The organism is Yoonia sp. I 8.24 (assembly GCF_022096995.1).
Taxonomy (GTDB): Bacteria; Pseudomonadota; Alphaproteobacteria; order Rhodobacterales; family Rhodobacteraceae; genus Yoonia.
Window position 1 is genome coordinate 1 of record NZ_JACXGQ010000014.1, and the last position, 43,525, is coordinate 43,525.

General features: G+C 55.6%; 45 protein-coding genes and 1 pseudogene. 21 read left to right on the forward strand and 25 right to left on the reverse strand.

The window, feature by feature from the left end; genetic code table 11:
* Window positions 1–230 precede the first annotated feature (230 nt).
* From repB to Yoon_RS17620, 7 genes are all read right to left on the reverse strand, one after another.
* Window positions 231–1,196 carry a plasmid partitioning protein RepB gene (gene repB, locus Yoon_RS17590; RefSeq protein WP_238114091.1) on the reverse strand — a complete coding sequence of 322 codons (966 nt, stop codon included), beginning with the start codon at window positions 1,194–1,196 and terminating at the stop codon, window positions 231–233.
* Window positions 1,196–2,380, reverse strand: coding sequence for a plasmid partitioning protein RepA (repA, locus tag Yoon_RS17595; RefSeq protein WP_238114093.1), 1,185 nt, complete (start codon window positions 2,378–2,380; stop codon window positions 1,196–1,198). The genes repB and repA overlap by 1 nt, the downstream gene beginning before the upstream one ends.
* Before the next feature lie 201 nt (window positions 2,381–2,581).
* Window positions 2,582–2,920, reverse strand: coding sequence for a DUF736 family protein (locus tag Yoon_RS17600; RefSeq protein WP_238114095.1), 339 nt, complete (start codon window positions 2,918–2,920; stop codon window positions 2,582–2,584).
* A 434-nt stretch (window positions 2,921–3,354) separates the two neighbouring features.
* On the reverse strand, window positions 3,355–4,071 hold the full coding sequence (locus Yoon_RS17605) for a hypothetical protein (RefSeq protein WP_238114096.1): 717 nt from the start codon (window positions 4,069–4,071) through the stop codon (window positions 3,355–3,357).
* Between the two features lie 370 nt (window positions 4,072–4,441).
* Window positions 4,442–6,307 (reverse strand): ParB/RepB/Spo0J family partition protein, encoded by a 1,866-nt coding sequence (locus Yoon_RS17610; protein WP_238114097.1) that lies wholly within the window; start codon window positions 6,305–6,307, stop codon window positions 4,442–4,444.
* Between the two features lie 124 nt (window positions 6,308–6,431).
* On the reverse strand, window positions 6,432–6,800 hold the full coding sequence (locus Yoon_RS17615) for a phosphoglycerate kinase (RefSeq protein WP_238114098.1): 369 nt from the start codon (window positions 6,798–6,800) through the stop codon (window positions 6,432–6,434).
* A gap of 546 nt (window positions 6,801–7,346) precedes the next feature.
* Window positions 7,347–8,444 (reverse strand): tyrosine-type recombinase/integrase, encoded by a 1,098-nt coding sequence (locus tag Yoon_RS17620; RefSeq protein WP_238114099.1) that lies wholly within the window; start codon window positions 8,442–8,444, stop codon window positions 7,347–7,349.
* A gap of 156 nt (window positions 8,445–8,600) precedes the next feature.
* On the opposite strand from Yoon_RS17620, the gene Yoon_RS17625 reads away from it, so the two are divergent.
* From Yoon_RS17625 to Yoon_RS17640, 4 genes are all read left to right on the forward strand, one after another.
* Complete coding sequence (locus Yoon_RS17625) at window positions 8,601–9,554, forward strand: DUF1403 family protein (RefSeq protein WP_238114100.1); 954 nt, start codon at window positions 8,601–8,603, stop codon at window positions 9,552–9,554.
* Window positions 9,551–10,183, forward strand: coding sequence for an SMC-Scp complex subunit ScpB (locus tag Yoon_RS17630; protein ID WP_238114101.1), 633 nt, complete (start codon window positions 9,551–9,553; stop codon window positions 10,181–10,183). Before Yoon_RS17625 ends, Yoon_RS17630 begins: the two co-directional genes overlap by 4 nt.
* Before the next feature lie 178 nt (window positions 10,184–10,361).
* Window positions 10,362–11,477 carry a Fic family protein gene (locus tag Yoon_RS17635; protein ID WP_238114102.1) on the forward strand — a complete coding sequence of 372 codons (1,116 nt, stop codon included), beginning with the start codon at window positions 10,362–10,364 and terminating at the stop codon, window positions 11,475–11,477.
* 175 nt (window positions 11,478–11,652) lie between these two features.
* A complete protein-coding gene (locus Yoon_RS17640) occupies window positions 11,653–13,095 on the forward strand; it encodes a DEAD/DEAH box helicase (RefSeq protein ID WP_238114103.1) in 1,443 nt (480 codons plus the stop codon).
* A 563-nt stretch (window positions 13,096–13,658) separates the two neighbouring features.
* Here Yoon_RS17640 and Yoon_RS17645 read toward each other — a convergent pair.
* Window positions 13,659–14,675, reverse strand: a complete 1,017-nt coding sequence (locus Yoon_RS17645; RefSeq protein ID WP_238114105.1) for a hypothetical protein — start codon at window positions 14,673–14,675, stop codon at window positions 13,659–13,661.
* Window positions 14,676–14,818: 143 nt separating this feature from the next.
* Here Yoon_RS17645 and Yoon_RS17650 point away from each other — a divergent pair, with 143 nt between their 5' ends.
* Window positions 14,819–17,437 (forward strand): OmpA family protein, encoded by a 2,619-nt coding sequence (locus Yoon_RS17650; protein WP_238114107.1) that lies wholly within the window; start codon window positions 14,819–14,821, stop codon window positions 17,435–17,437.
* A gap of 165 nt (window positions 17,438–17,602) precedes the next feature.
* Here Yoon_RS17650 and Yoon_RS17655 read toward each other — a convergent pair.
* Window positions 17,603–17,743 (reverse strand): annotated as a pseudogene (locus Yoon_RS17655) (transposase domain-containing protein); the annotation flags it as partial.
* Between the two features lie 411 nt (window positions 17,744–18,154).
* Between Yoon_RS17655 and Yoon_RS17660 the strand changes: the two are divergent.
* From Yoon_RS17660 to Yoon_RS17670, 3 genes are all read left to right on the forward strand, one after another.
* Window positions 18,155–18,748 (forward strand): hypothetical protein, encoded by a 594-nt coding sequence (locus Yoon_RS17660; protein WP_238114109.1) that lies wholly within the window; start codon window positions 18,155–18,157, stop codon window positions 18,746–18,748.
* A 234-nt stretch (window positions 18,749–18,982) separates the two neighbouring features.
* The gene (locus Yoon_RS17665; protein ID WP_238114110.1) at window positions 18,983–19,555 is read left to right on the forward strand and encodes a hypothetical protein; all 573 of its coding nucleotides are present in this window, start codon (window positions 18,983–18,985) and stop codon (window positions 19,553–19,555) included.
* 15 nt (window positions 19,556–19,570) lie between these two features.
* Window positions 19,571–20,323 (forward strand): hypothetical protein, encoded by a 753-nt coding sequence (locus Yoon_RS17670; RefSeq protein ID WP_238114112.1) that lies wholly within the window; start codon window positions 19,571–19,573, stop codon window positions 20,321–20,323.
* A 311-nt stretch (window positions 20,324–20,634) separates the two neighbouring features.
* Here the strand turns inward: Yoon_RS17670 and Yoon_RS17675 are convergent, their stop codons facing one another.
* The 10 genes from Yoon_RS17675 to Yoon_RS17720 all read right to left on the reverse strand — a co-directional run bounded on the left by Yoon_RS17675 (window position 20,635) and on the right by Yoon_RS17720 (window position 30,647).
* Window positions 20,635–21,936, reverse strand: a complete 1,302-nt coding sequence (locus Yoon_RS17675) for a hypothetical protein (RefSeq protein WP_238114114.1) — start codon at window positions 21,934–21,936, stop codon at window positions 20,635–20,637.
* A gap of 310 nt (window positions 21,937–22,246) precedes the next feature.
* Entirely contained in the window at window positions 22,247–22,846 is a 600-nt protein-coding gene (locus Yoon_RS17680) for a metallophosphoesterase (protein WP_238114116.1), read from the reverse strand.
* A complete protein-coding gene (locus Yoon_RS17685; RefSeq protein ID WP_238114118.1) occupies window positions 22,843–23,691 on the reverse strand; it encodes a DMT family transporter in 849 nt (282 codons plus the stop codon). Before Yoon_RS17685 ends, Yoon_RS17680 begins: the two co-directional genes overlap by 4 nt.
* Window positions 23,692–23,801: 110 nt before the next feature.
* Window positions 23,802–25,820 carry a type IV secretory system conjugative DNA transfer family protein gene (locus tag Yoon_RS17690; RefSeq protein ID WP_238114165.1) on the reverse strand — a complete coding sequence of 673 codons (2,019 nt, stop codon included), beginning with the start codon at window positions 25,818–25,820 and terminating at the stop codon, window positions 23,802–23,804.
* Between the two features lie 8 nt (window positions 25,821–25,828).
* A complete protein-coding gene (locus tag Yoon_RS17695) occupies window positions 25,829–27,685 on the reverse strand; it encodes a relaxase/mobilization nuclease domain-containing protein (RefSeq protein ID WP_238114120.1) in 1,857 nt (618 codons plus the stop codon).
* Window positions 27,672–28,253 (reverse strand): helix-turn-helix domain-containing protein, encoded by a 582-nt coding sequence (locus tag Yoon_RS17700; RefSeq protein ID WP_238114122.1) that lies wholly within the window; start codon window positions 28,251–28,253, stop codon window positions 27,672–27,674. Before Yoon_RS17700 ends, Yoon_RS17695 begins: the two co-directional genes overlap by 14 nt.
* A gap of 388 nt (window positions 28,254–28,641) precedes the next feature.
* Window positions 28,642–28,869, reverse strand: coding sequence for a hypothetical protein (locus Yoon_RS17705; RefSeq protein WP_238114124.1), 228 nt, complete (start codon window positions 28,867–28,869; stop codon window positions 28,642–28,644).
* A complete protein-coding gene (locus tag Yoon_RS17710) occupies window positions 28,866–29,225 on the reverse strand; it encodes a DUF2958 domain-containing protein (RefSeq protein ID WP_238114126.1) in 360 nt (119 codons plus the stop codon). Before Yoon_RS17710 ends, Yoon_RS17705 begins: the two co-directional genes overlap by 4 nt.
* A 68-nt stretch (window positions 29,226–29,293) precedes the next feature.
* Entirely contained in the window at window positions 29,294–29,494 is a 201-nt protein-coding gene (locus Yoon_RS17715) for a hypothetical protein (RefSeq protein ID WP_238114128.1), read from the reverse strand.
* Between the two features lie 742 nt (window positions 29,495–30,236).
* The gene (locus Yoon_RS17720) at window positions 30,237–30,647 is read right to left on the reverse strand and encodes a helix-turn-helix domain-containing protein (protein WP_238114130.1); all 411 of its coding nucleotides are present in this window, start codon (window positions 30,645–30,647) and stop codon (window positions 30,237–30,239) included.
* 42 nt (window positions 30,648–30,689) lie between these two features.
* On the opposite strand from Yoon_RS17720, the gene Yoon_RS17725 reads away from it, so the two are divergent.
* From Yoon_RS17725 to Yoon_RS17735, 3 genes are read left to right on the forward strand one after another with little or no spacing between them, the layout of a single operon-like run.
* Window positions 30,690–31,076 (forward strand): hypothetical protein, encoded by a 387-nt coding sequence (locus tag Yoon_RS17725; RefSeq protein WP_238114133.1) that lies wholly within the window; start codon window positions 30,690–30,692, stop codon window positions 31,074–31,076.
* A complete protein-coding gene (gene merF, locus Yoon_RS17730; protein WP_238114135.1) occupies window positions 31,073–31,282 on the forward strand; it encodes a mercury resistance system transport protein MerF in 210 nt (69 codons plus the stop codon). Before Yoon_RS17725 ends, merF begins: the two co-directional genes overlap by 4 nt.
* Window positions 31,258–31,479, forward strand: coding sequence for a GDCCVxC domain-containing (seleno)protein (locus Yoon_RS17735; protein ID WP_238114137.1), 222 nt, complete (start codon window positions 31,258–31,260; stop codon window positions 31,477–31,479). Before merF ends, Yoon_RS17735 begins: the two co-directional genes overlap by 25 nt.
* 17 nt (window positions 31,480–31,496) lie before the next feature.
* On the opposite strand, the gene Yoon_RS17740 is transcribed toward Yoon_RS17735, so the two are convergent.
* Window positions 31,497–31,913, reverse strand: coding sequence for a helix-turn-helix domain-containing protein (locus Yoon_RS17740; RefSeq protein ID WP_238114139.1), 417 nt, complete (start codon window positions 31,911–31,913; stop codon window positions 31,497–31,499).
* 74 nt (window positions 31,914–31,987) lie between these two features.
* On the opposite strand from Yoon_RS17740, the gene Yoon_RS17745 reads away from it, so the two are divergent.
* Entirely contained in the window at window positions 31,988–32,623 is a 636-nt protein-coding gene (locus Yoon_RS17745) for a cation transporter (RefSeq protein ID WP_238114141.1), read from the forward strand.
* A gap of 41 nt (window positions 32,624–32,664) precedes the next feature.
* Window positions 32,665–33,171: an isoprenylcysteine carboxylmethyltransferase family protein gene (locus tag Yoon_RS17750; protein WP_238114143.1), complete on the forward strand. Its 507-nt coding sequence runs from the start codon at window positions 32,665–32,667 to the stop codon at window positions 33,169–33,171.
* A 60-nt stretch (window positions 33,172–33,231) separates the two neighbouring features.
* Here Yoon_RS17750 and Yoon_RS17755 read toward each other — a convergent pair whose 3' ends face one another.
* Window positions 33,232–33,750, reverse strand: a complete 519-nt coding sequence (locus Yoon_RS17755; RefSeq protein WP_238114145.1) for a Crp/Fnr family transcriptional regulator — start codon at window positions 33,748–33,750, stop codon at window positions 33,232–33,234.
* Window positions 33,751–33,817: 67 nt separating this feature from the next.
* On the opposite strand from Yoon_RS17755, the gene Yoon_RS17760 reads away from it, so the two are divergent.
* The 7 genes from Yoon_RS17760 to Yoon_RS17790 all read left to right on the forward strand — a co-directional run bounded on the left by Yoon_RS17760 (window position 33,818) and on the right by Yoon_RS17790 (window position 38,500).
* Complete coding sequence (locus Yoon_RS17760) at window positions 33,818–34,405, forward strand: hypothetical protein (protein WP_238114147.1); 588 nt, start codon at window positions 33,818–33,820, stop codon at window positions 34,403–34,405.
* Between the two features lie 68 nt (window positions 34,406–34,473).
* Window positions 34,474–34,788 (forward strand): hypothetical protein, encoded by a 315-nt coding sequence (locus tag Yoon_RS17765; RefSeq protein ID WP_238114149.1) that lies wholly within the window; start codon window positions 34,474–34,476, stop codon window positions 34,786–34,788.
* 91 nt (window positions 34,789–34,879) lie between these two features.
* Complete coding sequence (locus Yoon_RS17770; protein ID WP_238114151.1) at window positions 34,880–35,374, forward strand: DUF411 domain-containing protein; 495 nt, start codon at window positions 34,880–34,882, stop codon at window positions 35,372–35,374.
* Complete coding sequence (locus tag Yoon_RS17775; protein WP_238114153.1) at window positions 35,371–35,835, forward strand: cytochrome c; 465 nt, start codon at window positions 35,371–35,373, stop codon at window positions 35,833–35,835. The genes Yoon_RS17770 and Yoon_RS17775 overlap by 4 nt, the downstream gene beginning before the upstream one ends.
* Window positions 35,832–36,176 (forward strand): copper resistance CopC family protein, encoded by a 345-nt coding sequence (locus Yoon_RS17780; protein ID WP_238114155.1) that lies wholly within the window; start codon window positions 35,832–35,834, stop codon window positions 36,174–36,176. The genes Yoon_RS17775 and Yoon_RS17780 overlap by 4 nt, the downstream gene beginning before the upstream one ends.
* A gap of 3 nt (window positions 36,177–36,179) precedes the next feature.
* Complete coding sequence (locus tag Yoon_RS17785) at window positions 36,180–37,058, forward strand: copper resistance D family protein (RefSeq protein ID WP_238114157.1); 879 nt, start codon at window positions 36,180–36,182, stop codon at window positions 37,056–37,058.
* A gap of 14 nt (window positions 37,059–37,072) precedes the next feature.
* Window positions 37,073–38,500, forward strand: a complete 1,428-nt coding sequence (locus Yoon_RS17790) for a multicopper oxidase family protein (RefSeq protein ID WP_238114159.1) — start codon at window positions 37,073–37,075, stop codon at window positions 38,498–38,500.
* A gap of 26 nt (window positions 38,501–38,526) precedes the next feature.
* Here the strand turns inward: Yoon_RS17790 and Yoon_RS17795 are convergent, their stop codons facing one another.
* Window positions 38,527–38,799, reverse strand: a complete 273-nt coding sequence (locus Yoon_RS17795; protein ID WP_238114160.1) for a metal-sensitive transcriptional regulator — start codon at window positions 38,797–38,799, stop codon at window positions 38,527–38,529.
* A gap of 207 nt (window positions 38,800–39,006) precedes the next feature.
* Here Yoon_RS17795 and Yoon_RS17800 point away from each other — a divergent pair, with 207 nt between their 5' ends.
* Window positions 39,007–39,795 carry a glutaredoxin family protein gene (locus Yoon_RS17800; protein ID WP_238114161.1) on the forward strand — a complete coding sequence of 263 codons (789 nt, stop codon included), beginning with the start codon at window positions 39,007–39,009 and terminating at the stop codon, window positions 39,793–39,795.
* A 370-nt stretch (window positions 39,796–40,165) separates the two neighbouring features.
* Here Yoon_RS17800 and Yoon_RS17805 read toward each other — a convergent pair whose 3' ends face one another.
* The 3 genes from Yoon_RS17805 to repC form a co-directional block, all read right to left on the reverse strand.
* Window positions 40,166–41,398, reverse strand: coding sequence for a type II toxin-antitoxin system HipA family toxin (locus tag Yoon_RS17805; RefSeq protein WP_238114162.1), 1,233 nt, complete (start codon window positions 41,396–41,398; stop codon window positions 40,166–40,168).
* Window positions 41,398–41,802 (reverse strand): helix-turn-helix domain-containing protein, encoded by a 405-nt coding sequence (locus tag Yoon_RS17810; protein WP_238114163.1) that lies wholly within the window; start codon window positions 41,800–41,802, stop codon window positions 41,398–41,400. The genes Yoon_RS17805 and Yoon_RS17810 overlap by 1 nt, the downstream gene beginning before the upstream one ends.
* A 333-nt stretch (window positions 41,803–42,135) precedes the next feature.
* Entirely contained in the window at window positions 42,136–43,428 is a 1,293-nt protein-coding gene (gene repC, locus Yoon_RS17815; protein ID WP_238114164.1) for a plasmid replication protein RepC, read from the reverse strand.
* Window positions 43,429–43,525 lie beyond the last annotated feature (97 nt).

Here is a 43,525-nt window from a genome sequence, read left to right on the forward strand (position 1 = left end):
CTGAGACACGCATGCCTCAGTGGCTCCATTCGGAGCATCGCCAAAATTCTCCATAATATGTCAGCGGACAAACATTTCCCGTTCACTCAAGAGCGTTTTTTCTTGTGTGGTGATTCGGTGGCTGCTAGAATCTAGGTGTTCAATCTAAGATATGCGCTTTGCGCAGCAGCCCTCGAAGCCTTGGTTTCGGGGGTTTCTCTTTGTTCGCCTTCCTCCTTTCTGCTCTAACCTCAGGTGTCATCCACGGCGTTTACATCAGTAAACTCCCGGTAGGATTTCTTGATTATCTCTTCGAGCTCGGCGTCCAACCATTCAGCGAAAGCAGCATTGTTACCACCACGCTTGATCGAAATAGCAATCGAAGACCGGCCGGACTTAATCGTGACGCCTTCCACAGGCGTCACCTCCCTGCCCTCTGTTGGGCGAGCGCCACGGCGGGCAATTTCTTTTAAGAGCTGATCGAGGCGTTCATCGGAGGAAATGCCTTCGTCGAGCTTTGACAGAATCGCGAACGCAGACGAAGCATTTACCTTTTTCGCGATGAAAGCATCCGCGAGTGCAGTCCATTTCGGTCGCCCAGATTTGGGCGCTGCACCAATCTGGTCTCCAACATCGTCTGGAATATTCTCCGACACCTTTGTGAGATGTGAGAGACCAGACTTTGAAAGACCAAGAACTTGGCGGACGGTTGCAGTGTCATGTCCAGCGACCTGAATTACTGCCGCGAAACGGGCCTTTTCATAGAACGAAAGATTCCTTCGAGCGGCGTTCTCAAGACCTTTGGCAAGTAGCGCGGACTGGTCGTCGAGGTCCTGTACATTCGCGCGCACATTGATACCAAGCTCTCGACAGGCCTTTAGACGGCGTCTGCCGTAGATAATTTCAAAGCGACCTTCCTGCGATGATCGGCGCACCAAGACGGGGACTTGCTGCCCTCCCTCCTCAATGCTTGTTCGAAGATTCTCAAACCCTTCTTCATCGTCATCGGAGTTTACAGCTGTAAACCCGTCTAACCGATCCTTAGGACCCCACTCATCAATGAGAATTGGATTGATCTCGCGAATGGCAGACAATGAACCCTGCAGCGCCCCTAAGGCTGGAGCACTTGGGTTGGGTTTGCGTTCCGTTGAGCGCGGGCCGGAATCCGCGATCGTCTTTGCAATGCCAGAAAGACCTTGAAGAGACTTACGCGCCATCAGATACGCTCCCATGATTGATGGATCATTGTTTCCACCTCTTTGCCGATCGCATCCATCGAGTTCTTCGCACGGTCATAAGTCGCACGTGTCATCTCAGACTTCACAACCTCATAGATCGACTGTTTGAGCATTGTTGCATCACTAACAGCAGTGCTCTTGAGCGCGGTCGCGCCCATCACACGGTCCTGGAAAAGGGCGCGCATGAATGACGTCAATTGCTGTGAAGGGACATCAGTCGGTTCATCTCGTGTGATCAGGAATTTAAAATGATCGTATTGTAGCTCTGCTCCCGCTTCTTCGATCACGCCCATATAAGCTCCTGCAAGCTCCAGGAATTGAGCCGTGGAAGAGACATCCAGCATGGAAGGTGTCAGCGGAACGATCAACGACGTCGCTGCAGCCATGCCAGATATCGTCAAGAAGCCTAGTTGCGGTGGGCTATCCATCAGAACGATGTCAAACTGGTCTTCAACTTGGGAAATTGCATTTCTGATCCGTGTAAAGAACGGTTGATCAGGACCGGAATTGACCGCCGACTCAGTCTCAAACTCCGATAACAGTAGTCGGGAAGGAGCGAGGGACAGTCCCGGGAAATAGGTTTGGACAATGACATCCGCGAACGGGACAGGGTCATCATATCTGATGGCATCATAGACTGTGAGCCCATCAAACTCTATTTCCGGGCTGATACCGCACATTGAAGTCAACGAGCCTTGCGGATCAAGATCGACAACCAATACGCGATATCCCTGAAGGGCGAGGAAATGCGCAAGATGGATCGTGGTGGTGCTCTTGCTACTGCCGCCTTTGAAGTTCATCAGCTGCCAAACCTGCAACTTGTCGCCCTCGCGCCGGCCCGGGAGATAGCGTCCTTTCTTCCGTGATGTTTGCTCAAGAATTTGGCGAGCATCCCAGATTTCCGCTGCGGTATAGTATCGCCTGCCGGACCGAACCTCTCGCGGTTCTGGTAAAGTGCCTTCGCCATGCACTTTGCGCATGAATTGGCCGGACACACCCAAGAGCTCGGCAGCCTCTGGAGCACTAAACAAGCGAAGAGACTTAGTGTTGTCAGGCGCAAATGCTGAAAGCAGATGCTCGCGGATAGCAGAAGTCAAACGCTCTGAAATATCGGTTGCCAGTTCCGACGGACGGTTGGTAACGATTGGTGTCACGGGAATCATGTGGTTGCCCCAATTTGCTCAATATGGCTTTTTTCGCGCCACTTGGGGGTAAAAGCTGCGATTCACCACACTAAGTCAATAATTTTTTGCAGATTTAGTGTCTAATAAGCCGCAATTCGCTACATAAGCTAGTATGCGATAGGAGTTTACAACTGTAAACTCCAGAAGGTTTGGGCGACTTTATCGCCCAGACCAGTGGTCTCAAGCAGTATCTTTCGGACCCCAAGGAATGATCGCTTGCAGCGTATCATCGTCCTGGTTCGCGGCTTTGCCGAGGTTCGCATTGAACGCATAGTCTCGGACCGTCATCGAAAAGTAATCTCCGCCGGTGTCGCGGTTTTGTTTCTTCCAGATGCCGCCACACTCAACGAGGCGACCACGTGGTGAACGGCCTAGGACACGGTGGGTCGGTGCCATCGGGTTGTCGCTGATGATGGGCTCCACGGTGATATCGAGATCGAAGGTCAGCGTTGAAATTGATCCGGACCCTTTGGCGGTCTCGATGTCGTTGCTTTCGAATTTGATGCAGTTGGTGGTCATTGCTTTGCTCCTTTGGTTGGTGTTGCAATGATGGTCACCTTGCAGAGGTCTAAGAGCCGAACACACCGAAGGCGCAGCGAAGCGGAGATGGGCAGGGAGGCAGAATTTTGCCGCGCGAGGAATGCCCAATGGGCAGGGGACAATTCTGGCAAACGCCCTTTGTGTTCAGGTCGGCCTCTGCGACCAGCATGTCATGCAACGCCGACGCAAGGTGCAATTCGGACCACGCAGCAAATTCGAACTCCGGCATTGAGTCCCAAGGCAGATATCATGTGAGGCTTTGACGCTGAACGCAGGGCACCGCTCTTAAGCCTGTAAAATGACAAACTTGGGGCCGTCAATGTACTGCCGACGCCATAGATCTGAGCTCGCAAGGAAGAGGCCGATGGCAAAACACCACCGGCCTCATTGATGCTTACTCTGTCAGACGGTTTCTATGCAGAACCAGAATGTTCATCTAATGCATCCTCAAGCCACCACGCAGAACTGAAGATATCCATCGGCGAAGCACTACAGTGAGGGCAGTGCCAAAGATTTGCAGCGACAGACTTGGCGTTTGATTTTTCATCACAATGCAAACAGAACCATGTGTCGCTCGAACTGCCATTGATCGGATGCACCGCGAAGCCATTTGCATCTGGCATTGTGGACCGCCTCGGCCAATCCGAGGCAATCCGCGCCCGCACCTGTTCCGCCTTGGCATTCGCAATTTCTAGTGCACGCGTGACGAAATCAGGATCGTGGATCGGGTTCACTTTGAAGCGTTTATCGGTCACGCGAACACAAGGTTCCTTGGATGGTGCCTCGGGCACATGAACCATCCAACCTCGCCCACGAACGAAGACTTCGTCCATTGAGACTTCGATAGAATAGGCATGCGGCCCTATCTGCCCCTGACGATCTCCACCAGGGTCGCCAAACATCTCGACGGTCTCATCCGGATGAGCCTGCTTGAGAAGGTCTTCGACTTTGGCAAAGTCGTCAGGTTTCGGAAGCCAACCGTTCTTGCGAGCCGCCATTGCTGCATACCAATGGGTATGTCCGAGCTTTTGCGCCACGATATTTAGGGCATCGTGGTGTTCGATGCGTTTCGCCCTCGCGATCTTCTTTGCGAGCTTCTTAAGGTCTTTGATTTGCTGGTCTTGTGCCATTGATCCATTCCAAATTCCGGATCTGACTAGGTGCCCGCTACTAATCGATCCGCTTCGAAGGGAACGATGAAAAAGAATTAAAGCCCTGCATAGCTTTGGGTCGCGGACACACAGGCCTGAGCGGAAGGCCAACACTAACATCGGGTTTCATTTCGTGATCGTCAAGATGCAGGTCAGTAATAAACTGAGATCGTCTTGCATCGCATTTGCGATGCTTCCGCGCGGACAGCGCCGGTCCGGTGGCAGGGCAGTGGGCTTGTCCTCTTGCCCTGCCATCGGACAATTTTGAGATTTTCAACAGAACTTTCAACCAACCGCAAAAAAGGCCCCGCCGAAGCGGGACCAGTTGGTCCTTCCCACGAAGGAGCCGTTAGGTGCAGTCAGGCACCCATCTGTCGATTTTGGCTTTTTGGTCTGCCGTCAACCCCATCAGCTTTTGCGTCGTTGCATCCGTCATCAGGTTTTCCATCTTCTCGGCCTTTTCGCCCTTCTTAAGTTTGGCAAAAGCGGTCACACGTTCATCATTCGAGCCACATTCCAAGAATTCACACATTAATTCAATGAGATAGCTTGCTGATACTCTGGAAAAGAAGTTCTCCGCGGTGGGCGTCCAATGCTTGCGGATATCGGCACCGGCCTCCATCTCAATCAATGCAAAAAATTCCTGACCGCCAGCCTGATAGGGAAGGGTGCGCGCAATGGCTTCGGTGATTGTAGCGTTACGCGACTTCTTGGTGCCATCGCGATAGGTGGCAAAGGAAGCGCGGAGGTCTTCAACGCGAGTGCCTTGCTGCCAATACTCGCTTGCATCGATCCCATGGTTCAAACGTGGTTCCGCTTCAAAGCCATCTTCGATGCTCGGCGCGTTGTTAGGGCGGTCCATGCGCATGCCAAAGATACGCTCAAAACTGCCGGATACGTCGGATAACCCAAATCCCAAGAGATCAAGGACAAGTTCGGGCTTCGTCAGGATTGCAGCCTGCACGGATGCCAGACGGATGGCTTGCATGTCTGCCGTCAGTTTCTGCGAGTAAGGCGATTTCGGAACGTCGGACTTCGTGCTTTGCGGGGCTTTCAGGATTCCTGCTTCGATCGCCGCCTTCTTGTCGTCGGGGCGCACCAAACCCGACGTCACTTCAACTTTTCCAGATGAATTTACAAGCAGGATACATCCCGCAAGGGCCTTCTGATCTTCTGAGTAGTCGCCGTCCAGAATGGTTTGCAACTCGGACAGGCGAGCCTCGCCATCTTCGTCCAAGACGTCGCCATTGGCGAGGTCTGCGAGTGCGTCGTATTCTTCGGCTTCTGCTTCGGTCAGTTCACCCTCAATTGGATAGACCCGTTCCAGTTTCATCTGATCGAGATCGTAGTAGTTGAGCCACGCCTCGGTGCGCGCTTCGGCCCAAGCCCAGCCTTGCGCTTCGACCAGTTCATTGCGGGCCGTGTCCAGCGCCTCACCGAAGAGACGTTCCAGAAGGGCAGGGGAGGCAAGGAAGATTTCTTCCGAAAATAGATCACGGGTGACTGTGCCGCCTTCGGCCTCATATCTCTCAACGCCCACGAACCTTGCACGGCGATCACTGGCCTTGATGGCATCGGGATGCAGCGCGTTTTTGATCGCCGCCTCCGACACGGCTTGCCCCTTAACTTGATCCAAGAGGCTCAAGGTGAGTGCTTCGTCATCTGAAAGTGTAAAGGCTTTGGCGGTGCCAAGACCAATCTCACCCGCTGCGAGCGCGTCCAACACGGGGTCTGGCAGACCCGCAAGCGCCAACCGTTGATAAACGCGAGCCTCTGTCACGGCAAACGCGAGTGCAATCTCCGGCACCGTTGCATTGCGGGCCTTCATTCGGCCAAAGGCGCGGATTTCGTCCGCTGGGGCCATGTCTTCACGGGCCGCGTTTTCGGCGCTGGCCCAATCTTCGGCCTCTTCGGCGCTGGAGGCCAGCTTTACAGGCACAGTTTCGAAGGAATCGTTCTGGGAACGCTCTGCAATCCGTTGAAGGGCGCGAAGACGGCACCCGCCCGCAACGATGCCGACATTGCCATCCGCATCCATGAAGCCTGCAAGGTTATGAATGAGGCCAAAGCGCTCGATGCTGTCGGCGAGGCTTTCGATATGCGCCTCTGAAACCGTCGTGCGTGGGTTAAGATCGGAGATGGACAGCGCGTCCAACGGGATTTGCTGGATCACGGCACTGGCGGCGTCTGGAGTGATGGTTTGCTGTTTGGTCATGAGATTGGTCCTTTGATGTCTTTTGAGGACCGCTCCGAGCGCCTGAGAGGGCGTAGGGCGGTCAATTGAGTGAATTGATGGGCACTGACCGCAGAGCCGCGCTGACGCGCCTCTGCGGCGCTGGCTACCACCAGCAGGAATAGATCACGGTCGATCCTGCTTGCATCTGGGTCCGTGCCCATGCGCAGAATTCAAGATCGTAGTCGCGATACTCGCTGGCTTGTTCATCTTGGAACTGATGCCCGTAGAAAAACCCGCCTTCGCAGTGGGGCAGGGCGCTGTCTTTGACGGCCTTTTCCAGACTATCAATGTCGGACGCTTGCAGCACCAACTCACCACAGTTGAGGTCAGTGGCGTCTAGCCCCGTGCGCTCAGTGTAGAGGCCTTCCATAAAAGTTTGCAGTTGAGAGTGCTTTCGCCATGTGAACTTGGCGCTTTCGCCTTCTTCGCCGCTCTCGGCGGTCTTGATGTATGCATATTGGTCGAGGCCCATGTCTGAGGCTCCTTTCCTTCGTGGTTGGAGCGGTGCTTGGCTCGTTTTGCCGACCTTATGCTGTGGTCTGCGGCTTGGCCTTGCTTTCCGCCATTGGGCGAAGGCCTCCCTGTCTCTGACGTTTGGAAGACCCCGCGTCTTCCGAAGGGCAGAGCAGGAGAGGGCACAGCCCGACCTGCGACCAGACGGTGACCTGACACTGGGGGCCGGAGCGTTGAATTTGGGAGGGACCCGCGCCCAAGCGCGGGAGGAACCGGAATTCGGCGTGAAGGCTGACGCGCAAGCGGCACCAGAGCCCCTGTTCAGGGCGCCGGTCGGATGGCAGGCGGATATTTGGAAAAGAAAACTGCCAGCCGGGTTAGAGCGCAGCGGAGACCTGGCTGACGTCTGATTCAAGCGAGCGCGGTCTTGCCCGCGATCTCAGATGCCAAATGCACGAAGGATCGCCTCCCGCATGGGCGAAGACGCACATCGTACGGCTTCGGGCGCAGCCAAGAGCCTGGTCAGCGCGAGAGGCGCTGGCGTGCAAAAAAACTCAAACAAGAGCTAAAGTCCTGCAGCCTTGGTGAGGTTGACCCGGAATCTATCACGGCGACGTTGATAACGACGGGTCATTTCGGCCGAGGCGTGACCAAGGTGTTTCTGAACGTAGCGCTCCTCAACTTCGGCAGAGCTGGCGAGACCAGCCCGCAAGGAGTGGCCGGAGAACAAGGCGAGGCGTTCTTTTTCGGGCAGGTCGGCACGGATGCCGGATTTCAGGACGGTGGACTTGATCAGGCGCGCGACATGTTTGTCATTCAACCGGGCCTCCAACGGGCGCTTGCCATCGCGGGAGGTGCGCACGAAGACCGGCCCAAAGTCGATTTTTGCAAAATGCAGCCATTGTTCCAACGCATGCACCGGACAGGAGGCATCCGAAGAGCCACGACCAATCTCAACCTCGCGCCAGCCAGTTTTGGCGTTGAGCGTGAGTAGGACACCGTCGTCGAGGATCTCTATCCAGCCGCCGCTGTCGGGCGTGTCATCTTTGCCCACATCGAGGCTGACGATTTCCGAGCGCCGCAACCCGCCCGCATAGCCGATCAGAAGGATCGCGCGATCCCGCATCCCGCGCAGATCGAAGGGCAAGGTGGCCACCATCGCAAGAATGTCTTGCGCGCCGATGGCCTCTTTCTGCACCGGTGGGCGCGCGTGTTTGCGTTTGATTCCAGCCAGGACGGTCGTGATATGGCGGTCTTTGCGATCAACGGTGAAACCGCGCTGCACATAATTCCACGCCAGCCCCGAAAGGCGGCGCTCGATGGTGCTGACCGAAAGGGCAGGGACCTTTTCGGTTGGAGCGGCCAAGTCGGTCATATACAGGCCGATCAATTCGGGTGACGGTGGCAAAGGATCCGTGCCCTTCAACCTGCACCAACGGGTGAAGTGTTTCCAATCGGCGGCATAGGCCTTGTTGGTGTTCTCGGCCGTCGAGGCTTTGGCGTAGTCGCGCGCGGTATCAACGAGACGATCCAGCATCCCTGAACCTGCGACATGAGAGGGCAGGGCGATCCCATCGCTTTTCTCTGGATCTCTCTCGTTGTCCTCAGGGCCATGACGCGCATCAGAGTGCGATGATCTCGATTTCCCGTCTTCTGAGGCCATTTTCCAGTGAATCCAGCAATGAAATTAAACTACCGCTTAGCATATCTTTATACGTCCGATAATGCAAACTTATTGGACGTAGAAAAGAGCGCCAAGGTGGGGCGGTTTCTACACTATCTGGTAGGCAAAAGCGCCGCTGTGCTATAGTCTTGTGGTATGACCTATCAGCCCGCCACGATCTCCGACGACTTCAGCAACCTACCAGAACTGCCAGGATGGGTCACCTCCGGCCGTGCAGAAACCCTTGAAACTGTGGCCTTTCGGTCTGGAGCAGCACTCACGGTGCTCGACCAGTTGATCAGTGATGAGAGTTATGGAGTCCCACTGAAACTGCTGGCCAATCGGTTGGCCCTGAGCGCAGCGACCGCGACCTCAAAACTGGAAGGACGGATGGCGCGAGAGGCGGACATCCGCGATGCGTACCATCTGACGCCCTCGGGTGAAGCGCGGGGCCCGGATGGCGACCTATTGGCGTTCTGGCGCGCCGCCGTGCGTCTGCGTATAGGCGGGACGGGTGAGATTGCTGACCTGGTCGGTGCTGACGTCGCGGGCGAGGTGGTCGTATGGTTAGATGCGGGTTTGGAGTGGACTCGGACCCATGGTCCGGTTGCGGCCTCCGTGGCAATTCTGCGCGCGGTACTAGCGGCTGACGACCAAGCGGAACGGATCGCCTGTCTGCTCTCGGATGTCGTGTTGGCGCGGGCACTGAATTGGAAAGCGGTGCTTCCGGTCTCGGCGCAGCGGCTGACAAAAGCAGCTCTGCGCGAGCTGACCGCGGAAGGGCAGGGGGCTGAGCTGGCAATGCAGATGCGGATACTCGAGTCCATTGAAGAGGCGATCCGATTGGCGCGGGACCTTTCCTACCGTGCCGAGGCGCTTTGCACCGTCGCCCCGAAGCTGCGGGCGAAAGGATCGGGCGCGGCGGTCGCACTGTTCCTGTCCGAGGATGCCGTGGCGCCCTCAACGATGTTGTCTCCAATGATCCAAGGGACGAGTTTGCCTATGACCGACCGGGCCGCGCGGCGGTTCTGCGACCGGCTAGTCGAGCTTGGCGTGGCGCGGGAACTGACCGGGCGACCAACTTTCCGGCTTTATGGTATCGCGCCATGACGGTCGAGACCCGGAGTCGGAAACCAGCGGATGACGGCGGAGCCGTCTTTGATCGGGAGCTCGACGACCTGCCACAGGAGCTGCGCTGGCGCGAATGGATGGGACGGATCGAGGCCGTGCTCTTCGCCAGTGTCGCGCCAGTTGGCCGTGAGGACCTGGCCCGCGTGGTGGGGCAGGGGGCCTCCGTCGAGATGCTGATCGACGACATCCAGGCGGAACTGGCCAGCCGCCCATACGAGCTTGCCCAAGTGGCGGGCGGCTGGATGTTCCGCACCAGGACGCAGTTCGCCGATGCCATCAAGGCTGCGGCTGATCTTGGCGATCAGTCGCTCGCCATCACCGAGATGGAGATGGGCGTGCTTTGCGCCATCGCCTATCACCAGCCGATCGACCGGGCCGGGCTGAAAGACATCTTTGGCAAGGAGGTGAGCCGCGATCTTCTGGCCCGATTGCGCTACAAGGATCTGATTACGAGCGGGCCCAGGTCGCCGAGGCCCGGAGCGCCGCATACCTTCGTGACGACGGAGACGTTCTTAGCAACCTTTGATTTGCAGACATTGCGGGACTTGCCGGATCTTGATTTGACGGTTGGTGAGGCGGATGAGGAGACCCAAACGGTGCAGGTTTAAGGTTCTTCGCTTTCAATTGGTCGGGCTTTGACTTTCAATCAGTCGGAGGTATGAGCAGGTCTTACGTGCAAATGCACAGTAGAGTTTACGTGTATTTGCGCGCGTTTGAGTTATAGGATTGACTTCTATAGCTCAAAAATGATCACTCTGTGAGTTATAGGAAGGAATTCTATAACTCATGGCATGGAATTGGCAGATATTGGGTTGGCCGGATTTCCGGTACGACGCAGCATCACTGGCACAGCTCGAGCAGCGCTTCCTCCTGTCGTCCGGCGAAGTCCTGGGTGCCGTTCACCATGTCAGCCCCTCAGAGCGTGATCAACTCTGCATCGACCTTCTGAGCGATGAGGCCATGAAAACCAGTGCCATTGAAGGCGAGATGCTCGATCGGCGCAGTGTACAATCCTCGCTGCGCCGACATCTCGGATTGGAACCGGACAGCTATCCGAATAAACCCCGAGAGCAGGGCGTGGCCGAAATGATGGTCGATGTCTATTCGACCTATGCCGCGCCGCTTGGGCATGACACGCTGTTTCGGTGGCATGAGATGCTCCTGTCTTTCGACAAACGGCTCGAGACTATCGGGTCATACCGGCAGCACGAAGATGCCATGCAGATCGTCTCGGGTAGTCTTGATCGTCCGGTCGTGCATTTTGAGGCCCCACCGTCTAAGCAAGTTCCGGACGAGATGGGCCAATATGTCGATTGGTTCAACCAGACAGCGCCGGGTGCCGAAGAGCCATTGCCGGCATTGACACGCGCTGGTCTCAGCCATCTCTACTTCGAAAGCATTCACCCGTTCGAAGATGGAAACGGTCGTTTGGGTCGGGCTCTGGCCGAAAAATCCCTGGCTCAGAATATTGGCCAGCCAAGCCTGATCGCGCTGGCCTTCACCATCGAGCGAAAGCGGAAAGACTACTACGACCAGCTAGAGCGGCACCAGAAGACACTGGATGTCACAGCTTGGCTGGTCTGGTTTGCTGAGGCCGTTCTGGAAGCGCAGCAGGTTACCTTAGACCGCGTCGGCTTCTTCATTGCCAAGGCGCATTTCTACGACCGGTATCGCGATGCGTTGAATGAAAGACAGGCCAAGGTGATTGAGCGGATGTTCCGCGAGGGGCCTGAAGGGTTCAAAGGTGGCCTGAGTGCGGAGAACTATAATTCCATCTCTGGGACATCACGGGCAACGGCAACCAGGGATCTTCAGGAACTTGTCTCGATTGGCGCCCTGAGGCGGACTGGCGAGCTCAGGTACACGCGTTATTGGCTAAACCTGAATGAAACAAATGTGTGACTAGAGGAGCTGGAGTTGGGCGTTCTCTATCCATGGAAAGTCTATCAGAGACATTTTCACAGCACCCCGTTAAGTTGCCGGATAAATTGAAATTCAATCAAGACGCGCAGGGCTTGTTCTGAGCGACTGATCATTAAACAGAAACCCTAGTTGAACTTCTAATTGAGAGTACAATTTGTTAGAAACCAAACTATCCAGAACATCGCTTGCACTCTGGCCGCATCAGCATGCAGCTCTAGATACCGTCGACGCTTATTTCGCGTCATTGAGCAAACGCGCCTGCCTTGTCAATATGCCGACTGGTACGGGAAAAACTGGAATAATGGTTTCAATCGCTCGCCAAAGAGCCCAAACTCAGGCCGTACTCGTAGTTTGCCCTTCAGCGGCTTTGGTCGAGCAGCTCTCCTCTCAGTTCGAGAACCGCTTTTGGGATAAAATCGGTGCTGGACCAGAATGGAAGCCAGATAAGGTTTGGAATATTCTACCGAGTAACATCGAGCAACTGATTGAACACCTAGACAATAACAAAGGTGAGCAGATCATTTTGGTCGGTACCGTGCAGGCAATCCAGCAGATCGACGCTGACGGCAAAATTAGTCAACTGCATGGCCGCGTCGGCACGATATTGTTCGACGAGGGGCATCGTGAACCTGCGCCAGGCTGGGCACGCGTAGTCCGCGGATTTGCCGTGCCGACCGTCTTGTTCAGTGCCACACCATTTCGTGGCGATCTAAAGATCTTCGACGTCGATGATGACCATATTCACTTTCTTGGCTTTGCTGATGCGGTTGGCTATGGTCTCATACGTGACGTCGAAATTGACGAACAAGCGTTGCCCGCATCGATTGAAGACTATGCTGTGGAACTGGTAGCCAGAGTCGACGCGCTTGTTGCAGATGCACGTTTCACGGCAGCCAACAAAGTCATAGTGCGTTGTGACCGAGAGGATTCGGTTCGAGAAATGCATGAGGCGTTGACTGTAGCTCTTGCCGGTCGTGCCGACGGGGTCCTCGCGATCCATAATAACTTCCCCGATCGGCCCCATGACAGGATTGTCAATGCCGTACCGCGGGACCTTTCAGCGCGACCCGAACGTTTTCTCATCCACCAGTTCATGCTGATAGAAGGAATTGACGACCCGCTCTGCACGATACTCGCGCTCTACGAACCTTTCACGAATACGCGCATGTTGGTCCAGCAGATTGGCAGGTTGATACGCCATCCTGGACCGATTGGTGAGCCCGTACCACAAGCTTACGTACTTGCACCCAACGGTCAGAGCGTCGCAGACGAATGGAATAGTTTTCTTTCTTTTGACAAAGCTTCGATGGCGAACGACAACAAGCCGTTTGTCCGCAATGACGCAGCGGTTTTGGAAAATCTAATCGCTGCCCTGCCAACTCTCGACTACGTGATGGGACGCTTCCGCGAAAGACCCGAACTCGACGATCCCGGTCTTCATGACGATCTAAGATTCCCGAGCGCAGCGGTCGCATTCACGATTCAACAAGACCTTAATTTGGATGAGCTCCAAAGAGACATCCGAGCCGAACTGACTAGCGATGATCGGCACGAAGTGCTGACCGGTCAAACTGCCGACGGTCTTTTCTTGGGCTAGATGAGGCCTTACTAAGCCCAGCAGCGGTCGTGGTCGCCGGCAAGTGGAAAAAAGGCAACCCTGGAGTATCGGCTTCAGCCTTCTACGATGTTTGCGCCCAAGGTCTCAAAAACCTCGCGTATATGAAAAGCGACGGAGCCCTACTACCGGGTAGCGAGACCCGTTTCGATGGCCGTTGGAGACTGTCAAAGCGCAAGTCACCCATTACTCAGACGGTCGATCGTAAACGTCATGGCAGAGGATCGAGGGCCTTCCGTAGGGCCTTCCAACGTTTGCGTTCTAGTCCAACCACAGACAGAGAGATTTGGCTAGTATGTTCGGGTGGTATGCTTTCGCTTGCGAAGTTGAAGCTCCAGTTCGCAAAACCGCAACCTGAGCCGCACGTACTTCAATTCTACCACTTGGTACTCTCGACTTATTCCGCATGCCAGTCAGTCGGTGTACGCCTTCGAATTTTCTGCGCTGAGTGACATTCACCTGCTCCAAAAAGCTAGGTGAGCATTGTGCGCGCCAAAGATAGAAAAAACAGCACTAGGTTTGGAAAGGTAGTGTTCTTACAGTCCTTATCTGTTGGAATTGGGTGAACTACGGAATAGCATTGCTTCAATGCGGACGTTGTCAAGGAGCGTAAACTGCATCGTTGAGGTTCTTGAAAGACTGGCGGAGATATGGCGCTTAAAACCTGCCCGATGTCTGGTTTGTTCGGCGACTGAGCTAAAACTGCGCCTGTTAGTTTTCGAATCCCATCCAGCCAAAATTTTGGTCATAAGGCCCTTCTTTGAGACATCGGTCTGGCTGGTTTGGGCTGCAACTACGACATCCTTGAGCTTGGGTTTCTGATCCTCAGAATAGTACCGTCGCTTTGAGCTTTTGTCATTCTGGCGCCCGCGGACGACTTGTTCATCGCTCCACGCCCCAGCCCATCTCACCTTTCCATTCCTGATAACGTAGTGAGATCGACAGGCAAGCCCAATGTCGATAAACGTCCTTCCAAACTCTGTCAGGGCATCGACGAAGGCTTGTTTGTCGGGACTTGCGTCCATGCACAAAAAGACAAAATCCATTGGACGCAGTAAATCCACATTGTCCTTCGTAATGCGCACAGCGTTTGGATGAATACCCTTGTGCATTTTGCCGTACATAGCTGCGTAGTAGTCCACCTTCTTTGGTAAAGCTTGGAGTTCCCCAAGAGAAGCAGCTCCGGGTGCGCGAAACGCATTATGCTGTAGATAGGTATCGTCGTCGAAGGTGTGAATCTTCCTGATTGGGCATTTGACCAAGCCATCATGAACAAAGTATACGTCCGGTGAACCCCACTCAAATGTGCCGCCGCGCGGCAACGAGAGCGGACCTTCATATGTGATGCGGCAAAATTGGGGGCTAGATGACTCGAAGCGACTTTGTCTTCGTTTAATGTGAGCGAACAAGAGACCCACCTTGGACGTAGAACGAATGCGCAATGCTTGTTTTGCGCGCTTTGAAAACAATGGTTCGGGTCGATAACAGCGTTTGGCAGGTGACACTACGCGCAGAGGTCTATCATTCCATTCTAGTGACGGTACGGCTTGGATGCGGGTCATTTCCTTAATATTGTTGCTAATTTACGACAATCACCCAGTATATCTTCTATAGGTCTTAGTATTGCCTCAATTAAATCAGTACACGTCAACTAAATTACCACACGATCTGGTCGTTCGAATAGTAGTGCTGAGGTGCGAGTAACATGAAATCCAAAAATACACCAAAGTCCGCCGCCCGGACTTTAGGAACCCTTGCAGCGACGACTGCATTTGCGATGGCAGCACTGCCAGGATGGGCAGGAAACTTTGCCGTATCGTCTAGTGACGCAACGAGTGCCAGTGGCTCGGTCACGGACAATGGCCAAACCGGGACGTATACATTCACGCGCAACGCATCCACAGGCTATCAAGGCGTTGATTTTACAGCTAGTGGAAATGGCCTTCAGGCGCTTAACGAGAGCGACACCGGGACTGGCGGCGACACGTTTAACTTCACCTTCACTGTTGTGCCACCGGCAGGCTATGAGGCCGTGATTGTTGTTAGGCAATCGAACCCAAGTCAGAATACCGGCAACAGTGAAGCCGCTGACCGTACTCTCACCTGGTCAGGAGGGGGCAGCGCCACCGTTTTGAACGAAGGCACCGACACACGGGCAGACAGTGCTTTTACGATGACCGACTTTCCGGACCCTGACTACGGCGAAGCGATCGCGGATTGCGCGCCGCCAACCAATATGAACCAGATTCCCGGGTTAGCACCCACAGACACCATAACGTCGGGTACGTCATTCGCAACATATGCCATCGACAACAGCAGCGCAGAATGGGCCATCACCCTGCCGACCGGTGTGACCAGCGTCGACATCGACAATGTCACTCAAAACCAAGGTCAAGCGCCGGGCATCCCGTATAATTCGACGGATTGCCTTGCTGCAGACAACGGTGCCGAGTCTTTCGCCGAATGGATCGGTGTTGATGTCAGTTTTGTGGTCATTGAGAGCGCGATTGATGCGATCAACGATACGCCGTCCGCCGTAGACAGCACCGTTGGCGCGACGATCCCAAATGTCGTTGCCAATGATAGCTTTGACGGCGCGACAGGCCCCATTATCGATACCGATGTGACACTGGCAGGATCGGGGCTAGCGCAGGATGGGGTGACTACCCTTGGTCTTGATACAATACCTGATGCGGGCAGCATAACGCTGAACGACGCAAACGGTGAGGTCACGGTCGCTGCAGGGACAACACCCGGAGTTTATGTGTACACATATGAAATCTGCCAAAGTAGCGCGCTCACAAATTGTGACACAGCTACAGTCACAATCGCGGTTCTTGAATCGGGAACCTCGTTACTGGCCGAGATTGAAGAAGATCTGACTGACATTCTCGAAGAAGATCTTGCAAACACATTGGCGATGCAAAGCCGCCAAATCAGTGGATACTCGGCGGATGCGCGTGATCGTCTGGCGGGCCGGTCGAACGCTCAGTGTTTGGCTGCTCTGAATATTGCTTCCAAAGATATCCATTTCGCCACCGACAAGGCAATCATCCGGCCAGAAAGCCATCGTGTTCTTGACGAGGTGGGCCAGATTCTTGGCAGTTGCGCGGGCACTTCGTTCGAGATTGCAGGACACACTGACAGCGATGCTTCAGATGCCTACAATATCAACCTGAGCCAACGTCGCGTGAATGCTGTCCGTCGCGCACTTGCAGAACGCGGTGTCGACGTGACCGGATATGTTGCGCGCGGTTATGGTGAGAGCCAGCCAATCGCCTCTAATGCAACCGCAGCAGGAAAGGCCCAGAACCGCCGGGTCGAGTTCCGCCCACTTGAAAACGATGTGGCCCATCAGAACTTTGGTAACTGTGAAAGCACTTCCATTTTCAACCGCGAACTGGATGCTGATGCGAACCAAGATGGGACAAACATCGATGGGGCATTCCTGAGCGACAGACATAATTGCATTACCGACCGTCGCGAAATCTTTGAAGGATCGATTAGCTTCATGGATACTGATCAAGGACAAGATCAGACAGCACTGAACCTTTCCTATCGTCGGGAACAGTACCGTGGTCAAGACAGCGTTTTGGGCTTCTTTGTGGGCGCCTATGGTTCTCGCTCAGATGTGACTTCCGCGGCAACTGGCACGATCGATGGTCTTGGGTTGAATGCCGGTCTCTACGGCGCAAACCGTTTCCACGACGACCTGTTCTTGGATTACTATGCAGGAGCGGCAACAGGTCGTCACGACTTCGACCTTGCCTTTGAGCGCGCCATTGGCACGATCGAAGCTTCCGGTGACTACCTATACTTTGCCGGTTTCTTAGGTGCAGCAGTGTCTGGCAAGTATGAGTACGGCAACGCAACACTTACGCCTCGCGGCGGATTTGACTATGTATTCGCACCAAGCTCAGATGTAGACGTTCTGTCTGAATTGGGCGCGTTCTCTGAAGTCGACGCTTTGGAACTTGACGCAATCGCGGGTGGCCGGGTGTTCGCCGAGATCGACACGACGCACCCGATCAGTGACGGGTCTGCGAAACTTTCGGTCACCCCGCGCATTTCCTGCTATCAATCCTTGGGGAGCCTTGATGGTGTGTGTGGCTTCGGCGGTTCGATTGGCATCGCGAGCGTCGATGACGACCAAGATCAAAGCTACGCCTTCGAACTTGATGGGGAATTGGGGAATGACTTCTTCCTTGGAACAGCGAGCGCGAGCCTTAGCCAGAGAATGGGTCCAGGCCTGTTCTCTGGCGATGTTTCGATGAACACGCAGGAAAGAGTGAGCGTCGGGGCAACATACGGGATCGACTTCTGAATGCTGCATCAGCAATAACTGCAACTGCACAAATCCGGTTTGTCCCTGTGGTTCCAACTGATCGCCGGTGACCGCTTGGCAAAGACGCTCTGGTGCTGCGCAGATACAGCATGTTACGCGGCCTTAGAATGCTCGTCTGGTGCCGGCGCTCTGGCGGGGCTTCTGTTACGCTGCTTGAGCAGCGTAACGCCATGGGAGAAGTTCATCGATACGTGTGATCTTGTGGTCGGCGATTTGGTCGAGGACCCATGTGAGCCAGGCTTGCGGATCGACTTTGTTGAGCTTAGAAGTTTCGATGGGGGTGTAGGTCAGTATTTTTTCCAGGTGTCTTGGGGCATGTTGGCATTCTCAGCTGCATCACACTAAGGCGCAAGAGTTTGTCGCAAGACCCGACATTCGCCATTGCGCAGCAACTTGGCAAGTATGGGCTCTTCGATTGCCTTCGCCGCAGAAACCATGAATGACCGGATCGGGAAAAATCTCCGTTCGCTGCGCTGTGCTCGAACTGGAAAGTCGCGGACCTTCCCGACTTTCGCCGCGGCAGCGCCAATGTCAGCTTTGAAGTATGGCGCTCGGCGACAAAGGGTCCTGGCCTCGTCAAAGGACCGCGGGGTCGGCCACTCAGAAATTAGTAAAGACATTCCCGCCGAGCCAAGAACCTCAGTTTTGCCATAGTTTCCTTTTACTCAAAGGCGTTTCTCTCGAAGGCTTAGTGATTTGACTCAATCAAACGAATCCGTTGAAATCCTCGGTGAGGCCCGCGGGCTTTTGGCAGCGGTCACGTTGTGTTCATGCTCAGATCGCGCAGATGTCCTTTTGGGGTGGGTTGTTGACTTCCTTACGCCGCTTGCCGCTGCAGAAGATCCATCTGCTGTTTGGATGCTCGCAGATGCAAAAAGCCAATTTTCGGAGTCAGAAGTCGATCCCGACGTTGCTGAGAGAGAGCGGCTATCTGCATTAATGGAGGCGGCAATAAGTGGGGTCACCGAGGCACAATTTATTGCCTCGCTCCATTTCTTTGATTTGGGTGAAAAGGCACGGTCATTCGAACTATGCGCGCAAGCCGCCGAGGCTGGGCACGCCTACGCCATGTGGTGCCACGGGTTAGACCTGATTTCAGGCGTAGGCTGCGAACGAAATGAGCAAGCAGGCCTAAAATTCATCGAAAAGGCCGCAGCGCAGAAATTTGAAGGCGCTATCCGCTTCATGGCGGATGCCCTCGCCTTAGGCCAGCACGGCTTTGAAGTAGACAGCCCGAAAGCCGCAGAATGGCAAAGGCTGCTCAGTTCACCTGACCTCATTAGGTACTAGCAGAACATGTCGAAACGCGCGAAGACCAAACCACAAAAGGCCAAAATTGACGCAGATCATCCACTATATGGGGTGATCGAGAAGGCCTATTCTGTCTTCAAATGCCCCCCACCTGCGTCGGCGCATGTGACATGTTGTGAATTTTGCCTGCGACCCGAAAGGGAACGCGCGCTTCTGTGCGAGAATCAGCGCGACATCCCCTTTGATTGCCTGCATGACTGGTACTTCGCAAGCATGGCTCCTGATGTTCCTCAATCCCTTTGGCGCTTCCTCTTTCCGCGCATTCTGGAAGTACTGGCTGCAGGCGAGGACCTCGCTGGCATGTCGGGGATCGAAGTCACTTTCAGTTGCCGGTTTCAGGTTGGTGACCGATCCCGTTGGTCTGAAAAAGAATGGTCTGTTATCGAAGAGTTCCGGTTGGAGCTGCTGAACAACATCACGCTCGAAGATGGGTTTAACGGTTCGTTCGAGGATGCGATGCTCTTATTCGTGTTGGCCGGTTGGGAGGAACAGGTGCTGTTCGATCAACTGTGGCAGTGGGACACCGAAAAACTGGTCCAACACATGAACCAATATTGGTCGATCATCCGGCATGACGGCACGATCAAGCGCAGCCCTTGGATTTCAACTTTTTGGCCCGATAAGGAACTGGCGCGGTCATTCTTTTTATCGTCCCGTATGTATGACCGTTTGGTAGCTTATGGGACTGCAGAGGATACGCCCGCGCCGTTAGCCCAGCAGGCGCTTGAAGTTGCCGATATGATCTATTGGGAACTTGGCTGTGTTGAGGGCATTCAGACAGCATAGATACTGGAAAAACGCATGAAAAGTAGATCTGTAGAAGGTAGCAAACTTGATGTCAGCGCCCTTGGGGACGTGATCGAGCTTTCCATTGAGACAATACGAAAACCCGAACTTGAGAAGCTTCAAGGCCTTGATGAACTGCCATTGGAAATGCTCGCATTGCGCTGGCTCTCTGCTGCGGATTTGACGGTTGTACCTTTCCCCAAAAACCTCATTCGCTTCCGGATATGGCATTCGTCGAAGTTAAAAAGCTTGAAGGGATTAGAAACAGCGGAGAATTTGAAAGAGCTATACATCTGCGACAATGGAAGCCCGCTTGATATTTCGGCGCTGCATTCACTGACCAAGCTTGAACACCTGATCGTTGATGGCGGCTATGGGGACGGGAATGCGCTGATAGGTTTTGACGCATTGGAAGGTTTGCCGATCGAACAGCTGACCATGATAAACATAAAAGGCGCTGACTTAGACTTGGGGCCGGTCGCGCGCTTACCAAAGCTGAAAGAACTCGATCTTCCCACACGTCTATTCCCGGCAGAGGAAGTCGCCAAAGTCGCCGCTGCGAAACCTTGGTATTATGGGCAACTCAAAGACCTTCCCAAGGCCAAGTCTCATTTTGCTAATCCTTGCAAGAAATGCGGACAAATGCCCCATGAGCTTTTCTTGAAGGGCAAGAAGTTCCTTTGGTGCCTTGACTGTCAAGGCGCAAAAGTTGCCGACCACTTGGCTGACTTTGATGCCCTTGTGAGCAAGTGCTTGGGGCGAACCTGAAACGGTATCGTCTGGCGCCGCAGTATATCCCCGAAATGGACATCCCTGCGCGGTGCAGCATCCGTCAAAAATGGGCTCCTCGGTCGCCTTCGCCGCAGAAACCATGAATAGCCGGATCGGGAAAACTCACCGTTCGCTGCGTCGTGCCCGAACTAGAAAGACGCGGGACGAAGCGCGCTTTCGCTGCGGCTGCGCCAACGTCCGCTTCGGCGTAGCTGAGCCAGCATAAACAACCATTGTGGCTCGAGACAAAAAACCGAAGAGCCTAGCATATCCCGCAAGCGCAGCGAGAGACCCAATTTGTCGCTCACCTAAAAATTCGAAATCCGAAACACGCCGCTGGTCTTGTCTTCAAATTCGATGGTCACTGCCATCTCGCCGTAATTACTCAGCGCACATTCTGTATGACCCACCGAGTTGACAGATGCAACAATGCCGGTGCCGCGATGCCCCAAATCTATCTCGTCGCCAGGGCCAATGAGGCGCGCAGGTGCGGCTTCTGAATGTTGGATATAGAGGGCTTCGGCATAAATGTTGTTCTTGGGATCGTCTGGGTTCGGCCGAAATAGGGGCAATGTGAAAGCGACCGTACCTTGAGCATTGGCGCAAATGTCCCGAAATCCATTGGTAGACCACCCAGGTGGAAGCGCAACCTCTTCGGTCGACACAACGGGTATCGGTGTCTCCCCACTCCAACCATAAAGAACGTTGCCACGGTTTTCGGATCCGGACCAGGCTTCCAGGGCAAAATAGGCTGTTCCGTCGTCTGCCAAAATCGCATGTTCTATAAGACCAACAATCCGGCCGCGGACTGGGCCGGTATCGAAATGTTCGAAAATAAGCGTTCGGCTATCGCCATCAAGCAAGTAAATTCCAAATGCGATCTGGTCCGTATTATCGCTGACAACCGAAAGAACGGCTTGTTCTAAAGCGTTCACTCTCAATTGCGCTTTATACCACGTCAGTGTTTGACCGCTTTGTTCAAGGGTAAATGGCTGCGCCAGATCGACGACTTCAATGATGCCATCACTGGAGAGATGATAAAGCCCATCCTTGCAGGACGAAACACTGTCGGTGTGGCAATGGGCTTCGAACGTCAGGCTATGACCGGCACTGTCCATGTCGAACAGGGTTGCGGAGGCAATCGCTTTTTCGAGCGGATCACTGGACCGCGGGTTGAAAAGTGGCCCCAATAGCTCTGGAGCACCGACATACGTAGGAGTCGGCCCATCGTCCCAGCCGACCTTGAATATGAGTTCATCAAGGGAGCCGAGTTGGACATCGTCGCCGACCCAATCGCTAAGCTGTCCACGATGCCGCAGGTCCGCGGCCTCATGATCAAATATTTTGAGGGCTTGGTTCTCACGCGCCAGATAGATGCCGTCCTCGACACTCCGAGACAACAACCCTATTCTTTCAACAATTCCGCGAAAGGCAATCGCCCCGCTGTCACCGATGACCGGTTCGTTCAGAAAGTCGACCGTCGCATCTTCGTTGCCCGGTGCCGGGTCACCGGTGAGCAATATCGGTGTAATCACAGGTTCGGCGTAGAGCATCGGTGGTAGTAAAGGCCACAATACTGACACCGCGGTCTTCAAAATGGTCTTCATCATATGCGGTTAAATTCCAATTTGGTCCTTTTTGATACCATATGCCCAAGCAAGCCACTCAAAAACTGACTTTGTTTGGTTGATCTGCTTGCCTTGAGTAAACCCAAATGTTGGCAGGTTTTTGGCAATCCATGAAAATAGGACGTTCATGCGATGTGCAGCATCGGTGACTCTGGGTTCTTCGGTAGCCTTCGCCGCAGAAACCACTAATGGCCGGATCGGGAAAAATCACCGTTCGCCGCGTCGTGCCCGGACTGGAAAGACGCGGACTTTGCTGCCGTCGGGCCTTCGCATATGAATGGCCGCTTCCTTGTCAGACTTCAAACCAATTCTCAGTTGGGCCAAGGTTGTGAACATGCGTGGCACCCTGATGTCCACTCATTCCCCAAGCATGGTGGATATGCCCACAGAGAACTAACTTTGGAGCCTTCACCCTAAACATATCAAGTATTGCAGTGCTCCCTTCGTGAGCCCCATTCTTCTGGAGATCAGCGATACCGAATGGAGGCGTGTGAGTGACAACGAGGGCGTTCACAGGACAGGCGCGCAGCAACTCGCCGGCGTGCTCCTCGGTTTCCGAGGCATTCCAGTCGAAGCTGTTGCGGGACGGGATTTCTCCGCCCAACCCGAAAAACGTCTCTCCACCGATTACAAGTTTTGTACCGTGAAGGTAGTGCAGCGCCTCGGAACGCGCGCACAAACTCTCGATCTCGCTCGGCACATCATGGTTTCCATGAACCACAATGACAGGGACGGCGCTTTCAGCAAGCACCTCCAGAGTGTCTTCGGCCCCGATCCCTCTGGTCGCGAAATCTCCAGCAACCACGATCACATCAGCGCTAGCACCGGCGCTCAGCAGTTGTCTTGTTACCGCAACATCTCGGTGAAGGTCAGAACAGGCAAAAATCTTCATGCTCTTGCGTAACGCAGCAGGATCGCGCCCAAGAGCGTGGTCATTGTCGAGACAACCTTCAATAGGCTGAGGCGCTCCTTCAGGAAGAACACGCCAATCAGAAGGGCAAAGACAATACTCGTCTCGCGTAATGCAGTGACGAGTGCGATCGGCGCTTGGGTAAAGGCCCAGGTGACAAGCGCGTAGGCAACGAAAGATGCGCTGCCACCAACAAAAAGTATGGGTAACCCGCGTCGCGGAAGAGCGGTCAAGGTTTGTGGTGATCGCATCGCCAGATAAGCGATCATCAAAAGCCCGTTGCCGATGGCAAGCCAACAATAGAACCCCAGTGAAGTCCCCGCCACGCGTGCGCCCAGACCATCTACGAGAGAGTATGACGCAATGAACACGCCCGTGATGAGGGCGACCGTGGCGGCGCTTCGGTTCTGCATACCGTCACTTTGCCGGACGAGTGCGAGGCTGATAATACCGACACCAATAATCAGGATCGCCAGAAGTTCTATGCTGTTCAGGTGAACGCCAAGGAAAATGACCGAAACGAGGGCAACGATCAATGGCGCGGAGCCTCGGGCAATTGGATAGACTAGTGTCAGGTCGCCCATTTGGTAGGATTTCAGGAGGAAGAGCTGGTATCCGAAATGAAGCAACATCCCGCCAAACAAGTAGGGTAGGCTCTCGATTGCAGGCAGTGGAACAAACGGCAATGCTGCCAAAGCAATTGGCATGTGACCAACAACCACAGCACCCATACTCAGGGTCTTGTCGGTTCCACCTTTCACCAGCGCATTCCAGGCTGCATGAAGCACAGCGGCACCAATCACCGCCAGAAAAACAATACCGCTCACAACAGTTCCCTTTCACAGACTTTTCGCGAAACCGGACCTTAGTCGCATCGCAGAATTTTGGAAAGAAGGGCTCATTCGGGACCTTAGCTGCGACCAGCCCCAATGACTGCCTAGCCAACACTGACGTTTTCGCTTGCCGTGTTGGCGCCTTCCGCCATCTTAGTGACCTCGCCTTCTAACTGCTCGAGATCGCTTAGAGCGAGTTCAACCTGACTGACGTCCTCTGCGGACGGACTTTCGAGCACCAAGTGCACCTGTGCGTCGAAATCCATTTCAAATTGCCGCTGATCGTCTGCAATCACCGCTGCGCGCACTTGGGGTACGTCCCGTCGTCGTTTTTTCGTTGTCGTAGCTGGTCTGCGGCTCCATGACGGGGCCTCGCCAGCTTTTGCCTCAGACGTAACTTGAGACCCTGTCGTGTCTGACGCTGCCGCTGCTCCTTTGCGGTTTTGAGCATCGCCACTCGGTCTGTCCTCTGCGCCAACGGGAAAAGGCATCTCCCCCCTCTGCGCCGCATGAATGCGCTTGAAGGAGGGATCATCAAAGTACTGTATTCGCTTGGCCCGCACCGGCATCTGCGCATCTACAACCACGACGATCTCATCAAGCGGCAACCGGCGCGCTTCGTCCTCTGGCAACAACGATGTCTCCTCCGTCCTTGTCGACTGGCTCCTGCCCTCAAATGGGTTCTTACCAATGGATCTTGATTTGGTGACCACGGTCTTCGTCGTCTTCCCGACCGCCTTGCTCAATTCTTCGACCGTCTTTTCATCTGAGGGCGTGAGATAAAGCTTCACGCCCGCGTTGCCCTGCAGTGCCCGCCGGGTGTTCTCACCGTATATTTCATCGATGGCAGGGATGGTCTGGGTGACCACAGCGAGATGCCCGCGATAGTGACGCAAAACTTCGATGCTTTCCGCGACGATCGGCATTTTTCCCAACCGGTTAAACTCATCGAGCATGATCATCACCGGCCATGGTTCATCCGAACCCGGCTCTTTGTCTTGCAAGGCAGACAGCAGGTCAGAAAACAGCAGCCGGATGAGTGGTGCGAGTGGTTTTACCATCAGGGGCTGGACGACCAGATAGACGCTGAACGGCTTCTTGCGAATCGTGCGGAAATCAAAATCTGACACGGCCGTGGCCTCATCAATCGCTGGATTCTGCCATTGATCCAAACCTGACGTCATCAACAGAGACACATAGGACGTCAGCGTATCGTTGTTCGTGGAAGCCAGCCGCGTGAATATCAACTTCGCCGCCTTGTTCTCGACCTCGTGAGACCGCGCCAAATATTCCTTCTGCTTGTTCCCGCCTGAAGCCGCGATGCGATAGATTTCTCCTAAGGTCGGCTTCTTGCGCTGAAACGCCAACAGTCCTGCGGCGACAAACAAATCAATCCCGCCCTTCAGCAGGCCTTGGACACGATCATTGTCGTTCTGCAGAAACAGCGTTGCCAACAGCTGCAACTCCATCTGCTGGCGCGCTGGATCCTTCAGATCATTGATGCGCAGAAGCGGATTGTAGCGATGCGTCCGCTTGCCCAGCCAATCCGTCGGTGCAAACCGGAAGACCTCGTCTCCCTGAGCGGCCCTATGGCGCGCTGTCGCCTCATAGCATTCTCCCTTCACATCCAAGGTCACAGCTGAGCCCTGCCACGTCAGCAGGTTCGGAATGACAAATCCGGTCGTCTTACCCCGTCCCGTCGGAGCCACGATCAGAGCATGGGGGAAAGTCGTTGAGCAGAGAAACGGTGCCTTGGACTTTGGCTTTCCAAGTTTGCCGATCACAAAGCCGGTTCCCGGTTTGCCGAAGAACCCGTTCCGCTTCATCTCGCGGCGTGTCTGCCAATGCGTATAGCCAAAGCGGGTGAGCGCCGAACCGGACATCGCAAGGCTCATCAAAAGGCCGGCCACCCCTGCCCCGCCCATGATCAGGTTGATCAGTTGGAAATCATCCGGCCGGAACGCCCGCAGCGCCAGATAGTTCTTGGCGATGTAGAAAAAATCGATCTCAGCCCCGAACCCCATATCCCGGAACGTCAACACCGCTGATGCCATCACATAGCCGATGGCGATCGCGACCAGCGTGACCAAGACCACCCCGATCGCGAGCCGAGTTTTGCCTATGGTTCCCATCAGTGTGTCTGGCCGCGGTCGGTTTCACCATCGACAAGATCGGCGCGGTCGCGCTCGTACTCTCTGTCCGCGATTTCTTCGACCACCGTTCGCGCTGCTTCGCTGTTTGCCGTCGCTGCGTCTGATTGCAGATAGGCTTTCGCCGCGTAGAGCCGATCAAGGCGATCCTCAATCTGAGCTTTGAAGACATCCGCATCGCCGTCTCGCAATTCAGCCACCTGCGTGTCATCCAACTCCCGCTCAACCGAGTCACGGTAGTTCTGGCGTGCGTCGTCATCGGCGAAGGGCGATGACAGATTGCCATCCCTCTCGTGTGCAATGACACGCTGCAGTTCTTCATTGGTATTGGGTTCGGCTGCGATCTCCCGCCCGACCTCTCGTGCCGTGACGCTGTTGCGATCAAACAAATCGTCGCGGAACTCTTCAATCACACCGTCTTCGCGCAACACCTGCTCGCGCTCCAGAGTGATCCCCAACTGAACATGGACGCGATTGAGGGTTTCTCTGGCCTGCTCAAGATCCGCACGGCGTTCCAAATTGAGCCCATCCGTTTCAGCAACCCGCGCCAGATCATCCGCGATCCACTGGCGCTCAAGTGCTGCGTTTTGTGCTCCAGCTTCCATACGGGCCACAACAACGCCCGTACTGATCCCAGTGCCGCGCAGAGCTGTATCAACCTGTGCCCGCACGTCTGGGTCGTGCAGTCGATCCAACTGCTCGCGTTCAATGTTGTCCTCAGAATAGACCCCGCCATCTGACGGTCGCTCTGTCAGTGTCACAGACCGCAGCCCCAGCGGCTGCATATGCGCAAGACGCGCCTGGATCTCGTTGAGGCTCTTCTCCAACTTAGGGCGCTGAACCTCTGACGTCTCCGCGATCATGCCTTGGATCCGCGCAACCTGATCCGCATAGCGGGTCTTCAGGTCATCAAAGCTTTGCTCTTCGGCCATGTAGATGTCTCCCTCCAAGTTGAGCCGCCCGCCCTGCGCCAACACTTCGCCGGCGCGGAACAATGCGTCGGCAATATCGTCCCGGTTCTTGCGCGACGCCTCTGCCGCCAGCGACTGGTATATTTCTCGGGTGTTTGCGATCTCGGCCAAGGCACGCTGCAAGTCCGCGCCGACGCGCTCTCGTTGCTCCGCCTCGCGCCCCTGGTTCTTGGCGGCATAGACCTTTCGCGTCCTCGGCGGATAGTGCACCACGCCGCGATCGATGCGACGGGTGGCCTCAAGGCGGACACCGTATTTCTCGGCCTCCTCGACCATCGCCAGCCGGAAGTCGTCATAGTTGAAACGATGGTTGCGCGCCAAATAGAAGAACTCCCCCTCCTGCGACCGGCGGTTCAGCACGATATGCGCGTGAGGGTGATCGCGGTCTTCGTGGACGGCGATGATGTAGTCAAAGTGCCCGTCGTCATTCTGAAAAAACCGTTCAGCAACATCTGAGGCGATGTCGCGTACATCCTCTCCATCCGTCCCAATCGGAAACGACATGAGCATATGTGTGGTCTGTCCGAGCTTGGGTTTGAACCCCGCGCTCCATCGCTTGGCAAAGCGCTCTGTCAGGTCTTTGATCTCGCGATTATCGAGCTTGGATTTGCCATCCAGGAACCCACTACTGTCCACAATATGGGTAGACTTGGTGGTAAGATATCCAAGCTGGTTCGACAGCTCTGATTTGGAGTTTGTGCCTCCACCTCGGATGGCTTTGAACACTGCCGCCCGGTGCCCGGCTGCAGCCCGAACAAGCTGCCGCTGCTTGGAGACGTGCAGCCCTTGCATCGAGCCCCGGATGCGGCTCCAGCCATCCTGAAACACTGCGCCTGTTACGGCGTCAACCGCATCATTCAGCCGCATGCGCAAACTCCCTCAAGGCGGCGGTAGCCTCAAGCTGCATCGCGTCTCGACGACGACGCACGAGCAGGTCGATCTCATCGGCACTGTCGAGAATGAAGCGTGCCAGCCCGCGCATCTGCGCGAGGCGAATGTCGGAGAACTCTGCACTGGCCCCCTGCCCCAAGCGGTTAGCTTTGGTCATCTGCTTGGCGATTTGGGCGACCCCATTGCCCACCTCGCTCAGAGACGCCCTGTAGCGCGCCATCTCAGCAGCAAGCAGGGCGTCAGGCACAAAGACCCCTCCAGCGGCCTGTATGAGCCTTCTCAGCCCCTCTGAGCGTGTTCCTATGCCTGCGGTAACTAAGACCCTATCAAACGCTGCAAGTTCGCCCTGCGTGACTTTGACACTCACGGCAGCAGTTGGAATAGCCGTATCCGTTTGTCGCTCAGCATCACTCTTCAGTGTATATTGGATGGTTCGGGGGGTGACGCCAAAGCGCCTGGAAAGCTCAGTCGATGAGACGCCCTCCGCGGCTTCGCGAACGATTTCCATGCGTTGCGCACTGGTGAGACGTTTTGAGCGAGACATGCGAAGAAAGACCCCCTATTTCCTGCCACCTTCATACAAGGCTGCTCCCACCATACGAAACTATACACAATAGTCAATAATATACTTACGGAGAATTGATGCGCAGGCAGCCTTGTATTCCTTTCACGGCCCAAGCACCGCTGGTGCGAGGTCGCGCCCGAAAGGGCGCTCTGGAAGCCTCTAGTAGCGGACATCATTTAATATTCGCGAGGTGACCAATCATGGCCTCGCAGGGCCAATCTAACTTGGACCGCAGCCCCGAGCGGACACTTTGAGAGGCCGCCCAAGTTCGTCAAAGAAACCTGTGACAGCACCATTACCTCGATCGCAAACACCGACATATAGAAGCAACCGCCATGTCTGGCGGCTGCTTAGATTTCAGGTAAATTCAGGCAGCGTCGCCATCATGATCAGTAAGAGACATTGCCTCTGTGACGCTGACGAACAGTGGAGTGATTAAGTACTCACCACCTGGCGCATTTGGCGGTGTGACAGCAACGATGGCGGAGACAGGTTCACAATCTAGAAAGCACGAGAACAAAGCAAAGTTATCATGGTCTCCTGATGTCAGCGCCTCGAATGCGCTGACATGTTCAGGGCGGATATTTGTACTCATGCCAGGATTCCTCCGGCATCGCGGGCACGTTCAGCGTATACGCTGAGAGGGGCATCTGCTTGGAAGTGCAAGTCGCGCTCGATCGGCAAGCCAAGGCGACCTCGATGGGCCAGAAGCACGCTGATCCGAACAGAGCCAAGTTCGGGAAAACCAAGGCCCAGATCACAAAGACCAAACGCGATATCTGGATCATCAGGTTCGGTCTCAGAGAGGAGCCAGGTTGCACCTCCGTCGGGTGTGAAGAGTTTGACCACTGGCGGGTGGTCGATGGTGTCTTCGCCAGCTTGGATGCGGGCGAAATTTGCTTGGCCATTGGCGGCAAGTTGATCGAGAATTTTCTGTGGCAAGAGGTTCATAAGACTGTCCTTCAGGAATTTGGTTGTGAAGTTCGAGAGGGCCACCTGCCCTCCCGTGAGGTGGGCGTTCACTCGACGACCGGTGCATCGTCGGGGTCCGCCTTCGGCTCGAAGAGGACCAATTCGCCGTTGATCGGATTTGCGAAGAGCTGGATGGTCATGAAGGTTTTGGCTCCTTCGTTTTGAGGGAAGGCGACGCCAACTTTGTGAAAGCGCGTCTTGCCGTCTTTGCCGGTGTCCGGGGTTGTGACTGTGTAATATTTGGTCATGTCGGGTTCCTTTCATTTTCGATGCAAACGAGAAACCGGGACCGGTCGGACTGGCTGTCACGCAGAACTTTGCTCCGCGCGGAATGGACGCGCAGCGGACAGGGGAAAGTTCTGCTTGAAGAGAGCCTGCGACCGACAGACAGGTCAGGTCACGGAGATTGCATCAGGAAGAAAACGAGAGGTAGCCGACTGAGCAATTCATGGCTACGACACCACCCGATTGGCAAGATGGCTTGGGCGTGGTTCAAAACGGCGATCATTCATCCACGAGTTGTGGCTGTCAGGAATGACACCCCTACATGCTATCTGACTTTTTGGTGGATGTTCGAGCCCCGACCCGCCAGCGCGCGCCGATTTGTATAGGACCAGACCTCCAGTCGACAGAATGGCCGGGCCGGAACTAAATCCGACGAAGACTGCAGACCCCAAGCAGCCAGTGACCCGGCAAATGGAAACATCAATGTCACTGGCGCAAACTACCAGTGGACTGTTCCGGTAGGTTGCTGGGTACTTCGTGAGAGGAAGCAGCCGTTCATACAAAGTGCCGCGAACGGCAGGAGAGAGCCCAACCCAGCCATTGTTATTTCATGCTGCGCGCGCTCGCAGCGAGAAAAATGCGGTACAATCGAATACTCAGTGTCGTCGCTAGGCGCAAGTAAACAGCCATTCTTGCAGGACGCAGCAATTTCATGCCTTGATTTTCAGGTTTGGGGCCGAGCGGACTTCTGCAAGACCCGCTTTGCTAAGGTGCGCCCAAACCGAAGCCATCCTTCATCAAAGCGTCCAACATGGGACATGCTGCAGTGCCGTCATCGCAGTTCTTGGATAGGCTCAAGAGCGCTTCTCGGAGGCGCATAAGGTTCTCAATCTTTGCGTTAATCTCGTCCAAATGGTTCTCGGCCATGGTTTTAACTTCACCACATGATCGGTCATTCTGATCAGTTAGCGATAGAAAGGTCTGTATGATCGCGATCGGAAAACCCAAATCTCGGCACCGCCGCACGAACCTGAGTTTGGCAATTTCGTCGTTTGAATACAGCCTGCGCCCTCCAGCGGAGCGACCAGGCTTCGGAACAATCCCCTCACGCTCATAGTACCGGATCGTTTCGACGTTCACGCCGCTTTGTTCCGACGCTTTGCCGATGGTAAACATTTCGCTTGCTCCTGTAGTGGCTACAGGAAGTAGAAAAGCAAAATGGACTTGAATGCAAATCAACAAGCGGTGGCAGAATCCGGCAGTGCCGCCGGGCTTGTGATGCCCTTCGCGGCACTTTTGGCGCTGTTGTCGGCGTCGTGTTGTGTTTTGCCTATCGGCCTTTCGATATTGGGTCTCGGCGGTACATGGCTCACCATGCTTGGGCCATTCATCGCTTACCGTGGGTTCATTCTTGTCGGTGTCGCGATTGCTCTCGTTTGGGCTTGGTATCGGGTGCTTTGGCGCAGGCCATGTGGAGTGCGTCGGCGGTCCGCAATTATCTGGACCTCATTCGCAACCATCGCCTTTTTGATCGCGCTGTCTTCGCCGCTCTGGGAGGCGTCAGCGCAGCGTTTTATGTGGGATTTGTGGAGATCGACACGATGAAAAACAAACTACTGGCGCTCGGGGTGGGCGGCACGATCTTGGCCGCGCTCTGTTGCTTTACGCCGTTGCTGCCGGTCGTGCTGACCGCGCTTGGTCTGACAGGCCTACTTGGCGTCATCTACAACGACGCTGTTTTGCTGCCAATATTGGCAGGATTTCTCATACTGACGGGGTACGCGCTATGGCGACAGAAGCAGCAAAAGTAGTCTTGGAGTCGAAGCTCACGTGTCCATCTTGCGGACACGTTGAAACCGAGACGATGCCGACTGATGCATGCCAATGGTTCTATGAATGCAAGTCATGTCAGACCGTCTTGAAGCCGCTTGAGGGGGACTGCTGCGTTTATTGTTCCTACGCGACCGTAGCATGCCCACCCATCCAAGAAGGCAAGTCCTGCTGCTAAGAGCGTTTGCCGCCAAATCAATGTTCTCGGTGACAAAGATTATGATCAGCCAGTGACGCCAGCACATAACAATCCTCAGATACGCCATCACCTTCACATCCCTTGGACATTCGAACGAGTTCTTTCTCCAAAGCGCGCAACTTTTTTATTTTGGCACGCACATCCGTGAGCTGCGATTTCGCAATCTCCGTAGCACCTTGGCAAGAACGATCCGGGTGTTCCTGGAGTTCGATGAGGGACAGAATAGCTTCTATCGAGAAGCCCAGATCACGTGCGTGGCGAATGAAGCTCAACCGCTCCAATCCGGTTTTGTCATACCGTCTTTGGTTACCACTTGTGCGCTCGGCCTCTGCAAGAAGTCCCATTTCCTCGTAGTAGCGAATAGTTGGAACCTTGACCTTTGTGCGCTTTGAAAGCTCGCCGATAGAAAACATGAAAATACCTCTTGAACCTCTAGTCACTAGAGGCATTACACTATCATCAACATTGGATGAAAGAGGATTCCGCCATGGCAGGTTGCTGCGGACATGACGCCAAGTTTGATGGCGTATCAGACGATTATAAGCGACGGCTCTGGCTCGTCATTGCACTAAACGCGACGATGTTTGCGGTTGAAATGACTGCGGGGCACTTGGCGAAGTCGCAGGCGTTGCAAGCCGATGCTCTCGATTTCGCGGGTGATGCAATGACTTATGGCATCTCACTCGCAGTTATCGGGGCGTCACTTCGCGCCCGCACCAATGCCGCGCTGTTCAAAGGTTTCAGCCTCTTGCTGATGGGGCTGTGGGTCTTCGGATCGACTGTCTACCGCGTCTTCTATGTCGGAGTTCCAACAGCCGAGATCATGGGCGCTGTTGGTTTTCTTGCGTTGCTCACCAATCTTGCCAGTGTGTTCTTGTTGGTGCGCTACAAGGACGGAGACGCCAACGTGCGTTCAGTTTGGCTATGCTCGCGCAATGACGCCATCGGCAACGTTGTCGTCATGTTTGCGGCGTTGGGCGTCTGGGGTACTGCAACCGGCTGGCCTGATTTAATCGTCGCAACAATCATGGCTGGTCTGTTCCTGTCGTCCGCTTTCCAAATCGTGCGGCAAGCCCTCGCGGAGCGGCGGGAAATGATCGATCACGAACATGCTGAGGCATGATGCATAATCTGCTGATTTTTCTGGGTCTAGGGGTTGCCATAATGACCCTAGCAGCGATCCTCTGGTCAATTGCCTTTCCTGCCCGGCGGATATGGCCACCCAAGCGCTATACGGCACTTACTCCGTTTCTTGTCTGGGTGCCGACATTCACGCTGTTTGGGGTTCTCTTTCTGCTTGGGGTTTGGGGCTGGGGTGATTTGTCCATTCCAAGTTGGGTGCGGTTTGGCGTAGGCCTGCCTCTCATCCTGCTAGGCAACATTGTGGTATGGATGGAAGTCTCACACTTTGGGGTGCCGCAGACAGGTGGAGCCAAAGGCACCTTGCGCACAGAAGGTATGTACCGCTTTTCTCGGAACCCGCAATATTTGGCCGATATTGCCATCGTCAGCGGTTGGATGATCTTGTCAGCAGCACCTTCGGCGATGATCGTTGGCTTTCCGGCAATCGTAGTGCTCATTGCCGCCCCGTTTTCCGAGGAGCCTTGGCTGAAAGATCAATACGGCTTAGCGTATGAGAGCTATGCCCACAATGTGAGACGTTTCTTCTAAGACATCACTAAGGTCAGTATCGGTAAATGGCCTTTTTTCACTCGTTTCTCCACGCATGGTCTATCTTCTACGGAGTGCCAGCTCACGATATAGGGCGGGCGGCGACACACCGATCTGGTCAGCGACCCTGATCCATTCGCCTTTGGCTGGCGTTCCATGAATGTCTAGCCAGGCGTCCAGCCTATCTGAGACGCGTCGCAGGCGCATAATTTCGATGCGTGATCTTTGTGCCTGAAGCTCTCGGGCGTGGGTTTCGATGAGGCTCAAGGTTGCCGCTGGTCGATCCTTTAGCGCAGACAGAAAATCTTCACGCCGAATGACTGCAACTTGTGAGGGCGTCCGAGCAACTGCGTCGCAATGATAGGTGTCGGCGAATAGCGACGCCTCGGCCAGTGCAGAGCCTGCCTTGGCGCAATGCAAGGTCAGCGATGTCCCGTCTGTCAATGGTCGTTCGAGCGCAACCTCACCGGAGCGGACAAAGTACATCGACTTGATGCGATCTTCCCGCCGGAACAAAACCTCCCCCGGCTCAAGGGTGCGTAATTGCACTTCGTCGAATATATGCTGCCAACCAGACATGATAGAGATCATACGATCTTTCAGGTGCATCCGCTAGGGTGCGATGAAACTCAGGCGAGGGATAACAATGAGATTGAAAGTGATACTGGCCGCGATGGTCGTTGTGGGTGGTGCAGCCCTTACCGTGGCACAAACGCTGCACACCGATCATGACGCAGGGATGGATCATGCCGCACATGGTCAGGTTGGCAATGCCGGTGGGAGAGTTCTGACTGAACCTGGACAGGGCGCTTTTGCGGCGCTTTCAGAAGTGGTGCGGGTGCTGGAATCCGATCCCGATACAGACTGGTCTCGGGTCGATCTGGCGGGCTTGCGGGCGCATCTGGTCGATATGGACCGGCTGATAACGGATTCAGTAGTGACGGAAACGGACCTGCCGAACGGGTTGTTGATGATGGCGACGGGCGATGCGGAGTCGATTGCCACTCTGCGCCGTATGGTTCCGGCCCATGCAGCGCAGCTCGCAAGGGATGATCGCTGGACTGTGGACCCGTCCGAAGTCGAAAACGGCGTCGAACTGCGCGTCACAAGCGACGATCCCGCCGTGGTCGCCCGGATCACGGGATTGGGCTTCTTCGGGTTGATGGCAAGCCAGGACCATCACCGCGAACATCATCTGATGATGGCCCTCGGGGAAGACGCGCACGCGCATTGATGCCCGCGACAGGACGCATGGTGGCTTGCGGCTTGCAAATACCCACATACCCCATGTAGGTATATCGTATGTGTTTGATCCGATTTCTTCTTGTCATCACGGTCGCGCTGTCCACTTCGCTTTCTGGGGCGATGGACGCGAGCCATACGGCTACTGTGAAGCATGACCAAGCAGCCATGGAGGAATTGGTGGACGATCAGCCGATCTGCTGCTTGGAAACCACCGAACACACTCAAACCTGTCATGCTCTTCTCGCGCTACTTCCTGGCACGGGCCTGTTTGAAGCCGCCCCTGCGAGCAGCGAGGATGTGATCATAGGCCCAGGCCTGCTTATGACGGGCATCAAGCCCTCCGGTCCGCTCGATCCCCCCCGTCTGGTGTGATGCGACCCGCGTCCCTCTGGACGTGGTATATTCATTGCAATCACACCATAGCGGGCTTTGCCCGTGCGTATTCCTGTCGAGAGGAAAAGACATGAAACCTATCAAAACATTACTCGCCTTCGCCCCTGCCGCAGCGCTTTCGCTTGGCATTGCTTCCTTTGGCGCAGTGGGCATGGCCCATGCGGATGACCATTCCGCCATGACCGATCATGGCACCATGCACGTGACCAAAAGCCCGACCTGCGGTTGTTGCGGTGCGTGGGTCGCACTCGCCCGCCAGGAACGCTATGACATCGAGATTACAGACACCGGCGATGTGACCAGCGTAAAGCTTGACAACAATGTGCCTGGCACGATGTGGGCCTGCCATACAGCAACAATCGACGGCTATGTGGTCGAAGGTCATGTGCCGTTCGCTGCCCTCGCCAAACTGCTCGAAGAACGCCCTGAGATTGATGGGATTGCGGTCCCCGGAATGCCCAGTGGCTCCCCAGGAATGGGGAATGATCCGACCGCGCGGTATGACGTAATGGCCTTCGGCGGCGAGGCCGGTGAGGGCGAGGTCTTCTATCAGGCCGGTCTGTGAACAGGATCGCGGCACTCGGCCTCGGGGCAGTGGTTCTGGCTGGAGCCGCTGCCCTCAACTTCGGGTGGGGGACCTCCGCACCGGCCCAAACCGTGCTGACACCTTCGGACCCAGACGTGGTGGCGCTTGGACAATCAATCTACTCTGAGAACTGCGCGTCTTGCCACGGTGCGAACCTCGAAGGTCAGTCAAACTGGCGGTCGCCCGGACCAGACGGGAGGCTACCCGCACCGCCGCACGACGCGACCGGTCATACGTGGCACCATGATGGCGACACGCTTTTCCGTCTGACCAAATACGGGACTGGCGCTCTGATCGGCGATCCCGACTACGCAAGCAACATGCCCATCTATGAGGGCGTTCTGACGGATGACGAGATCATTGCCGTCCTCAGCTACATAAAATCGAAATGGCCGCAGGACGTCCGCGAGCGTCACGACCAAATGGAGAACAGACGATGAAGCAGATAATTCTAGCCTTAGCGGCCACATTGGTGACGGCGACAGCCGCGCTCGCACACTCGAAAGCTGAAGATACGACCCCGGCTGCCGGCGCGACCGTTGAAACCGTCGAGGTTATCGAACTGCGCTTCGATGATCCGATGCGTGTCACGGCAATCGCTCTGGTCGGTCCTGACGGGGAACTGGCCATCACCCGCGAAACCGGCCTCGATCCAGTGACGGAGTTTCGAGCCATGCCGAACGAAAATATGCCTGCCGGGGCCTACACTGTAGATTGGCGCGGCTTGTCCTCTGACGGCCACCCGATGCAGGGCAGCTTCGACTTCACAGTGGTGGACTGACCGATGGACGGGCTGGCCCCCATAGACGGTTGGGCGCTTCTGGCGATCTTCGCGAAAGCCGCCGGATATGCGGCGGCGCTGGTCGCGATGGGCGGGCCGCTTTTCGTCGCGACCTTCCGGTCCGCGCCGGGTGACGTGCTGCGCCTAGCCCGGCAACTCGCCGTCAGCGCGGCGCTTCTCGGTCTTGTCGTGCTGGCGCTCCGGTTTGGAATCCGGTCGGCCCGTATTTCTGGGATGGGTCTTGAAGGCGCTGTCGATCCCATGATGCTCGGTCTTGTCTGGGACAGCCCACTTGGCACGGCGGCGCTCTGGCGCGGGGCAGGTGAACTGCTGATCCTCGCAGTGTTGATCGAAGGTACAATCGGTCTGGCGATAAGCCTTCTGGGCACGCTGCTGGTGGCCGTGTCTTACACGCTGGTCGGCCATTCTCTCGGTGATCCCCGCTGGCTTCTCGCAGCTCTTGTTGGCGCGCATCTGCTGGCCGGGGCGTTCTGGGTAGGCGCTCTTGCACCCTTGCACCGCGCGGCGGGGCTGCATGACGGCGCTGCCCTTCTGCACCGCTTCGGCATCATTGCCAGCGGAACAGTGGCGGTCCTCGTTCTCGTCGGCCTCACCTTTGCCTGGCTGATGATCGGTTCGTTCGGCGGTTTGTTCGGGACGGCCTATGGCTGGACGCTCATCGCCAAGCTCGTCGTCATCACCGGTCTTCTGGGGCTGGCCGCAAAGAACAAGCTCCGGCTCGTGCCCTCTCTTACTTCCAACGATTCTTCTGCCCCCGACAGGCTGCGTCGCTCGATCCGCATGGAAATCATAGCCGTCGCCTTGATCCTGCTGGCGACCGCCACACTGACCTCGATCACCACACCCCCGGTGAACCTATGACTGGAAATTCCATTATGTCCCTATCTTCACGACGCACATTTCTGACTGGCGCTGCCGCCCTTAGCGGAACGGCGCTTTTCCCCCGCTTCACACTGGCCGACACCGCCCTACCGATCCTGCGAGCCAGACTGTCTACCGCGCAGCTCGCGCCAATCGGATATCCGGCCACGCCAGTCTGGGCCTACGCGACAGAGGGCGCTGGCGTGATCCCAGGTCCGGAAATCCGCGTCATGGCCGGTGAGCGCATCCGGCGTCAGCTCGTCAATGATCTTCCTCAGCCAACAGCCACTCACTGGCACGGTATCCGCGTTGAAAATGCAATGGATGGAGCCGCGCCGCTGACGCAACCGCCCGTTCCACCGGGTGAAAGTTTCGACTATGACTTCGCGGCCCCCGATCCCGGCACCTACTGGTATCACTCCCACGACAGAGGTTTTGAACAGGTGGCACGAGGGCTGGCCGGTCCTTTGATCGTGGAAGATCGGGAACCGTGGCTCGGCGAGCCAGGGGCCGCAACTCGCGAACTGACACTGGTTCTAGATGACTGGCTGCTTGATGCGGACGCCGCGATTGTCGAAGACCGGTGGGACGACCTGCACGCCGCCGCCCATGGCGGAAGAATGGGCAATACGGTCACCGTGAACGGCGCGGCCTATCCCGATCTGGACATGCGACCGGGCGAGCGCGTGCGGTTGCGTCTCATCAACACGGCCACGGCACGCATCATGCCCTTAGCCTTGCCGGGTCTCTTGCCGCGCCTTATCGCTCTGGACGGGCATCCTGTTCCACCGCGCGAGGTTGACACGATGCTGCTGGGACCGGCGCAGCGCGCGGATGTGGTGATTGACATGCCTCTGGACCCAGAAGTCCGGACAGTCTTGCTTCTCGATCCCGGCAATGGGGAATGGGTTGATGTCGCGGCCTTCGTTGCGGCAGGTGAACCTCTTGCACCTATTGAAGTTGAGCTGCGGCCACTCCCAGCTTGGGGAACACTTCCGGCCCCAAACCTCGCCGATCCGCAGCATGAGGTTCTGCTGATGGAAGGCGGAGCAATGCGTGGGATGCTCGACATCCGATACCAGGGCGAGGTCATGGACTTCCGCGAGCTGGCGTCAAACGGTATGGTCTGGGCCTTCAACGGGGTGGCGCATGGGATGAATGAGCCGATGTTTCGCGCGGCCCTTGGTCGAACAGTGCATCTGGAAATGACCAATCGCTCCATGTTCCCGCACGCGATCCACCTGCACGGCCATCACTTCGAAATTCTGGCGCGTAGTGGTGCCCTGAACACGCCAGGCGATGTGCGCGATACGGTTATGATCGGCGCTGACGAAACTCTAGAAATCGCCTTTGTTGCCGACAATCCGGGGCGGTGGATGTTGCACTGTCACATGCTCTCGCATCAGGCGGCGGGTATGATGGGCTGGTTCGAGGTCGCGTGACAGGACGATAAGAGCAAATGCCAGCGCTATCGCGACGCTTTCTGCAATAGCCCGATCAGCTCATCGAACTTGGCGCGCTGCTCCTCCGGGTCACCACTCGCGATTGCGGATTCAACGCAGTGTTCGGCATGGTTTTCCAACACTAGTTTTTCGACGCCAAGTACGGCCGACCTGATCGCGGCCGTCTGCGCGAGAATGTCCATACAGTAGCGGTCACTCTCGACCATCTTGGCGACACCCCGCACCTGTCCTTCGAGCCGCGACAGGCGGTCCAGCGTTTTTTCTTTGTTAGCCTTCATGCGGCTGCGCTCCCTTTTTGCGGAACCATTACCTAGCAAGTTGCTTATATACCCTATAGGGGTATATGGGGAGACAGACAATGGTACGTCGCGACGAGACTATAACGGTTTCCCCGTGCGCGCACCACGATAGCAAAGCCAAAACTGTTAACGACAACACGTTACCCGCCCCCGCCGAACTCATTGCCAAGATATAGGATACTCATCATGCCGAAAGACACCCGCGTTGTTGCAGATGTAACGACTGATCCCGTTACCGACGCGACCGGAAAGACCGCCGTGCTTTACCGCATGTCCTTGCCGGACCATCTGTGTCCCTCTGGGCAGAAGGCGCGCTGGCTATTGAAGTCAAAGGGCTACGATGTCGATGACCGCGTCTTTCGCACCCGGCCCGAGATCGATGCATTCAAGGAAGAGTACAGCGTTTCGACCACCCCACAGGTTTGGATCGAAGGCAAACGCATTGGCGGCTATAGCGATCTGCGCGAGTTGCTGACCGGCTACGACCCGAAAGCGACAACCTATTCACCCGTAATTTACCTTTTCGCTGTTGCCGCTGCGACAGCGCTTGCGCTGTCTATCGGTTTTCTTGGCACTCTCTCTTGGCAGACGCTCGGTTGGTTCATCTCGGTCTCGATGATCCTGTTGGGAATGCAGAAGCTCCGCGACATCGAAGGCTTCACCACGATGTTCCTCAACTATGATCTGCTTGCGCAGAAATGGGTGCCGTATGCATATGTCTACCCTTGGGTGGAGACCGGGGCTGGCATTCTGATGACGGGCATGTTGCTCACCCCGCTCGCTGCCCCGGCGGCGCTCTTTATCGCCACGGTCGGCGCGATCAGCGTGTTCAAGGCGGTTTACATCGATAAACGAGAGCTGAAGTGCGCTTGCGTCGGCGGGAACTCGAACGTGCCCCTTGGCTTCGTCAGCTTGACTGAAAACCTGATGATGATGGGGATGGGGATTGCGATGCTGGCGCTGGTAATTGATTGATGCTGATTGACCGGTAAAAAGAACCGCAGTCCACAGGTTGGGACAAAAGTCTGAAGATCTATCGTTTGCGGCGTAGGCAAACTTTCAATCGACAACACAGTAGGTCGGTTGTGTCCCGCGTCCCGCTAGCGTGAGCTTATTGCAGCGAAAGGACGGCTAGAGTTTGGTGCTTGAAAGCGGATTTCAATGGCTGCTCTGGTGAAACCCGCCGCACTACAAAACGTACTTCGCTGCTACCGCGAGCAAATGCTGCGTCAGCAACATGCCGAAACACCAATGTCGGGAAAGTCCGCACCTTACCAGTTCGAGCACAGTGCAGCGAACGGCGGGTGTAGCGATAAGGCTCAACCCTTATATACTACGCTGTCCCCTACAAGCCGAGCGCCGTCTCCATTCTCTCATGTTCAAATGCGGGGGCGCATCGCTTCAGCGCAGCCCCAGTTAGGCCATGCTGGCGGAGTGTTTCGCCCCAGATCGTTACAATCGTGTTGGCCATGTTTTTCGCCATATCTTTGGCATCGGCTTCCGCGATGTCAAAGAAAGGTGCGGCATCAATCACCGCTTCCACGGAGGGCTCAAAACCGTGAACGTCACTGATCCCAGTTTCGAGTGTAGGTTGCCTGCGTGGCTGCGGGTTGACATCAAACATCGGTGACAGACGCCAGCGGTTTTCACGGACATAGAGAAGACCATGATTTTTGAGATGGTCATCAGTGTTTGTGATCAGCACTGTGAACAACAGGCGTTGCCATAACTCCCGAATATCCCTTTCCGGCAAGACGGACATTTGCCGCAAAGCATCCACAATGTCGGTGTAGTAGCCGTAGGCCGACCCTTTCTTGCCCAAGGCCGTGCGGGCCGACATATAGGGCAAGCGACCATCAGCCCGACGATCAAAGCGCTTAATGAGGCCAACCGGATGTTGGCTGGCGGCCAGTTCAAGTCGCGCCTCCGGTGTCCGAATACCTACCGCGCGGGCCATTTCAAGTGTGGCGATTTCCAACCGTTCTACTGGCCATGTGTCATCAATTGAGGTGAACTTCGCAATCCAGAGGTCTGCACCATCCTCAACATTGGCTTTGGGACGCGCACCACCAAGCGAACCCGCCGCGCCGACAAGATCACGCGCTTCGGCATCTGCGCCTTCCGGATCCCGTTCATACCGCGCTGCGATCGCGCGCAGTTCTTCAATGTTGGCCAGGCGTGGCACAGGAGGTTGATCCGGATGGAACAACTCACCGTCCTCATTGAAGAACCGCAATGTCCCGTGGCGAGCCCTATCATCGGCCGCAACCAAATAGTCGAATTCCGTGGCCCCCTCCCCGTGCACGCGGCGAATGAGTTTGCGCCCCCAACTATCAGGCGATGTGTCTGTGAAGGGCCCCGCCAGGACATCTCGACGGCGGCTTTCGCGCCCCTCCGCCGAGAAATGGAATGGCGCACGACTGCGCGGCATGTCCGGGGCAAGATCAAATCCTATCGGGTTTTCAAGCCATCTCTCGTCATAGATGAACGTCGAATGTGATCGGCGGCCATCAGTTTCGAAAATTAAGCGCCCGACAGGGATACAGGCATTCCCAAGTACCACAGAAGCTTCTGGCATCAGAATGCTGTCCCTTCATCGTCATCAAGCCCAGTTGACCCCCTCGACGAGACTCTCAGGTGATCGGGAATGGTCTCTGTACCCTTACCGGTCCGCATGGATGCCGATGAGCCGCGCTGTCGGATGCGTTCCGGGAGTTTCTCACGGTCTAGTCCGATGCCAGTCGAATCTGAGGCTGGATCGGCAATCTCGGCCAGACGGTCCAGCATGCCCAAAGCCAGAAGCGCCATGACAAAGGTCTCAAGCCGGACACCACCATCGCCTCGCTCCAGCTTCGCAAGGGTCTTATCGCTGACGCCAATCCGGCTACAGAAATCCGCAACCGACATGCGGCGCCTTTTGCGCGCGGTCTGGATATCGCGACCAAGTTGCGACAAAGTGGATTTGACTTGCAATGAGCTCAAAACGCTCTCCAAGGGTTACATCGGACATTGATCCGATTTATAGCTGTTAAACCGGACTTTTATCCGGCATAAGGCGTAGTCTTCAAAAAATCAAGGTTTTCCACCTTAGCTCGACTAAAACTCCGATCTAAGCGATATAAGAAGAATTATTATCCGACTTAGAGGCTCCATCCTAGAAATGTACGACTGACATGGGCCGTGTTCCCTCCCCTGCCCTATGATCGATCGCATAGCCCTCGGGCGGGCTCTCGACTAGCTCCGATCTATCTTCAACAAGTGCCGCAGTTTCACTGTCCAGCAAAGCCGCGGATATCAAATGGCCGTCCACCCATATCACGCTGCGGCCCCGCTCAACCGGCCAAAGAAACTTCGCTCGAGATGCAACTCCCCTGCTCCGGCCTTCTCGACCATACCGCGCAGATATCCACCTGGTGACGCAACTTCACCCGTGCTGTGTTTCTCAAAGACCAACACTAAAGCGACCGTTGCCACCTGTTTGCCCAGCATTTCCTGCGCAGTGTTCCATGCATGCTCAGAAATACCGATCATAGGCCTGAGCTGCCCTGCAACCCGGTGTAAATCGCCCCAATCCTTCAGGAATCCACCCATACTGCGCGCCCAAGAAGCGAACTCGGGACAAGCTTGCATGATTGTTGGCAGATCGACCGCTGTCCGCTTTTTGCGAACCTCAACAACCCAGTCTTCTAACGCACTATCAACCCGCTCCTCCGGTGGCGCATTGGGCACCACGCTCGCCGCTTCCTCTTTTTCTGAGGAATTACTAATTACAGGAATGAGTTGTTTTGTAACTAGTATATGAGGGCCGGAAATGACCTCCCTGGGGTTCATTTGTTGAGTCTTCTTGGACACTTGTTCAACATCACCAGGGCTGTTTTCCACAACTTCTTCCGGCTGGACTGCTTTGAGGTAAGCAGTTTCCACACATTCCTGAAGCTCTTTGAACCACGACAGCAGGCCCATAAGCCGGTCCGATCCTTCGTTTCGGCGTGGCAAACGGCCAAGAAGGTCCTCGAAGAGACCGGTAAACTGCACCCACGGGCCGCTGAGCGCCCCGCTCAAGGCTGCTTCTATACGTGCGCGGATCATGCGCCGAGCGACCGTGATTTGGCGCTTCAGCCGCCGGCACAGCTCTCGTTCGGCCTGCAACTGGGCGTGCAACTGCTCAAATTCGTCCACACGGGCCGACAATGGTGACAGGTCGAAGCCATAGGCCTCAACGATAACTCCCTCAGCGTCTCTCTTGCCCCATCGCTTCCCATTGGGGCTGTCTTTGAAGGCAATGGCCCCTGCCTCCGCTAAGCGCCGTGCATGGCGCTTCAGAGCGGAGAGCGAGAAGCCTGTCTGTTCCATCAGATAGGCGTTGGACGCCCAAACGATGGGCCGCCTGCCCTCTTCCCAGTCCTGAGCCTGTGTGAAGGCTCCAAGCGTGTCCAGGAGCATCATATCACTAGCCTTGAGGCCGATATGTGCTCCAACGCGCTTTACCGCAATAAATGCCCTAGTTTTGGGTACAGCTACCCGTTCACCAGCTTGGGCAAGTTGCTCTGCAACCCCAAGACCAGGTGTCGGCTTGCGCCAACCGGTCGGTCTTGCTGTGTTAGCCATACCTTTCCTGTTCTGAGACACGCATGCCTCAGTGGCTCCATTCGGAGCATCGCCAAAATTCTCCATAATATGTCAGCGGACAAACATTTCCCGTTCA

What these genes read in the sequence shown, in the direction of transcription:
- Yoon_RS17805 (WP_238114162.1), bottom strand. Translation starts at nt 41,398, where the DNA reads ATGCCAGAAGCTTCTGTGGTACTTGGGAATGCCTGTATCCCTGTCGGG.
- Yoon_RS17790 (WP_238114159.1), top strand. Translation starts at nt 37,073, where the DNA reads ATGTCCCTATCTTCACGACGCACATTTCTGACTGGCGCTGCCGCCCTT.
- merF (WP_238114135.1), top strand. Translation starts at nt 31,073, where the DNA reads ATGAAAAACAAACTACTGGCGCTCGGGGTGGGCGGCACGATCTTGGCC.
- Yoon_RS17695 (WP_238114120.1), bottom strand. Translation starts at nt 27,685, where the DNA reads ATGCGGCTGAATGATGCGGTTGACGCCGTAACAGGCGCAGTGTTTCAG.
- Yoon_RS17780 (WP_238114155.1), top strand. Translation starts at nt 35,832, where the DNA reads ATGAAGCAGATAATTCTAGCCTTAGCGGCCACATTGGTGACGGCGACA.
- repC (WP_238114164.1), bottom strand. Translation starts at nt 43,428, where the DNA reads ATGGCTAACACAGCAAGACCGACCGGTTGGCGCAAGCCGACACCTGGT.
- Yoon_RS17740 (WP_238114139.1), bottom strand. Translation starts at nt 31,913, where the DNA reads ATGTTTTCTATCGGCGAGCTTTCAAAGCGCACAAAGGTCAAGGTTCCA.
- Yoon_RS17725 (WP_238114133.1), top strand. Translation starts at nt 30,690, where the DNA reads ATGGACTTGAATGCAAATCAACAAGCGGTGGCAGAATCCGGCAGTGCC.
- Yoon_RS17795 (WP_238114160.1), bottom strand. Translation starts at nt 38,799, where the DNA reads ATGAAGGCTAACAAAGAAAAAACGCTGGACCGCCTGTCGCGGCTCGAA.
- Yoon_RS17760 (WP_238114147.1), top strand. Translation starts at nt 33,818, where the DNA reads ATGAGATTGAAAGTGATACTGGCCGCGATGGTCGTTGTGGGTGGTGCA.
- Yoon_RS17615 (WP_238114098.1), bottom strand. Translation starts at nt 6,800, where the DNA reads ATGGGCCTCGACCAATATGCATACATCAAGACCGCCGAGAGCGGCGAA.
- Yoon_RS17755 (WP_238114145.1), bottom strand. Translation starts at nt 33,750, where the DNA reads ATGTCTGGTTGGCAGCATATATTCGACGAAGTGCAATTACGCACCCTT.
- Yoon_RS17700 (WP_238114122.1), bottom strand. Translation starts at nt 28,253, where the DNA reads ATGTCTCGCTCAAAACGTCTCACCAGTGCGCAACGCATGGAAATCGTT.
- repB (WP_238114091.1), bottom strand. Translation starts at nt 1,196, where the DNA reads ATGGCGCGTAAGTCTCTTCAAGGTCTTTCTGGCATTGCAAAGACGATC.
- Yoon_RS17745 (WP_238114141.1), top strand. Translation starts at nt 31,988, where the DNA reads ATGGCAGGTTGCTGCGGACATGACGCCAAGTTTGATGGCGTATCAGAC.
- Yoon_RS17610 (WP_238114097.1), bottom strand. Translation starts at nt 6,307, where the DNA reads ATGACCAAACAGCAAACCATCACTCCAGACGCCGCCAGTGCCGTGATC.
- Yoon_RS17735 (WP_238114137.1), top strand. Translation starts at nt 31,258, where the DNA reads ATGGCGACAGAAGCAGCAAAAGTAGTCTTGGAGTCGAAGCTCACGTGT.
- Yoon_RS17785 (WP_238114157.1), top strand. Translation starts at nt 36,180, where the DNA reads ATGGACGGGCTGGCCCCCATAGACGGTTGGGCGCTTCTGGCGATCTTC.
- Yoon_RS17605 (WP_238114096.1), bottom strand. Translation starts at nt 4,071, where the DNA reads ATGGCACAAGACCAGCAAATCAAAGACCTTAAGAAGCTCGCAAAGAAG.
- Yoon_RS17680 (WP_238114116.1), bottom strand. Translation starts at nt 22,846, where the DNA reads ATGAAGATTTTTGCCTGTTCTGACCTTCACCGAGATGTTGCGGTAACA.
- repA (WP_238114093.1), bottom strand. Translation starts at nt 2,380, where the DNA reads ATGATTCCCGTGACACCAATCGTTACCAACCGTCCGTCGGAACTGGCA.
- Yoon_RS17710 (WP_238114126.1), bottom strand. Translation starts at nt 29,225, where the DNA reads ATGAACCTCTTGCCACAGAAAATTCTCGATCAACTTGCCGCCAATGGC.
- Yoon_RS17635 (WP_238114102.1), top strand. Translation starts at nt 10,362, where the DNA reads ATGGCATGGAATTGGCAGATATTGGGTTGGCCGGATTTCCGGTACGAC.
- Yoon_RS17765 (WP_238114149.1), top strand. Translation starts at nt 34,474, where the DNA reads ATGTGTTTGATCCGATTTCTTCTTGTCATCACGGTCGCGCTGTCCACT.
- Yoon_RS17670 (WP_238114112.1), top strand. Translation starts at nt 19,571, where the DNA reads ATGAAAAGTAGATCTGTAGAAGGTAGCAAACTTGATGTCAGCGCCCTT.
- Yoon_RS17620 (WP_238114099.1), bottom strand. Translation starts at nt 8,444, where the DNA reads ATGGCCTCAGAAGACGGGAAATCGAGATCATCGCACTCTGATGCGCGT.
- Yoon_RS17800 (WP_238114161.1), top strand. Translation starts at nt 39,007, where the DNA reads ATGCCGAAAGACACCCGCGTTGTTGCAGATGTAACGACTGATCCCGTT.
- Yoon_RS17675 (WP_238114114.1), bottom strand. Translation starts at nt 21,936, where the DNA reads ATGATGAAGACCATTTTGAAGACCGCGGTGTCAGTATTGTGGCCTTTA.
- Yoon_RS17625 (WP_238114100.1), top strand. Translation starts at nt 8,601, where the DNA reads ATGACCTATCAGCCCGCCACGATCTCCGACGACTTCAGCAACCTACCA.
- Yoon_RS17705 (WP_238114124.1), bottom strand. Translation starts at nt 28,869, where the DNA reads ATGAGTACAAATATCCGCCCTGAACATGTCAGCGCATTCGAGGCGCTG.
- Yoon_RS17665 (WP_238114110.1), top strand. Translation starts at nt 18,983, where the DNA reads ATGGCTCCTGATGTTCCTCAATCCCTTTGGCGCTTCCTCTTTCCGCGC.
- Yoon_RS17650 (WP_238114107.1), top strand. Translation starts at nt 14,819, where the DNA reads ATGAAATCCAAAAATACACCAAAGTCCGCCGCCCGGACTTTAGGAACC.
- Yoon_RS17600 (WP_238114095.1), bottom strand. Translation starts at nt 2,920, where the DNA reads ATGACCACCAACTGCATCAAATTCGAAAGCAACGACATCGAGACCGCC.
- Yoon_RS17630 (WP_238114101.1), top strand. Translation starts at nt 9,551, where the DNA reads ATGACGGTCGAGACCCGGAGTCGGAAACCAGCGGATGACGGCGGAGCC.
- Yoon_RS17750 (WP_238114143.1), top strand. Translation starts at nt 32,665, where the DNA reads ATGACCCTAGCAGCGATCCTCTGGTCAATTGCCTTTCCTGCCCGGCGG.
- Yoon_RS17720 (WP_238114130.1), bottom strand. Translation starts at nt 30,647, where the DNA reads ATGTTTACCATCGGCAAAGCGTCGGAACAAAGCGGCGTGAACGTCGAA.
- Yoon_RS17645 (WP_238114105.1), bottom strand. Translation starts at nt 14,675, where the DNA reads ATGACCCGCATCCAAGCCGTACCGTCACTAGAATGGAATGATAGACCT.
- Yoon_RS17715 (WP_238114128.1), bottom strand. Translation starts at nt 29,494, where the DNA reads ATGACCAAATATTACACAGTCACAACCCCGGACACCGGCAAAGACGGC.
- Yoon_RS17770 (WP_238114151.1), top strand. Translation starts at nt 34,880, where the DNA reads ATGAAACCTATCAAAACATTACTCGCCTTCGCCCCTGCCGCAGCGCTT.